Genomic DNA, 57,671 nt, shown 5'->3' with positions numbered 1-57,671 from the left:
GTGTCGCATCGCTGCGACGGCCTGGGGGTCCTGACACGCGACTATACCGTTGTGCACCATTTTGTCGTTGCCCGCGGCGATCCCAGCGGTCCACGCCGAACCGCAGGCCGGCCGCGCGTCGATGACGTGCCCGAAGTTCCACACCTGCAAGGGTTTACGCACCCACTGGTCCGCCATCTGGGTCTGCATGGTGGCCACCAGTTCGTGCGGATTCGGATTGTTGTCGCCGTTCAACCCGGCGGCCACCGACAAACCCATGTCACGTCCCTGCGCCACCACCCCACCCGACGACAGCGCGTTCGCCAGCGGCTCCGCCAGGAACACCGGCCCGAACACTGCCACGGCGAACATCGTCACGATCTGCGACGTCGCCTTGGCGTAATATCCACGCACTACGAACCAGCCGACGAAGAACGCGCCGATCGTCACGCCGGTCGCCAACATCAACGGCGTCGCGAGCTGACTGCTGAAGCCCTCCGCCGCCCCGCGCAACGGCTTACTGAACATGTCCAGCCACTGATAGCTCATCACGTAGCCGATCAGCCAGATCGATGAGGTGACAATCACCAACCACCCCGCGAATTCGAGATTGATCAGCGTGGAGAGCACGATGCCCGCGGGGTCGAGCAGGCTGCCCGAGTCGCTGGTGAAGAAGTAGCGCGATACCGGCACGCCGGAGGTGTCCCGGACATCCATCCAATTCAGTGCACTGTTGCCGCCGGCGTTCGACGGGATCGATGCTCCGGTCTGCGCGGTGGCGACCGCGCCGAGGACACAGGGGAACACGATCAACACGAAGACCGCCGCGACAAGCCGCACCGTCCAGCGCCGGCGTCGGGTCGCCATCGCCCAGGTGCGGCACCTGAGGAACAACACACCCGGTCGCCAGCGCGCCGGGTCCCACAATTCGAGTTGCCTTGCGTCCAAAGGTCTCTCGCGTGCCGGAATCGTCATCGCACGCCCTGTTTCTCCAGCGTCGAACGGGGGAGCTTGCTGACGACGGCGGGGGTGCTGGTGATCACCGCGCCTCGGTCGGCACGCGCCGGGCCGAGCACCTTGCCGCGGCCGATGCGGCTGAGCGCGTCGCGCATGAACATCTCGCCGCGCCGTTCCTCCGGTACCTTCCGTCCGGGGCCGATCGGCGGCGAGGTGTCTTCGCGCAGCATCGGCAGCAGGAACGGCGATTCCTTCAGATCGACGCCGAGCCACTCCAGGCTGTTACGCGCCAACGTTTCGTCACGTTGACGGAACACGAACCGGTTCGGGATCAGATTGTGCGCCGCACCGTGAAAGTCGGTCGCCGGATCATGCGAGGCCAGTCCGATGGCGGCCAGGTGCTTGCGGCCGTCCCGGCTGAAATCGGAGGTCACCGCGGCGCCGACCGGCGTCCGGGTGAAATGGTGCGCCTCGTCCCCGACCAGCAGGCCGAACCGGCCGTTGTCGACCAGAAACGCCTCCCGCGCCGCGACGCCGATCAACTCGTACAGCGCGGTGCCGAGCCGCTTGGTCAGCGGCAACCGGCTGTAGAGGTGCGGTGTGGTGAGCTCCTCGGCGGAGGGCAGCGCGACATTATGGCTGCGCACCACGGTCGCGGCTGCGTCGAGTCGCAGCGGCGGCAAAGTCATGTCGAACAGCACCGGCACCCGATCCACGATCGTGCCGAGCCGAGCCGCCAGATCCGCGTACTCCGCGGTGCTCGGATACTCGGCGGACAACCGCCGGACCACGGTGAACAGGTCGAGCAGGCTTCGAATGCCATGCTCGGCAATGCCTTTCGGGGTCAGCAGGTTGCTGGCGACCGCGCCGGCGCCCGCGGTCGGCGAGAGGTCGAGCAGCGGCAGGACCGAGTCCAGAGCCCGCTCCCCCGCGACCTTGGGGTCGAACATCCGCAACGGATCCAGCGACACCGTCGGATCCGCCAGGTCGATGATGACCGCGTCGTCGATCGCGGACGCGAAGTGTTCCCACTCGCCGACCTGGCTGCGGTCGATAGCCAGGAATTGGCCGCCCATGTCATGCACGAGCACTGCCATCAATTTCAAGAAGTAAGACTTGCCCGAGCCCAGCTCGCCGGTCACCGCGAACGACGCGGACATATCGTGCAGCGCGGCTTCCATGATGCCGAAGTGGATCGGCTCGAACTGACCGGACAACAGATTGACCCCGATCACCGGACCGGTGTCGTCACCGATCTGGTTGGTGATGAACGGGACGAAACCGGCCCACATGTCCGAGGGGATGATGTGCGCGAAGTCGTCGAATGCCCGCCGCCGCGGACTGCCGGGAATCAGCATCGACCACAGATCGACCTGCGCACCGACCGGCGCGACCAGCTCGACCTGGAATCGCTTGTACCGGCGCTTGATCTCGCTGACGGCCTCCAACGTCATATCGCGAGACGGCCCGCCGACCGCGATCACCGTCGTGAACGACACCTCGGATTCGCCATCGTTGACTTCGAAGTGGTTGTTGTACTCGCCGAGCATCTGTGCCTTCGACATCAGCGTGTTCTGCGCGAAGGACACTTCCTTGTCCCGCTGTTCCATCTGCTCGCCCAGGCGGCGCAGGCTCAGCTCGTTGTTCTTCAGTACCTGTTCGGCGGGGCGCGCCGATACCCGCATACCCCAGTCGACGGTGATGCCGGTCATGCCCTCCAACCCGCTGAGGAATTCACTGCCACCGGGAAAGGCCATCCCGGAGTACGGGAACGAACGTGGGGTGAGCATGGTCTGGTACGACGGTCGCTGCTCGAGCTCCGGCTGGACGATCTTGACCACCGGCACGAACGACGGCCGAAGTCGCCGTTTGGAGTCGGTCTGGGCGCCCTCGTCCAGCGCGGCCGAACCGAACACCGCCGCTGTCGCGTCGTCCAGCGCGCCCGGGCGCGTCGGCGCCGCAGGCTGGCCGATCGCGCCGCGGGAAAGGAAGTGCTCCCACAGCCACTGGAACAGCGCCGCGGGCACCGGAACCGGATCGAAGTCGCCACCGATCCGGGACAGAATCTTGTTCGCCTGGGTGTCATAGGTGTCCAGCTCGGCCCGCGAGATCGCCATGGCGTCGACGGTCGTGTTCCGGCCGCGCCACAGCCGCGACACCGCGGAGAAGGCGAGATTGGTGGTGCCCACCGGCATCGACAACAGATAGATACGGGTCTGCGGCATGATCGCCCGGACCCGCTCGAACGACGCGACCACCTCGTCCGCGTAGTCTTCGTGCTCGTCGAGGTCGACACCCTCGACCATCTTGGACAGCACGTCCAGCGTATTGAGATGGGCCTGGATGCCGAGTAACAACGAACCGTTGGGCAGATTGTTGATCAGCGCGTGGTGCGCCGCTTTGACATCGAACTTATCGCCGGCCTTCCGCAAGCCGTACCCGAGCGGATTGATGAAGTAGGTGGCAGTGACCAATCCCGCGCGGGTGAACTGGAGGTTGCCCCGGATCGCCGCCGTCGGCTGGAGGTCTCGTCCGAGCGTCATCGGTGCTACCCCGCGAACTCGGTGCGGTGGCCGTTCCCGTCGACCGGGCCGGCCCCGTTGGCCGACGATACCGCGACATCGTCTGCGGAAAGCAGTAGCACCACGGACGGTTCGATCAAAATGGTATGCCGGATCGAATCCGTCTCCAGTGGAATACCCGACGCGGATACCGGTTTCCGATAGCAGACCAGCCGGCCGAGCCAGAACGCCCGCGAGGATATCCGGATACCGGTATACGGCACGCGACCGACGACCAGCACCGTCAAGACGGTCAGAATGACGCCGATCGCGAAGATGAACGCGGGATTCCCCGGCAGGTTCATCGCGCATACCGCAGTGCCGAGCATCAATACCACCGCTACCGCGATCTGCGGCAACGTATAGGGACCGAACGGAATACGGTCCCCGTTCTGCAATTTTCCGACAACGATCGGAACTCGTTTGATCGGCGTGAAAACCTTGATTTCTTGGATCATCGGTAGCCTCCGATCGGATGGTCGGGAACAATCGTCGAGAAATCGCTGCGAATGTAGTTCACCATCGTCGGCAGCACGATGAAAACGATCGCCGCGACCAGCGTGCCGGCCAGAATGCTCAATGTCTTGAGCATCGACATGTTCTCTTTGCCCTTGCCGACCTCGCTGAACACCGCCCACATGCCCGCGATGGCGATGCCGATCAAGCCGAAGGCACGGAAGTACATCATCACGTTGTACAAAACGGCGCCGGTATTGTTCATGGGACGCAACCCTTCTCGTGCTACTTCTGCACCGGCGGCGGTATCTGCACCGTCGGCGAACGCGTGGTGGTGGAGACACCGGCCGGGCCGGCCGAGTCCGGCTTGCCGCCGACGACCGCGAGCGGATTCGTCAGCGCCGGAACGGGATCCACGGACGCCACCTGCCACTGCCCCGCGCTGCGCACCATCGTCAGTGGGTAGGCGAGCGTCGTCGCCGCTTCGTTGTTCCGCTTGGGGTCCACGGTGGCCAGCACCTTCGCCGTCGAACCGCCGGCACCGCAACCCGCGTCGTCGGCCAGCACCGTGACCGAATCGACCCCGGCGAACGGCGCGGGGCGCAGTGCGCTGATCCCCGCCGCCGATGTCGTATAGCGCGACACGTCACCGGTGCCGGTGAGGAATGCGGCGAGAAAGCCGGAGGCGACCTGGGTCAGCGGCGAATCCTGTGCGCACGGCGTGGTATACGTCAGTGCGAGGACCGGCGCCCTGGCCGGCGGCTCGACCACCGAGGGCAGTGCGATTGCCCGCAGCCTGCCTTCGATCACCGACACCGATACCCGATAGAATTCGCGGGTGGTCCCGGTCGTCGCGCCGATCGTCGCGACCCGGACCGAAACGGTCACCGACCATATCTCCACACCGCGATCCGATAACGCGCGCGATACATACACGACCATTGGATCGGAGACCTCCCGGGCGACGGCCGGTAAAGTGACGCGCTGCTGGGTCCCGAGATATTCCGCGATCCGATCCTGTTGTCCGGTAACCGAACTCAAATATGCGGTGACGAACTCTTCGGCAAACGACGTCGCCAGATATGCATGCCCCACCGTCGACGCCGTCGCGGCGCTGGTATCACTCGGCGTATCCGAGGAAACCAAATCGAAGATCGCCCGGCCGCCGCCGAGCACCGCGAGTACGACGAGCACCGCGACCGATACATTCTCCCGCCGGCGGCGCGCGGCCATCCGGTGAAGCAAAACCTCACCCGAATCCCGCTGTTTGCCGACAATAGTCCTCACCATCGAAATCGTAGAGAGCGCCGCCAGCCCCACCTATCCGGTATTCCCACCAGTGGTGACAATGGGTCACCAGGTCGGGACGCGCTCCCGCCGCCCGGACGAGCGGCGCAACTGCTCGTCGTAGCCGACCGGCGAACTGAACTCCGGCAGTGGCACATCCACACCGTGCCCGTTCGACGCCGGCTCGGTGTCGTCCACACGCGCGAACTCCGCGATGGCGATTTCTCGATTCGCGTATCCCGGATACGGATAGAGCAGCATCGACGTCAGGGTGTATCCGCCGTCGTAACCCAGCGCCCGGACGGTGACCTCGGCCGCCTCACCCGACATCAGATGCTCACCGGCCGCGGCGAGCCGCTCGCGATCGTCGGGGTGGAACACGTCCACCGGCCGGAACAGATAGTCCCACCGGATCCACGGCACCGGATCGGTGAGCCAGTGCGAAATGCTCGTGTGCTCGACCTGGACGACGGCCAGGTGGGTACCCGCCCGGCGATGCGCCTCGCGTAATCCGGCCCGCTCCAGAGTCATCCAGGCCGCGGGTGCGTCCGCCGAGGTGACGTCCTCGATGAGCAGCCACGCTCCGCGGGTACGGGCGTCGTCGCGGGCGCGCAGGGTGATCCGCCACCGCCCCGGCCGGCCGGATCCCTGGGTCACCGCGACATCGAACTGCAATTTGTCCCCCGCACGGGGGTCGTAGAGCAGGTCGAGGACCTCCGCGTGCCGGTCGAACGTCGGCGCCCGCTGGAACAGCTCGGCGATGGACATGGTCGGCACGTACTCTTCCGCCGCGAGGCCGGTGAGGCTGGTGATACCGCTCGGCTGCTGCAAGGTCTGGGTGCCGAGGTCCCAGATCGCGCCGGTCGCCGGGCGCACGGCCGGAACCTCAGCACTGCTGGGCCCCAACCACATTCGGACCGCGTGTACGTCACCCGCCAGCCCGAAGACGGGGCGTCCGAGCAGTTGATGCGGACCCGAACGGGTCGGGATGATCAGATCGAGGTCTTCGGCCCGGTCCCGCACCGCGCGCACGATATCGCAGACGCCGACCGCGTTGAGATGGTCATAAAGCGCGGGCGTCTTCGCGAACAGCCGTTGCAACACCCGTTGGCAGCCGGCGAAACCGCGCGGCTCGTCGCCCACTGCCGCCACCGACAGGACGCCCGGCGTCAATGTCTCAACTGTCACCCACGGAATCACAAGCTCCAGTCCCATCGCCGAGCCGCACCTGCGCGGCTGAGCCGACCCTCTGGAACACCGCCCGAGGAGGTGGCGCCCGTTAACCAACATACCGTTACTTAACGGTCCATTCAATAGGTTTAACTCGTCGATAGCTCAACATTGAATCGGTCACACGCCCAGTTACCTGCGGAAAGTCCGTCGATATATCGGAGTAGTACATTACATAACGGTCCATTAATTAACAGCCTAAAAGCTTGCTGAAGCCCCTAACGTGAGCTAGCGTTCGAAGTACCAGTGGTGACACTGGCCCTCCCAGGGACTGTTGAGCAGCCCTGATGGTTGCCCCCGATCATGGGCATGCCGCCTCCAGGCGTGCCCTCAGCATTCCCGGAGTTGGCATGACCATTTCAGAGCTGTACCCATCGCGCGCGCGGCACTCGACCCAGGCGAGAGGGTCCACCAAACCCGCGCGCAAGCCACCCTGCGCCGATCACCCGGACGACTGGGATCTCGACACCGGTACACCGGATTCGTGGCGCGAAGCCATCCGAATGTGCGCCGACTGCCCACTTTTCCGTCAGTGCGACCAGCTGGCGCAGAACCTCATCAGCCGCGGCGACAGCCCGCGAGCGATGATCTGGGCCGGCATCGCCTACGACAACACCGGCAAGGTCATCGAGAACCTGGATCGTCATCGAGCGACGCCGCTCGATCATCGGCGACCCTTGCAGATCATCCGCAACGGACCCCGGCCCGTCCCGGCCGCGCCGAAATCGGCCGCGCCGCACCGCCATCTGATCCTCGGGCATCCGCTCGTCCATTCCCACGCAGCTGAAGCTTGAGGTCGACGTCCCGATGCAGAATCGAACCCAGTCGGCGGTGCGGCGCCGATGACTGTGCTTGCGTTCGAGATCAATGGCTCGGGTTTCGCCGCGGGCCTGGTCGGCGCGGAAGATATCCAGCGGCTTCCGGCGGCCGCCGGCGATCCATGGGCCCGCTGCCGGGAGCTACTCCTGGAGGTGGCCGGCGGCATCGAGATCACCGCGGTCGGCATCGCCTGCCAGGGTCCGATAGACATGGGCGCCGGAATTATTGCCCCGGCCGATATCCGCGAGTGGCGGGCGGGCTTCGACGTCGCCGCGGCGGTGCGCGACCTGTTCCCCGCCGCCTCGGTCCATGTCGCACTGGACGGGGTTTGCCTGGCGCTGGCCGAGCGGAACTTCGGCGGCACCAACGACACCGTCGACGCGCTGTCGATCAATGTCTCGGATCGAGTCAGCGGCGGCATCATGACCGGTGGACTGATCGTCGCCGGCCGCACCGGCAACGCCGGGCATATCGGACACGTGCTCGTTCCAGGCTTCGACGAAACGTGCGTCTGCGGTGGTCATGGCTGCCTCGACGCGGTGGCAGGCGGACGGTCGGCGGTGAACTGGGCGCGCGAACGCGGTTGGTCCGGCGAGTCCGGACAGGCACTGGTCGAGGCCGCCCGGCTCGGCGAGCCGATCCCGATCGCCGCGCTCGGCCGGGCCGGCACCGCACTCGGCCGGGCCATCGCGTCGGTGGCCGCGTTGCTCGACATAGATCTCGTCATCGTCGGTGGCACGCTCGCGCAAGCGGGCCCCGAGCTGTGGAAGCCGCTCGGGGCAGAGATATCCGCGCACGCCCGGATGGCATTTCTGCCCGGGTTGCGGGTGGTGCCGTCCGGGCTCGCGGAACTCGGGGTGCTAGCAGGCGCCGGATTACTCGCCATGATGGGAACCGGCCAGACCGAATGATCGATGGACCCGCGATTCGTGGCAGCTCGAGCCACGGTCAGCACAGAATGTGATTACCTTGTCGTATGGCCGTGCGCTTCGAATACACGATTGACCAGCTTGCACAGCAGGCCGGCACGACCGTGCGCAGCATCAAGGTCTACCACGAGCGCGGGATCCTGCCGCCCCCGCAGGTGCGGGGTCGCCGCGGATTCTACGGACCCGAACACCTCACCCGAGTGCGCACAATCAGTCGCTTGCTCAGTCATGGCATAAAGCTCAACGGCATACGTGAATTGCTGAACGCCGTCGACCGCGGCGACCAGCTCTCGGACATCCTCGGCCTCACCGACCACGAATTGACCGCAGATACCCGGATCTCGGCGGCCGAACTCGCCACGCGGTATGCCGATGCGCCGAACGGCCTGGCCCGGGCCGTCTCGCTCGGCCTGTACGAACCGGTCGACGCGGTGACCTATCGAGTGGTCGATCCGCAGCTGATCGGACTCGCCAATCAGCTTGTCGCGGTAGGCATTCCGCTACCGGAGGTGCTCGACGAGCTGGCCGGGATCCAGGCGGACTGCAACCGGATGGTGCACCGGCGCATCGCTTTGCTGCATCGAATGGCATTGTCCCCGTTCGATGACGAGACACCCGCCGAGGACCAGGCCGAACCCGGTCCGGACGCGGCGGTTGTCCCGCCCGATCTCGGCACCACGTCGATCATCGAACTCGCCACCCGGTTCATCACGCACCGCTTCCAGAGTGAAACCAGCACACACCTCGATGAGCGGCAGCCCTGATCGATTACTTCGCGACGAAGCTCGCGAGGATTGCCTGCACCTCGTACACATCGACTTGTTTGCTGAATCGCTTCTGCAGCAACGGCTGTGCCAACCCCGAGATCCAGACGGTGAGTTCCGCGTCGAGGTCGAATACGCCCGCCGTCTCGACGGTGAAGTGCACGATCGCGCGATACGGGATGCTGTGATAGCTCACTTTCTGTCCGGTGATCCCCTGCTTGTCGATGAGAATGAGCCGCCGGTCCGTGAAGAGGATCATGTCGCGGATCAATAGGTACGCGGCGCGCACCTGTTCGTCGGCGACGAAGAGTTTCGCGTATTCCTGTTGTGCGGCAGCCGAATCGACGCGGCCCGCGTTTCCGATCAAACCGTCCAGAAAACCCATGGTCACCCCTTCTTCGCCGGAGTCGAACGGACATCGGTGCGCGTGCGCCACGGCCGCGCCTGCTCGAGCGCGTGTGCCAGACCGAGAACGAGATCGTCCCGGCCGAAGGGCGCGACGATGTGCAGCCCGATCGGCAGCCCCGCATACATCCCGGCAGGCACCGACGCGGCAGGCAGCCAGCACGCGTTCGCCAGCCCGGCGCAGGACGCGGCCCGCGGATCGACGGCTCGCACCTCGCACCGCGTTTCGTCCGGCCGCACCTCCGGCGCGACACCTGCGGTCGCCATCGTCAGTAACACATCCACCTGGGTGAAGAGCGTCGCCACCCGCTGTTGCAGGGCGGCGCGCTGCATCTGCGCCTGCGCGTAGCTCGCGAGCAAACCACCGAGTCCGGCCACCTCGCGGCGCTCGAGCACGTCCGCCACGAGTGCCCGCACACCGGGGCCCAGCTCATCGATTCGCTCCGGCACCAGGCCGCGCGCCTCGAGCATCGCGACCAGCCACATCCCGGCCGGAAACGAAACCAGCGGCAGGTCACCGACATAGAACTCGGAAACCACCACCTCGGCGCCGACTGCCGCCACGACGGCTTGGGTGGCGTCATAGGCGATTCTGCGGACCTCCAGATCCAGTTCGGAGTAGCCGAGATCAGGCGCCCAGCCGACCCGGAGACCGGACAGATCCACCTGCTCGACCCGTTCGGTGTACCGTTCGCCGCTGCGCCCCAAGGATTCCCGGTCCACCGGATCCGCCCCCGCCGCGACCTCGAGCAGTTGCGCGACATCGCGCACCGTCGTAGCGACGACACCCATGCCGCGGAGGTCGCCGCCGTAGGTGCCGGGGGTCAACCGCCCGCTCACCGGCAGCAGCCCGCGACTCGGCGTGAACCCGACAACGCCGCAGTACGCGGCGCCCGTGCGCACCGAACCGTCGAAATCCGAAGCGATCGCGAACGGCACCAGCCCGGACGCGACAGCGGCCGCGCCGCCGTTTCCCGGCGATCGGCGAGGGTCCCATGGATTCTTCGCGGCCACACACGTGCCGTGCTCATGCCAGCCGAACTCGGTGACGACGGTCTTGCCGATCGGAATCGCGCCCGCCGCGCGCAGGCGGCGCAGACACGGCCCTTCGACCGAGGCCGGCTTTGCCGCCCAGAACAGCGAACTGCCGTGCCGGGTAGGCATGCCGAGGCAGTCGTCGAAGTCCGCGATGCCGAACGGCACACCGGCCAGCGGGAGCCGGCCGTGCCCTGACTGGACATTACGGTCGGCCTTGCGGGCGGCACTGAGCGCCCCGGCGACATCGATGTGGGCGAAGGCGCTCGAAGTCCCGTTCGCCTGCGAGATTTTACCGAGACTCGTCTGTGCAATTTCGAGGGCGGAGACCCGTCGCTCCCGAACGCCGGCGGCGAGCTCGACCGCAGATCCGAATCGCATTGTCATGAAATCCGTTCTCTCCCAGAGCTGGATGCGAAGATGTGATCCCCGCGCGGGCGGGGCCCGGCGTGACGATGCCGCGCCCTTCCACGAAATCCGGTGGAAAACCCCCGCATTCGGCGGGGTCGGCCGCATACAGCCATGGCGTGCTCAGCTCGCCAGCGGACGGGTGCACGAGACCGAGCCGGTCAAACCGCCGAATTCGGTGATCCCGACCGCGGCACTGAGCCACCGCCGTCCGTCTCGGTCGAACACCTTGCGCCGACTGAGCTCGGCGACGCCCGCGAACTCGTCGGTCGCGCTGCGGGCGGGCGTGTCCGCGACGATCTCCAGTTTCCGCAACCGAAAGTGGTTCTCGGACACGCCACCCCCGCCGACATGATTCAGCAGGATCTGCGCCAGCTGGGCGCCGCCGACGATGCCGTCGACAAACGAGACGGAATCGGCGTACTTCGATTCGGCACCGACATACGGCGTCGCCGCGGTAGCCGCCGATATCTGCTGGGTTGCGGTGACCCGGGCCTGCGTCTCGTCCACCACTAACGAGGTCGCCGTCAACTCATGGCTGGTCAACCCCTCAAGGTAGTGATGCCTGCCCGGCAGTCCATAGATCGAATAGAACTCATCGATCACCTCGGAACCTTGGAACGAAATCCAGACAGCGCCCGGCGGGTGTGCCAGGGTCAACGCTCCGGTCAATGGACCGACCCGGAACAGGTAGGTACTTTCCACCTCTAGGTCCCCCTCGACCACATTGAGCAGGACGACGCGCACGCGGATTCGTTTGGTGTCTGCCGGGCACAGCCCGGAACTACGAATGAGGACACGCCGCAGCCAGATGGTGCTCGCCTCTGTCTCGGTCAGATCTCTGGCGCGAACAATAACCGCTTCGCACAGGGCCGCGGCAATGATCAACGCGTCGACGGCGCTCACGCGCGGAACCAAGCCGGCATAATTCCGGGCCGTCCAATCCTCGGACCAGATCAAACGCGCCACCGCGGTGGAGGTACTGCCGGGCAGGCTCGATCGGGCGACGGATAGATCGGTCAAATATCGAGAAACTCGCTTGTACCCCGACCCGTAATATCGGTGCTCCGGCGGGCCGAGCGCATCAGCGTAGTTATCGAATCGCGAACGAAGCATCGAGAAGTTCTTCCTGAGTCGACCACCCGCCGCGACGGCGGCAGGAATCAGAAACTCAGTCTACGGTTGTTCCCAGAGTTGGCGATACGAGTGGACCGAGATCCGGCGCCCCGCCGAATCTGTTCCAGCACGGCGGAATTCGACGCGTACCCAATCCACTACCCGCCTAAACTTCCCAGTGCTGGGTAGTCGGCGCGATAATAACGCGCTCTACCCTATGGAAATGGATGCGCACTACCCGACTGTCGGCGTGGAAGAGGAGTTTCTGCTCACCCATCCACTGACCGGACGACCAGTGTACAAGAGTTTCGAGGTAAAGGAGCGGGCGCGGGTCGCCGGAGTCGATCTTCAATTCGAACTGAACAAATGCCAGGTAGAAGCAACAACCCGTATTCATACCCACATCCCGGATTTGCTCGAAGAACTGCGCGAGACACGCCGGATCACGGCGAAATGCGCCCGCGACAGCAATATCCGATTGCTCGCCGCAGGCCTGCCGCCGACCGGCAGTTACCGATTCCCCATTGTCGAGACCCTGCGCTACACGAAGATCATCGAAATGCTCGGCCCGCTCGCCTACGATCAGGGTAACTGTGGCTGTCATATCCACGTCGCGATCCCGGACCGGGAGACAGCGGTACAGGTGGGTAACTACCTTCGGCCGTGGCTGCCGACTTTGCTGGCCCTGACGGCGAACTCCGCGCTCTATCGCGGCGTGGACACCGGTTTCGCCAGTTGGCGAAATATTCTGCTGCGGCGATGGCCGGTGTGCGGACCGCCGCCCTTCTTCGATTCGGTCGCCGACTACGACACCCTGGTCGGCACGCTGATATCCAGTGGCACCATCCTGGATGCCGGGATGGTGATGTGGGACGTCCGCCCATCGGCAAAGTATCCCACGGTCGAGGTCCGGGTCAGCGATGTGCCCGCCACCGCCGAGGAGACCGCGCTGCTCGCCGCTCTCGTGCGTGCACTGGTGATCTCGGCGTTGCTATCGATGGACGAGGGAATACCGCCTCCGGTGATCTCCCACACGCTCTTGAGTGCGGCATATTGGAAAGCCGCCCGATTCGGACTCGAGGGGGACGGACTCGACCCGAGCACCGGACTGGCGGTTCCCACGAATGTCCTGCTGCACCGGCTGATCGAGTACCTCGGCCCGATCCTGGAAGAGACGGGTGACCGTGCCTTCGTCTCGGACACGGTCGCCGCGGTGCGGCGGCACGGCAACGGAGCGGCCCGCCAAGCCGCGGCCCTGCGCGCCGGCAGTGATATCGCGCAGATCGTCGCCGGGCTGGCCGACACCACAGTGGCGGGCACCGCCGCCTGAGCGGCCTCCCGTTGCTGGTAAGCCGGGCCACGGGACGTGCGCCACGAAATTGCTAGCCTTTCCGGCGTGCCAGTCACAAGCCGGCACTATTCAGGACTACGGCAGGCAGTACGAGTGGACCATCGATTTTCGGACGACTACGCGATCAATGAAGCCAGGCGCTCCGAGCAGGAATTGCTCGATGAACTGGAGGATTTTCTCGCCGACGCGCTGCCTGCGGGCAACGAAGATCGAATGACCGCGCCGAGTTTCCGGCTCAGCGATATGAGCACGCTGCTGAATATCCCCGCCGCCTATCTCACCGGAGTCGGCGCGGGGACCGGCGGTGGGGTGACCGCCCTGATGCGCCGCGCGATAGTCGACCTGGCGATCCGCCTGACCAATGGTGAATACGAGGACGTCCACGGCTATGTCACCAGTGGTGGCGCCGAGGCCAATCTGTTCGGGCTCGACCGGGGGTGCCGGCTGCTACCCGCGGCGACCATCTACTGCAGTACCGCGGCTCCGCCGTCGGTCCGGTACAGCGCACAGCTCATGCGCAAAAGGCTGGTTGTCGTCCCCGTCGACAGTGCGGGACAGCTCAACGTCAACGCGTTGGCCCGCGAGTGCTGGCGCGACGCCGGGCGCGGCGCCGTCGTGGTCGCGTCGGCCGGCACTCTCGACGGCGCCATCGATGACGTCGACGCGATCATCGCCGCGGCATCCGGGGCGGGCCGGGTCAGCGTGCACGTCGACGCCACGGGGGCCGGCCTGGTCGTTCCGTTCATCGCGGATCCCGAGTCGTGGGGCTTCGCCAAGAAGGAGGTCGGGAGCATCACCATCGGGATGGACCGCGCATTGGGGCTACCCATGTCCGCCGCGGTGGCGCTGAGCCGAGTCGAGCCGGTCGATCACGCGGCCCTCGATCCGGCCGATCGTCCTGTCGAGTTCGCCGGCAGTGGACTACCCAGCCTGCTGCTCTGGTATGCGTTGGCGTCCAAGGGCGTAGCGGGCTTGGCGCTCAGTGCCAGAAAAGCGCTCGGCGTCGCCGAATACGCGGCGGCGAAGCTCGGCAAGGCGGGGCTCCATCCCGTCCGTCACCGCTGGTCGACCACGGTGATCTTCGATCGCCCGGAGGAATGGATCTGCCGGAAATACCACCTCAGCACCGGCGGTGGTCGAGCGCGCATCGCCACCATGCCCGACGTGCGCAAGGAGACGATCGACGAGCTCTGCCGCGACATCGTCCGCGGTCACCGATCGCTGGGCGCCCGCCTGTCGGTGATCCAGCCACGGATCCGGCACCGCCCCGGGCCGGACTGAACAGTATTCCCAGCGCTGAGGAATGCGTTGCGCGCCAGGTTCACTAGGGGTTGGCCGTGTGCCCGGGTGACCGGATATCCCGGCCGTACGCTCTGTCGATGGGATAGCAGATGACCAAGGGTCTCGGTTTCAGTATCGGTTCGATGAACTCGATGACAGCCTCGGTGGCCGGCGTGTCCGCCCGTCCGGTCGTTCGGACCCGGCGGACCGCGCTGACCTTCGACCACGGCGGACCGCGCATCCCGGGAATTCCGCAATTCAGTTCGGCCGTCACCGATTTCGCCGATCTGACGCGTGCGCAGGAACCGGTGATCGTCGGCGGGCGCATCTGGGCACAGGCCGACCTGGTCGCCGCCGTGGCGCGTGGATTGCGGCAGGTCGAGGCCGCCGGGGACGATGCCGGTGTCCTGGCCTATCCGGCGGTGTACTCGGGCAAGCAGGTCGAGCGGTTACGGCAGTCGCTCGCACTGTCCGGGGACCGAGACGTCCGGCTGGTGCCCGAGCCGATCGCGGCGCTCGCGTGGCTCGAATCCGAGTACGGCCCACTACAACCGGGCTGTCTGCTGATCTACGATCTGGGCGCGACCTGTCTCGATGTCACCGTCGCCCGTATCGGTCGCGACCGCGACGATGTGCCGACGATCCTGCACACGGTCCGCTCCCATGACTTCGGCGGACGCGTGCTCGGCGCGATGATCGCGCGCTACGCCGATCTCATCCGGCCGAAAGCCGCCGGCACGGCGGCGCTCTCGGCGATGGTCGACATCGATGGATTGCGGACCGCCCATGTGCGCGACTCGCTCGGGGTGGTCCGTCGATGCGTTCGCTCGGCGGGCGTCGCGCTGTCGGATGTCACCCGGATCCTGTTGATCGGCGGTGCGTCCCGGCCACCCGAAGTCGCCGACGTCCTCGCGGAACTCGGCCTGCCCCTGGTGATCTCGACCGACCCCGGCCACAGTGTCGCCGCCGGAGCGGCCCTCCTCGCGGCCGGTGGTCCGGCGCCGATCGGCTCCAGCGCTCGGCGGCCGGCCCCGGCGCTGGCCGTTTTCTCCAGTGCCGCAGTCGTTTCCGCGATAACTGTGGCCGCGGTCGTCGTCCTCGGCGAATCGGCGGACGCCGGGCGGTCGGCAACGAACGACCGAGCGGCAAGCATCGAGGTACCTCCCGATACCCGGACCGCCCTGGACCCGGACGACCTCACCTTCCGGGTGGTCGATCCGGTCTCGCCGCCTGCCCCGGCGACCATGCCCAAGCACTCGGCTTACGGCCTGTTCATCACACCGGTCTCCGACCGCCTCGAACAGAGGCCCTCGATAGCCGAGTCCGGTGCCGAATTCCAGCACGATCGGTATGTGCGCGAGGCATCCGGCGCACACCACCGCCGTCCGTACGCCGACCCCGCCTATTTCGTCAATCCACTCCCGTTCGACCAGCCCGCCGCCCTGCCGGTTCCCGGACAATCGACCGTCGCGGCCGCGGCGCCGGCGCAACTCCCCGACGAGCCAACTGCCCGGCCGCGGGCCGATCAGGCCGGCCCGACGCCACACAGCACGTCACGCCACTCGGATGACATCGCGGAAATCGCTGGCGCAGCACAGGATTCGCCGGGGACCGCGGCAACGCGGACCGAGCCCACGCAGCCCGGGACGATTTCCCGGTCCGGCCCGCCGGCGGCCGACGCCGGCGCGACGACGCGGGACCAGCACCCGGCGCCGTCACCTTCCGATGGGTCGCCGGCGGTTCGTTCGGCCGAGTCGGAACGTAAAACGGAATCGCAGACCTCCGCCGGCGCGTCCGACCACTCGAGTCACCCGGCCGCCGACCACGCCGGCTCGTCGGGCGGTGCCCGAGGCCGTTAGGCAACGCCTCGCCGGCGCGAGGGTGCTCCATGGTTATCGGTACCAAACAATCTCTGCCCCGCACGGCGGGGATCATCCGTACGAGACAATGACCGATCGAACGTTGACCACCTCGCTTCGCGAGGATCATCCGGACTAGATGATGCCGCGTTCGCCGCCTCGCATCGCGGGGATTATCCGTACTAGACGATGGCCGCGGTGGTCGCCTCGCGTGGCGAGGATGATCCGTAGACCGATACCGAGCGTTTGCCGCCTCGCCTTGCGGGGATTGTCCATCAACAATGTGGAACCGTCGGTGCAGCCGCCCGCTGCCGCCCCGCATGCGCGGGGGCTCTCCGGGCCGGGGCCGGTTACCCGGCTCCTGGTGGCGGGGGTGCGAGCGAGATGAGACCGCAGCCGTAACCGCGCGCGGTGCCAACCCCCTGGAGCAGGCTGACCTGAGCGAGTGCCGGGTCGGTAATCCGCAGCACACCTTCGTATACCGCGGTGTGCAAGGTGACCTGCTGGCTAAGCCGATCCCCCTTCCGGAAGGTGACCCGGCTCCGTTCGGTGATGGCGAGCATGGGCTCGTGCCGCTCCGTCGACACGATCGCGAAACCCCATCGGGGCACCGCCCGTTCCATGAACCAGGCGAGCTGATGCTCCTCCGTGCGGTGCGGCAGCCGCACCCCGCGCGGCCGCGGTTTGGCCAGCTGCCGCCGCTGCGATTCGGAGGGCTTGGCGATCTTCTTCGTCGCGTAGGTCGGGCTGGCCCGGAGTTTGAAGCGAAAAGCGGCTCCCTCTACCACCCGTTCGAGAACTGGCTCATACGACTTGGTCATCGCCTGCGGCGTCTCGGCGCCGGTCCAGCCGGCCTGTTCGACGATGTGATCCCAGGACGGCTTCGAGCGCGACAGAACGAGCAACGACGAGCGGTGTGGCGAATCCTGGTCCAGCCGCCAGAGCACCCGTTCGTTGAGTGGTTGGGCACTGATACCGCCGAGCACGGCGGCGTGAGCGGCCTGTGGGTTTCGGATGAGGCGCTGAGCTCCGCTACGCAGCGGATTGAGCCAAATACGCGACAGGTACGACACATTCAGTCCAAAAGGGTGAACCACGAGGGCGGCGGAGTCGGCGCGGCGCCGTCGATCAACGTCGGCACCCGCACCCAGCTCTCCGTGACGGGTCGCATGGTGAAACCGCGATCGCGTGGCGCGAAACTGACCGGCACGTCTCGCCGGGTATCCGCGCCGACCGGATCGTCGACCGTTATCGACAACACCCGGTACGCCGGAGCAAGGCGATCGGCGTTCCACCGCCGGGTCGCCCGCGGCTGCCAGGGCACGGCCGACAGCACCGTCATCGGATCTCCTTCCCACAGTGTGCCTTCGGCCGGGTCAAGGACGAGCGGCAGCGTCGGCGGGCAGCTCCGCCGTCCGAGCGCGAGCGGAAAGACCGGATGGCGCAGCGCGTTTCGCAGCGTTTCGAGCAGCACCCGGTCACCGCTCACGGCGACCACGAAGATCGCGTCCTGGAGATAGAACCGCTTCGTCACATGGATCAGTTTCGGCCGGCCGCTGAGCGTCGAATTCCGTTGCTCGCCTTTCGCGTTCACCGCCGCGGCGGGCAGCGGGCGGCCCCGGTAGTCGCTGACGGTATGAAAGTCGCGCAGCAGCGTGCCGGGTTCGTCCACCCGCACGCCGAGCCGCAGCCGCACCAGCTCGCGCAGATCGGCGCCCCGCTGATATCCCGCGGCGGCGGCGAGCAATCCGACGACGCCACTCTTGGTCGGTTGCGCCGCGGTCTCCCGCCGGTTGTATTCGCTGTGCCCGCCCCATGATTGCAGCGGCGCCGCCAGCCGCAGCACCATGCTGTTCGGCGATCCGGTCGAGTCAGACATCGCTACCGCCGAGGCACTGCGCAACCGTACCGATCACCGCCGAGGTCGCGTCGAGGAACGGAAGCGGCGCGCCCAGGATGTTCTCCAACAGCGGCGCGTAATCTGCCGGATAGGTCGACTGGGTGGCAATGGACGAATATCCCCAGGTGCGCGCGACTTCATCGAACTCAGCGGCCAACCGGACCGCCGATTTGACCGCTATCCCGTTGTCGGAGTGGACCGGTCGCTCGAACGCCGAGACCAGGTTGACCGGGCTGTTCCGCACCACGACGCTGGTCAGGAACGGGGCGGTGCCGTGGGCGAAACTGTTCTGATTGCCGCCGGGCAGCGATTTCGCGAACGCCGGGATGAACCGCTGCAATGCCTGCAACGACGCGTCGATATCGCCGTCCAAGTTATCGATCAACTGATCCATGCCAACCGACGCGTACCGGTAGTAGAGCGCGGAGTTGAACTCGCGCGCATCGACCATTTCGGCGCCGGTGCCCTCGTTCCTGGGCTTTTCGTCGTCGATCGCGGTGTAGAAATCGAACTCCGTCTCGACACTGTGGGTGGACAGTGCGTGCGCGACCTGCACGGCGGCGTCGACGTTGAGCTGCGGGATCTCGGCGATCATCCGGCCGAAGAGAGCGACGTCGACCGGATGGCCGGAGCCGAGTTGTTCCTTCACCGGCAGCGACGCCACCGCGGCGATCAGCGCTTTGTCATCGAGCGCGACGAGTTCGGTCACGCGACCGGCCACCAGCGCGACGATCCGGTCGACCTGTGCCTTACCGAAGTACAGCAGATACGCGGTCTCCGAAGGCCGCCGCCCCGGGCTGATGTGCAGGGTGGTGAGCATGGCGTTCGCGATCTTGGCCGCCGGCTCCTGATCGATGCCGGTTTGCTCGCACAACCGCACGGCTACCAGCGCCGCAATACGTTTCGTTCGGGTCGACCCGTCGTGCGGGGTACCCTGCCCATCTTTCGACATCGCCACACGGGTAGCGCGTTTCCACGCCTGGGACGACACCCTGGCTCGCCTGGACCCGCCGTACTGGGCGTGTTTGGGGCTGCCGGTGTCGTCTCGATTGACATTCGACGGGGGCAGGCTGTGCAGAATATGAACGTCGACAAAGGTATTGGTCATTGATCTGGAACTCCTGCAGGCTCTCCGCTCGGTGCGTCGATGGTCGCCGCTGCGGACGGTGGCGAAATCGATCGTTCGAAGGTGAAAAAGCGCGCGCCCCAACGCCGTCGGATATCCGGTACCAATCCGGGGCGCTCCCAGTCGCGCAGATCCCGGTACAGCTGGTCGTAGTCGAAGCTGCTGCGTGGCACCCCATGTAGCCGAGTGATGAGACTACGCAGATGGTCGGCTACCTCGGCCCGCGAGTTGCTGGTCACGGCGGCGGCGAAGCGGCGATCCAGCCCGCCCACCGACGAGACCTCGTGTACCCGAAGCCGTCCGAGCACGGTGGCGAACTCGACCCCGCTCGCATGCGCGGGTACTCGTCTCGATCGTTGGTGAATGGCGAACAATCCGAGAGTGATGTGTTCGGCCCACAACTCGTCGGTGATCCGTCCCGCCTCGTCCAGCGTCCGATAGTAGGGCCACAGCGCGGGAACCGCGCCGGGCTGTCTGCCGACCGCCATGCGCAACGTGACCAGCGCGGTGTGCGGTGGACAACCGCCGACCCATTCGCCGGCGCCGTGCCAGAAACGATGGCTGCCGGGCACATCGCGTCGCTCGTTCATGCGGAGACGTCCTTGCTCGCGCCGAGGACTTCCGCGACCGCCCGATCGAATCGCCAGGACGCTGTGCTGAGGTTGTGCCGATACGACCTGTTCGCGGTCGCACTCGGCCGCGAGATACCCAGGTAGGCGCGCGGCGACGCGGCCTCGATCAGCGCCGCCGCGAACTCGTGACTCAACGCGTCGGCCTGTTCACGCCACAGCGCCAGTGCGGGGCGGACGGCCTCGGGATGTCGCCGCAACACTCCTACGACCTGTGTCACCAGCGGCGTGAACTGATGCATGAAGTTCTCGCCGACGTCGTCACCCAGGTCATGGGACCGAGGTTTGGCCGCGACGGCCGCACGCAGTTCACTGTCGAGTGCGACCATCGCCCGGCGCAGCCGCTCTGCCTCGACCGTCATCGCCACGATTGCCCGTTGAACCGGCGAGTCCGGCACGAAAGCCGAGGCAGGAAGGCTCATCTCGTCGCTCGCGACATCCTCGACCACCGCGGACATCGTCCCGTACGCCATTCCGACAGCGAGCAATCTGATCACCGCGTCCTGGGTCACTATCCGCTGCTTGCACCGAGATGCCAACTCCCGCAGTAATTTCGACGACCGGACGCCGTCCGCGGCCGGGCCCTCGGTGGCCAGCAAGCCGGGCAGGGACCGCCACAGCGCCCGTCCCGGAGATTGCCGGATCAATTGTTCCCGGCGCGGATTCGCCCGCCCGGTCATCGTGTCGACGCGCGAGAGCGCGTGCGGCTCGTACTCGATCGGCAACTCCGCCAACCGATCTCCCCCGGTGACCACGACTCGGCGGACCACCGGCCCGTTTTCCCCGTATTCGGGAATCAGCCGAACTCGCCTCGATTGCCAAGTCAGCACATCGATCGGACCGATCGCGGGCCGCTTTGTCCAGACGCCCGTTCGGCAAGCGTCCTCCCACGGTGGAATATCGCTGCGGTCCAGCCCTTTTCCCGCGATGGAAGTATTGAGCAGCAGTGTTCGCGTCAAAGTAGTGCCGAGCGGGACAACCACGCCGAAATGCCCGAGCGGGCCGACCGGATTGCCGTAAGACTTGCCCGCACTCGCGGAATTGTCGTCGACCGCGCCGGATTTCAAACCCGCGGTATCCCAGCATTGCAGCGCGAGCATCGCCCGAACCGCCTTCGCCGGAGACAACGTGGGCGGTTCGGCATCGGTGCGAACCCCGAACAGCGGCACAGTATTTCCCGACGGGGTCGAAAGCACCAGTGCCGCGGCTGTTCTGGTGTCATCGCCCGGAGTGCGCAGCATCGGCGTCTGGGCGAACGGCTCCACGCCGAACAGATCGAAGCGCGAGTGAAAGCGCCGCAGGTACTGGCGGAGGCGCTCGTCCGAGGGCGCCACGGCACCGTCGCGAGCATCGACGAAGAGCCGCCCAGCGGCCCAGCACGCCGCCCACTTCCGTTCGTCGGCCGGCGCGACCCCACTGCGCCAATAGATCGGCAGCAGCACCTGCCGCACCAATGCCACCGTTTCGAGCGGGTCGGCGACGGCCAGCTCGATTTCGTCGGCACATCGAAAAGCATCCGCCAGCGAGACTTCTGTCTGTTTTCTATTCCGTAAGACCGGGATCCAAGGTTCGTTCACCAAATTAAAGGACAAGGCGGATGCCGTCGATTCCTGCGTTACGGCTGACAAGCTGGACACACCCCCTCGACGCGTCGGACCGCTTCATGGACACCAAAAGTATCCGATTGCGCGGAGCAAACCTTCCCACCCGTGGTGCGGTTGCCCCGGCCGACGAACCGGACCGCTCCGGAATCCCCGCGCATACGGGGCCGATACAACGTTCCGGGTGGGGGATATGCCATTGAGCGGATGATCTCCGCGAGCGCGGAGCGATGATGCTCAGGTCAGCGGCATCTCCACATCGTCGCGTAGTCGCATCCCGCGCAGTGCCGACATGTCGATCACCGCAATGACTTCCGAGTTGCCGAGACACCCTGGCGACGACTGACCTACTTGAACTATCACATCTCCCACCAGTAGCCGATAGAATTCGAAAATCTGACTGGCCGCGCGGACGATCACATACCGTACGCCTTCTTTCTTCAGACACCGGATCGCGTGCGTCCAGACCCGCTCGACCGCGCCCAGCGCCGGCGTCGGCGAATCCCGCACCACGTGGGTCATCACCTGCGCGAGCAGATCGGGCGGGGTAGCGGCAAGACGTCGGCGCCACTCCGCGAAAATCAGGTTCGCGGCCGGATCCGACAGGACCGGAACGACATCCGTTCGGGCCTCGACGCCGGCGCCACCGACCGGCTGCGGGTGCCAGCGGAGCGCGCCGAGCAGTACCGCCGGGCACGGATCGGCGTCGAAGGCGAGGTAATACTCCGCCTCGGTTCGCCATCCGGCCGACCGGACGAGCTCCGCGACGGCGGTCCCACCGGCGCCACCGGTAAGCTCGTGTTCCCATCGGACGCCCTGCCGAAATCGACGGTCATGCAAGCTGATTCGTTCGATGCGCAGCTGCGTGGTAGGCATCCTATTGTTCGCCCGCGGGCGACGGAAGCCGACGTGTCCCGTGCAGCACTTCGCGCACCAGGTCGTTGTACGAGTCGACCAACTCGGCGAGGCGATGCCACGCGGCATGCACTCGGATGGTATCCACGCACTCCTGGGCAGCGAGTGCGTCCGTCACCCGGGCCTGAGCGACGACGATTCGGTCGATGACCGACCCCAACGTCTCGGTATGCAGGGCGGCGCCCTGACGATGTTGCGGCACGTGTAGCTCGATCCATACGTCGATCTCGTGGACCAGGTCGTGCCCGCAGGCCGGCCGGTTGGTCCGGTGTACATCGGCGAGCAGTCGCGCCCAACGCACGATCGGATGGTCGGCGACGGGCCGGTCGTAGAGCGCGGACAGCACGTCCTGGGCGGAGACCAATGGAGCGAGTGACTGCGCGTCGGCGCCCTCGACAAGCAACGGCCGATTATGCAGCAAAGGAGTGACTGAATAATCTTCCACAATCATCACCCCGGAAAACCATACGTGCGATAGCGCAGCGGGTCACAATACGCGCGCTTCGCTCGACCAACCCCCCGGATACAGTAAAGATTCCGCAACATCAGTTCGACCTCCGAAATACCGACGGACTATCGCAGGAAGAGCGGGACCGCGCGGCATTCACAGGCCATCTCGCTCAGCGGTTCCGATTGCTAACCCTGAGGGCGTGACCGGTAACACATGGAGAGTCTAGCTATTAGAGAGCGCTGCTGTCTACCTGATAAAGCGCACGGCGATTTTTCAGCAACACTATCCGGTAAATTCAAAGTGTCGAATTCAACTATTGAAATAATGACCACTCGTCCAGATCGATATCGCTAGTACAGCCCTATACATGTCGGAACTCGGCATGATCTTCGGGCGCACAACCTATTTATTTGCACGGTGGGCGTTCAGCGGCGCCGCTGCCAGCGGCACACAGCAGACCACCCGATCTCTCACGATGACTCATGACCGCGGAAAGCGTTGCGCACCTTAACATCCGGGGTCATCAATGGGGCCCCGGACGCACTGCGACCATACGCCGATCGGTCCGCCGAAATCGATCAAATCGATGATCGACGCCAGCGGCCGAACACGCTTCCAGGCACATTCCGGCCGGTTCGGCACAGCTATCCCACTGCCGTACGTGCCGGTGCCTCGTGAATGCTCGATCGCAACAGCAGAAAAGAGCACTTACACAACCGAGATCAACCGTACGCGCAACGTACAGTATATTTCTCGCAACCCGCAACGATTCGAACGCTACCGACCGTTCACGCCGTCAGGATTCGCCATTGATTACACCCAATACCGCGTCCGTGAACGGCTGTCCGCCCATGATGAAAGCGCCCGCGACCGCACCCACGATCAGACCGATGGGTCCGGTGATGATGCTGAAGAATCCGAGCCCCAGCACCGCCCCGATCAATGCACCGAGCGTCCCACCCACTACCATCCCGACCACATTGCTATTGATCGCGGCGATGAGCCGAGCCATCGAATCGACCGGCCGCATCTCCCCGATCTCCCGGTCCACGGCTTTCGCCGTGAGCGTCAGAGTCCGCCCGGAGTCGCCTATCTCCTGGCCGGCCGACAACCGATGTCCGCCGATATCGAACGCGAGCGGGATCTCGGCGACGACGGCACCGGTCTCGGTCTCGAGCAATACGGTCGAACCGTCATCGTTCATTTCGAATCGCCCCCTGGTGACCGCAGTCGTGCTCGTTTTCGCCGAGTCGGCGAGTACGGTGCGATAGCCGATTCCGTGCTCGATGCCGGTCGTGGCTATTTCGCGGATTGCTTTCGCCGGCTCCGCATCCGCGGTACCCGCGCCGACTCCCAATGCGATAGTGACGGTGCAGGCAGCGACGGTCAAAGTACCGAGCTTCATCCATATTCCTTAACTCAGGCAGCGGCCGGGCGACACGGCTGGATGGCCCGAGACTGTACCGCTCCGACAACCGGTCACCACCGCTGGGAACACTGCGCACGCCGATCACCTGACCTTTCCCAACGCTGGGAAATATCGACCGGACAACGAGGTTCACGCTGGGAGTCACGAGCGGTACCGCATGCGAGCTGCCGAACCGGCATTCGAGGTCCGCTCCTGACCCGCAGGACCGGCCCATGGAAATGGCACACGGAGATACGGCAGGCGCACTACCGAGCTCGGATTCGATTGCCAAAGCCTTACAGGGTGAGTATGTGGATGGACCGCTGTGTTGCGCTGCGCGACATCTCGTTCGACTGCATCGCGATCGCCGCGACTATCCCCTGAATTCGAGCGAGATCGACTGCCTGCGTGCGGAAGTGATCGTCGGAATCGATCGATGGATTGCCGGTTTCGCGGAACCGTCCAACGGCGCCACGAACACTGCCGCCGCACGCGCTCGAACGGAATCGCTCGGCGTGCTGATCGATAAGATGGCCGCGGCCGCGGTCCGGGCCCTGGAGCGCGAAGAGAACGAGGGGGCATCGAGCGAGCGGGCCCTTGCGGCCTGGAACAGGCTCGCCGAGCTGCGGGTTCGGTACGAACGCGTCGCCGTCCACCTACAGCACAGCCGTCGGCCCACCGGGTAACCGCCCCGCTCCGGCAAACATTCCAGCCATTGTTCCCAGCCCTGGAGACGCCGCATCGCGCGCTGTACCGTCCCGGAAATCGTGAGCACTCGTATCTCGAAAAAACATCGCCAAACCGCGCTGGCGGCCTTCACCATCACCCTGACCGGCTTTGCGGTGGTGGTCGCGCTGATCTCGGCGGGTGGGTCCACCGAAGCCGGGCAGTCCAAGCCGGGACCGCCGCTCGGCCATCCGCCGACCTCTCGAACACTGAGTAGCGCAACCGGATCGACGGAACGGTCGATCTCGACGCACGGCGCGCCTACGACCACGTCGAGCACCAGCACGCCGCCATCGTCCACCACGGACGCGGTGGCCGTCGCGGTCGGCGTCGGCGATTGCGTCGCGCTCGACGCCGACGCCGTCGAGAAGGCCACCTGTGGAACCGGCGACGCCGCCTACCGCGTCGTCGGTCAAGCGCCGGAGAACGATCAATGCCCGAGCGACGCGGACCGATCGAGCACCACCGACCACGGCGCGCTGTGCCTCGACATCGATTGGGTAGTCGGCGGCTGCATGGATGTCCGGAGTGAACCCAAACACACCACCTGCTCGACCGGCGCGGTCCGCGTGCTCGACGTCAAGGTGGGAACGACCGACGTCAACAGCTGCCCGACCGGTGACCGCGGATTCGTGTACGACCAACGTCGATTCGTCGTGTGCGTCAACCAGCTCTGAGCCGATGGCGACCGAGGGAGATTCGTTCGTGAGTACACCGCTGCCCCGAGAAGCCGCCGACGCGCGTCCGCTCCGGCATGGCTCACCGATCGATTCCGACGGCCCGCGGGTTTCGCTGTACTCGCCGGAATTCGCCGCGGATCCGCACCGCGTCTACCAGGAAATGCGCGGGCAATATCGCTCCCTGGTGCCGGTAGCCCTCGCCCCCGGTGTACCGGCCACCCTGGTCATCGGCTACAGCGTCGCGGTACGCATCCTCAACGATCCCGAGCACTTCCCGGCCGATCCGCGCGGCTGGCAGCAGAGCGTCCCCGCCGACTGTCCCATCCTGCCGCTACTGGAATGGCGGCCCACCGCAAGCCGAAGTACCGGAGCCGATTTCGTCCGCTATCGGCAGGCGGTCACCGCAGGCATCGACGCGATCGATCTCTACGCACTGCACGCCGTCGTGGAGCAGATCGCGATTTCGCTCGTGAACGACTTCTGCGGAATCGGCACCGCGGACCTGATCCAGCACTACGCGTTCCCCCTGGTATTCGAGGTCGTCAATGCGTTGCTCGGCTGCTCACCGGAGATCGGACAGCGGCTCGCCGCGGGTACCGTGGCGAGCATCGAGGGGGCCGAAGCGAAGAACGGCGACGCACTGCTGTCCGGTGCACTATCGGATCTGGTCGCGCTCAAACGGACCGAACCGGGCAGAGACATCACCACGGTGCTGCTCGAACATCCGGCCGAGCTGAACGAACTAGAACTGGTCAATCACGTTGCTCAGGTTTACGATTCGGGAATCCAGTTCCTGGTCAACCTGATCGCCAACACCCTGCGGGTCGTCCTCACCGATGAACGGTTCGGCGGCAGTGTGATGGGCGGCAGCCTCTCCGCCCGGGAGGCGCTGGACGAGGTCCTGTTCGATGACCCGCCGCTGGCGAATCTGCTGATCACCTACCCCCGGCATCCGGTACTCGTCGACGACGTCTGGCTGCCCGCGAATCAGCCGGTCGTCATCAGCATGGCCGCGTGCAACAACGACCCGGCGATCCGAACCGACGATCAGGCCGGCAATCGCGCACACCTCGCCTGGGGCATCGGCGCCCACTCCTGCCCGGCGCAGACGGCCGCCTATCTGATCGCGCAGGACGCCATCGATCAGCTTCTCGACGCGCTGCCCGATCTACGACTCGATCCCTCGGCCGGCCCGCCGTCGTGGCGCCCCGGCCCCTTCCATCGCGCGCTGACCGCGCTGCCGGTCGTATTTCCGCCCGCACCGCCGTTGACCGCGGATGGCGAATCGGAATCGAGCCTTCCCGTTCGTGGGCACCGTGGGTTGCCCGGACATGTCTAGCATCGGCGGGGTGAGCGAAGAGCTTCTCACCGAAGCGTACGAATTCCTCGATTCGGCCAAGAAAACGTCCACCGAACTGGACGGTAGCGACTACAGCGTTTTTTTCGTCCAGAAAGCGCTGCGGTCGCTGGCCGGCAATCGGCAGGAGGAACCGGTGCGCGAGGTCGCGTGCTTGGCCTACGCCCTGTATCTTGCCGAACTGCTCACGGAAAAATGCGCCGGAGCACACCGGGTCATCGAAGGCGACCCGTGGCGGTTGCGCGACATCCTGGTGGTATCGCCCAGCGGCCCAACGTATTTCGTCCTGTCCTGGGTGAGCAAATGCCTCGATGATCCCGAAGCGGACAACGTCGCCTTCCGGTACGCCGAAGCACTGCGCGGTTTCGGCGAATTCGGGCGGGCGCTGTCGGTGTACGCCCAGCTCGCCGAATGCGTCTTCGCGCCAGGATCCGATCTGTGAGTACGATCCGGCGGCGGTGACCGATCCGGCCGAACGTTCCACCGCCTTCCCAGCGCTGGGGATCGTCCGCGCCCGGAATGTGTTGCGCGGGGCTAACATCGGCCATCGACGCTAGTTCCGCCATCCTCTCCTGCACGCCTCGGTCAAGGAGAACCTTGTGGATTCCCAGCAGATTTCAGCTCATGACGGTACGGTCTCGCCCCCGTCCGAGAATCCCACCGACGCCCGAATATCGCTCTACAGTGAAGAATTCGCGGCCGATCCGCATATCGCCTACGCCGCGATGCGACACCGTTATGGATCCATCGTTCCGGTCGACGTCTATCCGGGCGTGCCGGCGACCTTGGTCCTGCGGTATCGCACCGCGGTCCGAATCCTCAATGATCCCGGGCACTTTTCGGCAGACCCCAGGCCCTGGCAGACGACCGTGCCGAGCGATCTGCCGATCTTACCGATGGTCGAGTGGCGACCGAACGCGCTGCGCTCCGACGGCGCCGAGCACGCGCGTTATCGGGCGGCGACCAATGACGCGCTGTCGGGCGTCGATCTGTACGCGCTGCACGCCACCGTGGAGCGGCTGGCGATTCCCCTGATCAATTCCTTCTGCCAGGCCGGCGCCGCGGACGTGATCAGCGAATACGTCCTGCCGCTCGTCTTCGCCGTGCTCAACGAACTCATCGGGTGCCCGGCCGATATCGGCCATCGCGTCGCCGCGGCCAGTGCGGCGATGTTCGACGGAGTCGACACCGACACGGTCAACACCATGCTCGACAAAGCGCTGCTCGAACTCACCGAACTCAAACGCGCGGAACCCCGCGACGACATCGCCACCCGATTGTGCCATCACCCCGCAGGACTGACCGACGAGGAGATGATCCACCAGCTGGTCACCTGCTACGCCGCGGGCATCGAGCCGCAACAAAATCTCATCACCAATACCCTGCTGCTGATCCTCACCGACGCCCGGTTCACCGAGAACAGCATCGGCTTCGCGCCGCCGACCGGCGCCGCGCTCGATGAAATACTGGCAACCGACCCGCCACTGGCCAACTACTGCATCACCTATCCACGCCAGCCCATCCAGGTAGACAAGGTGTGGTTGCCGGCCAATCAACCGGTGATCACCAGCATGACCGCGTGCAACAACGATCCGGCGATGAACAACGGACAGTATGCCGGCAACGGTTGGAACCTGGGCTGGGGCGCGGGTCCACACGCCTGCCCCAGGCACGCACGCTCGGCGGCATACCAGATCGCGCGCGACGCGATAGATCAACTGCTGGATGCGCTGCCTGAACTGCGGCTCGCGGTGCCGGCTGAAAAGCTCGTGTGGCGACCAGGACCGTTCCACCGGGCGCTGGCGGCGTTGCCGGTCGTATTCCCGGCGACAGCTCCACTGAATCTTGTTCGAACACAATAGAATCAGAGACGGCGCAGGGCTGCGGTGAGGCCGTGTCAGCCGTCGGCAGGGCGGATACCCCATGGCAACACCAGATTTCATCGCCGACCGGTTCGCCGCAGCAGCGCAAATCCCGCATGCCGGCGCCCAAACGACCGTCGCCGCGCTCCGCGAGGTGATCTTCGGGACGCACGGCGAATTGCACACCCGAGTCCGCGACGTCGTCGTCGGGCTCGCCGATCATCCGCGATCCGGATTGACCTACGCGCAAGAGACCGCGGCCGCACCGGATCTGTTGCGCGCGGTGATCACCGGGCTCGGCCGCCCGGCCCGCGAAATCGCCGCCGACCCTCAATTGCGCGGCGCGCTGTGCGACTGGGCCCAGGTCGCCGCGCCCCGGCTGCTGCTGGTGCTGACCGGGCACTTCGATCTCGCGATCGGTGCGATCCTCGCGCTGGGCAATGGCTCGGCCTATCAGCAGGAGTGCTTGGCCGAGCTGGATACCGGTGCCGCGCTCGGCGTCCTCGCACTGACCGAACTCGGCGGCACCAACGGCGCCGATCAGCAGACGATCGCCACCTGGGACGCCGGTATCGATGGATTCCGGTTGACCACCCCCTCGGTCGGCGCGGTGAAGTTCATGCCCAACGTGGCCTTGCCCGCCGTGCCGAAGACTGTCGTGGTCACCGCGCGCTTGATCATCGACGGCCACGACGAGGGCATCCTTCCGTTCCTGCTGCGCTTGCGCACCCCTGGTCCGGCCGACGGGGTGGAGATCGTGGCGCTGCCGGACAAGGTGTCCGCACCGATGGACCATGCCTTGATCAGGTTCGATGGTGTTCGGATTCCACGCGACGCGCTACTGGGCGGAGACTGGGCGCGCATGAGCGCGGACGGCCGCCTGGACTGCGCCCTCTCGCCCCGCGAGCGGTTTCATACCGCGATCGGTGTCCTGGGCAACGGCCGGTTGGATCTTGCCAACGCAGCGATCGCGAGTGCCCGCGCCGCGCTGGCCGGGATGGTGAACTACACCCGCCAACGCCGACCTGGCCGGGTCCGGATGGCCGATCGCGACGCGGTGCGGCGCGACCTGGTATCCGGTGTGGCCGCCGTGTACGCGACCAGCACCCTGGGCAGGCGCCTGCGAGACATCCGGGCGACCTCCGCCGGCGCCACCGATCCGAAGCAGGCGCTGTGGTCGATGCTCGCCAAGCCGCTGCTGTCGAATACCGCGCACCAGGTGCTGATGATGTGCCGCCAGCGCGCCGCGGCGCAAGGATCGCTACGCATCAACCATATTCTGGACTGGATCGGCAACCTGGAGGCCATTATCACGGCGGAGGGCGAGAACCAGATCATGCAGGTCACCGCAGGAAAGGCCGCCATGGGCAGCCGACCATTGCAACTGCCGGACACACCCGAGCTACCGTGGTACCTCGACATCCTCGCTGAGCGCGAGCAGACGATCTCCGCCGAACTGCAACAGGGCATCTACGAATCGGCAGGCATCGCACTGGGCCCGGACGCAGCGGCGATCGAACTGGCTACCGCGACCGCCGAACGATTGGCCACAACCGCCCTGGTCGCCGCGGGAAACAACCTCGAAGATCCGACCGCGGTCGAGCTGGCCGCCGCCGCGGCGGCAGCCTATGCGCTGGAACGCATCTACACCCGCGGCGGCTGGTATACCGAGCACTCGCACATGTCGCCGCATCAGGTAGCCGAGGTCGCCGCCGAACTGTTCCGGCACCAGACCTTGCTGGCCGCGCACCTACCGACCATGGTCGCCGCCTTCGACATCCCGCGTCTGCCCGGCCCCATCTTTTCTCCCGACTACATCCGAGCCTGGCAGGATTACGCGGGCTGGGACGACAAAACCTTCACCGGCGACACCCTTTCCCGCGGACTTCCCAGCGTCGGGGATATTCGATACTGATTTGACGGAAGTGGATGCTTCCGCCTGGTCGGATTGTTCCGAGCGAGCGAGGAAAAGATGGCGCGGTTCGTACACGCGGTCGATATCGGCGACTCGGTAGCCGGGTGTCAGGCAGACCGATGACCGCGGCCGAAACCATGACCCACTTCTGGCTGGTCGAGCTGTCTCCGCCGACAGGCGCGCGACCGGGTCTGGTCGCGCTCATCGAGGCGGCCAGGCAGACGATCCAGACCTCGGTCGATCGGCTGGGAGCGGGCACGCCATCCAAGGCGCCCGAATTCCAGCAGTTGTTGCGGGACAAGGGCCTTGCCGATTCACAGAACGTCTCGACCACGACGGAGACGTACAACGCCGAGAAATTGCCGGCGCTCGAGGAGGTCAAGACCGAACTGCGCAGGCAGGACGAAAGCGTGGACACCTCGGCATACGAAACACGAGGCGTCACCGGAGATACGCTCGCCACCATCCAGTCGGCGGTCCATCAGCTGCAGGGAATATTGGGGGCCACTCCGGCTCCACCACCAGGACAACAGTATCTTCCGGTCATTGTCGAGGCGCCGCTCATCCATGCGGTTTTCCATACCGTCGATACGGTGGAGACCGCAATGCGAGGAGCGACGGACCGTGTGCAGAAATTGGCGGACGATATCGCGAGTGCGGCGCCGATCTATACCGCGCATGGGAACACCACCGGGGCCGGTAATGGCGGTGGTATCGGCAATGGCAGCGGTGTCGGTGGCGGATACCCGATGACCGGTCCGCCGCAGATCCGGCATGCCAGTCCCGCCCGTGCCCGCTATTCTTCTGCCGGTTCGTCACGAAGCCCCGGCGGGATTTATGGCAGTCCTACGGCGGGCATTCATCGACCAGACATCGAGACCACGATGGACAAGGCCCTGGACGCCCTCGGGATCTTCGATCCGGCGGCCCGGGAGAACTGGAAACGCGGCTACCGTGTCCTGATCGAACGGGAATCCGGCGGGGATCCGGACAGCGTCAACACCACCGATTCCAACGCCGCCGCCGGCACCCCCTCCCGAGGCCTGACCCAGACGATCCCCGATACGTTCAGACACAATCACGTCGACGGGACTTCCTGGTCCATCACCGATCCCGTCGCCAACGTCGCGGCAAGCATGCAGTACGTGATCAACCAGTACGGCGTCGCACGGGACGGCCACGACCTACAGGCGCTGGTGCAGCAGGCGGACCCGACCAGGAATCCGAAGGGGTACTGAGCTATTCCCACGGCTGGGGAGTCGGTCGCCGTGCGGATATCCTCGAAATGTTTCGCGCAGTCGCCGACAGGCTGATCCGATCTGGTCTTCGAGATCAGCATCGAAGGAGCTGGGGCTATCCGATGGAAGACACGGCCGAACGGGAATCGTTGCACAACGAGTTACTGAAGGTCTTGAAACTGATAGATTTCGGCAATCGATATTTATCATGCTATGTCGAACTCACCGGTGGAAGTGGGCAACATGATTATCGGATCGACCTCGACAACGTGAGCAGCATCCTGTCCGAAACCGGGCTTTCGTTCCGGTACTTCACCAAGGAGAAATTCTTCGGCTACCTCGAAAAACACAAGCAGTACGACTTGTTCTTCCATATCACCTTACGGCGATCAGCCGCCGAATTCAGCCTTTATCTGGGTAGCGACCGCGGCGTCATCGGCGGCCTGTGGTCGGACCTCGCCCAGCAGATCACCCGGGAGCCGCACACCGAAGTCGATGTATTCCACGAATCTCGTGGCCTGCCGTTCTCCAGCGAAACCGGTCTTCGGCATGTCATCGAGTCCGGTGTGACGACCTTCCGGCACGCGCGGGATCTGATCTGGCCGCATTTCGACTGGCTGACACCGGCGCGCGAGAGTTGCTGAGCAGCCGGTCCTCGCGGGTATCCGGCGAACACTCGGATACCCGCGAGCCTAGTCGGCATCGCCGACCGGATGATGGTCGAGCAGTTCGAGATCGCGGGACACCAGCGTCGTGGACAGCAGCAACTCGCGCAGTAGGTTGTCGTTGAGCGAATTGCCGACGGGCTCGCCGACCTCATCGCGGGTCAATCCGGGCACTCCGGCGCGGGACAATCTCGCGCGCACACCGTTGACCAGGTGCTCGACCCGACGTGGTTTCCAGCTCGCGTCGGGCACTACCTCCGCCAGCAGTGCCGCGGCCGCGTCCCACGTCCAGGGCTGCGGCCGGGTCTCGTAGAGCAGGTATCGCTGCCCGAGCGCGACCAGCGCCAATTTCTCGTCCGGACTCAGCTGCCACACGTCCGGCGGCTTGGTGAGCTGGGCGTATTGAGGAACCGGCAGTTGCCCGTCCGAACCGGTCACGAAGATTTCCAGCAGGTGCTCCCGATTACGACCGCCACGCACGAACAGCGGCGTGTATCCGATGTCGAGCGGTACCGGTTGCTCCTCTTTGATCAACAGCCGCGAACTGGCGACCCGGATGGGGGCTCTGCCGGTATTGCCGACCCACCATTTTCCGTCGGCATAGCTGAGTGTGCCCTGGTGACGGCTGACCCGAAGATCGCTCTCACCCAGGCAGACGTGCACCTCCGGGCGATTGCGGCCGAACAGGATCGTCCGCCCTTCCTTCGGCCCGAAGGTCACCCCACCCGCCAACGACAATGCCGAAACGGTGCCGGGCACCGGCGAGCGAAAACCCCGGGCAAGGCTGTCGTGCGAGGCCGGTAACGTTTGTCCGCCTTGGGGTTTCAGTGTGTCGGGGATCGAGTTCACCGCATACCTCCGCCGTCTGATCGTCGCCTGACCGCTAGCCTCGCACGGGTGGCTGGGACCGGTCCCATCCGCGGGGTCATCGCGGCATTCCGAGGTCGAGCGCCCGCAACACCGCGGTCATGAGGGCCTGGGCGATATCGCAGCGTTGCGTCATCGGCGCGGTACCGAGCACTTTCACCGCCACTATTTCGAACCTGGGCTGCCCGGTGATATTCGTGTACGGGCGATACTCCGCCCGCACCGCGCACTGGTCCGGACCGTCCGATCCGGGGGTGAGGAAGACCTGATAGCCGCCGATCGTCATCGGATGCCCCTCGGCAAGGGTCAGCGCCGGATGACGGTCGAATTCCACCCGGGCCTCGCCGTCGATGGTGCTGGCCCAGCGGCACGACCAGTTGCCGAAACCCGGCAGCGGATGCAGCGCGTCGATCCCGGGCAAATTGCCGAGCGCGGCACCATCGAGGAGAGCACACGCGTTGGCCGAAATCAGCGATTCGGCGCTCAGCGGAGCGGGACGGCGCGGGATCGGCCCCCGATTGAGCATCTCGACCGCGTAGCCGGTGGCGGCATCGACGAGCGCGCAGGGATCCGGCCCGTTGTCGACGTCGCGGCGTCCGGTGATATTCACGCGATTACTGTCGGCCAGCGCGATAGTGCGTTCGCACCGTTCGTCGTTGACCGCCTCGGCGAGCACGTCGACGTTGCCGACGTGTTTGGACTGGATCTGTGAATCCGGGCTCGTGGTGCCGGACAGCAGACGCAGCTTCACGTCGCCGGTGAGCTGGCCGCCGACGCGTACCAGCAAGTCGCACCTGTCGAAGTTGCCCTCGTCGACCGACAGCACGGTCTGCCCGAACCCCGCCAGCGATTGGCTGGTCAGCAGGGCGCACGGGTCAGCGGTCCGCGCGTCGCCGAGCATGATCAGGTGCGCGGCCGGCGACACGTGATGCGACCTGCCGACGATCAGGCCCGTACCCACCACCGCCACCAACAGCACCACCGCGACCGCGGCGAGTGTCACTCGCCTGCGCCGCCGGCGTTCGAAATCCGATCGCACGGATCGCCATTGCGCGATTCGATCGAGCGTTCGAGAACCCGGTGGATTGACCTTCTTGAACAACTCGACGGCCGCGGCCGCGCTCGGTCGCCGCTTCGGATTCGGCGCCATCAACTGGGTCAGCACCTCCGACAGCAGCCCACCCTTGCTCGGCTCCTCGATCGCGCCGTCGGATGCCCGGGCGATCCAGGTCGCCGGATGATCGACTTTGCCGAACGGTGAGTGCCCCTCGACCGCGGTGAACAGGGTCGCGCCGAGCGAGAAGATGTCGGAGGCGAGATCGGCCGGCCGGCCCTGGGCGACCTCGGGGGCCAGGTAGGGCAGTTTGCCCCGCACCGTGGCGTCATCGGTACGGGTGGCCTCGCCCCACAGATCCTGCGATATTCCGAAATCGGTTAGTTTCGCAATATCGTCGCCGACGATGAGAATGTTCTCCGGCGTCACGTCTCGGTGCGCGATGCCGTGTGCATGGGCATGCGCGAGAGCCTCGGCCATCTGCCATCCGATGGTGGCCGCGCGAGCCGGCCGCAGCGTGCCGTGCTCCTGCAGGACTTTCGCGAGACTGTGTCCCGGCACGTATTCCATGACCAGCCAGCAGGCGGAGTCCTCTTCGAAGAAGTCGTACACCGAGACGATGTAGGGGTGGTGCAGTCGTGCCACATTCCTGGCTTCGGTCCGCAACCGCCGGATGGATTGCCGGTCGACCAGACGGGGACATTTCAGTGCGACATCGCGATCTAGATCATCATCGGTCGCCAGCCACACGACGCCCATGCCGCCCGTACCGAGCTGCTCGCGAAGCGTGTATCGGTCTTTGATTCGATCGCCGACGACTGCCATTTTCTTCCCGTTCTGGGGCTGAAAAACCTCCTACTTCGGACCCTAGCGCAGTCTGGGCGTACCGCCGAGTCACTTCTGCGGCAACTCGCGCATTGCTGCCGCCACCGGGGCATGGGACCGGTCCCAGCTACCGCATGTGATCGTTTGCTGCCAGCGACAACGGACGGGAGCAAACGATGGCAAGCACCAGTTCCTCGGCTACCACCGCCGCGACCGCGACACGGATCTCGGGGTGTGCCGCGTGCCCGGAAAACGCCGGAAATGCCAACCGGACGGACGTCCATGAGAATCAATAGCCGACGCTGCCAAGTGTTCGAGTACACACTGGCCGCGGCGGGACCGTGCGCCGTCACGCTCGGACAGTCCGCGATAGGGGTCGGCCGGCCATTCTTCGATTGCCTCGTAGCGACGGTGCACGTCGAGCGTGGTGATTCATCGCTGACGGCGGCCGCGGCGCAGGCTGTGCGGCGGATCGCACAGGATACCGGTGCGGCCTATATCGTGATCAACGGCGACTTCCATTCGGTCGACAATTCCGGATCGCCATTCGTGACTATACAATCGGACCCACTTTCCGATCTCGCCGATATGCTCGACGTGTTGCGCGAACTCGCGGAACGCCTGGAGGAGTACGGCGAGCGCGTCCATCTGATGCCTTTCGGCTGGCAGACGAACTCTCGCGCGCAAGTGCTCGAGGACCTGGGCGCTTTACAGGTTGTCCCCCAGCGTCGGCGCGGTCCGATATCGTCATCGTCGAGCTCGCAACCGGAACGACCGAATGCGCTGACTTGCCGATGGAGCGGCTACCATCCGTGAGGGTGCGCCGATCCGCACCGCGGACCGCATACCGTCATGAGTCGTGCGTAGCGGCCACCTTGTGCGCGGTGAAGAAACGACTGTTGTAGAGAAACGGATCGAGCAGCGAATTCGGCGCGCGCTGGTAACGGTCGAACAAATCCAGCGCGCTGGCCTCCGTGACCTGCCAGCCATGGCGACGGAACCATTCTTCGGGGCGCAGTGTCCGGTTCGTTGCGTTCAGCATCGGTTCGAGATCGATGCCCATGCTGGCTTTGATGTCTTGGAAATTACCTCGCTCACCGAGCACCTCTACCGCTACCCGGCTGCCTGCGGCGGAGTGCTCATCGATACCTTCGAACAATGCCTCTTGCGCATCCGGCGGCAGGTAGTTCAACAAACCTTCGGCAATCCAGACCGTCGGCTCCTCCGGTGCGAAACCCGCTTCGATCAACGCCGACACCCATTCTTCGGCAAACTCGACCGGTACCGGGCGGCGACGGCAGTACGGCTCCGCACGGAGAATATCGAGTACTCGCTGTTTGAAGTCGAGTACTCCATGTCGATCCAGCTCATAGAACGTGGCAGCCTCGTTCCAGGTCAAGCGATAGGCACGCGTGTCCAATCCGGCGGCAAGATCGACTATCTGACCGCAACCGGATCTGGTGATGTAGTCATCGAAATACCGCGAACGGACCCCGAAGTAGGGTGCGTTGATCGTCCAGATGTCCTCCGGCTCGCTGGGCACTACCGGCATCGACGGGGTCGGATCGGCGATTCGCACAAATGCGGCAGCATAGGGATCGCGGACCGAACCGTCCGGTGTGGCCGTTTCGATCGCGCGCGCGGCGGCCACCACCAATGCCGTCGCTCCCACGCCGGACAGAATGTCCCCCCGCTGGGCATCTCCTACCATCGAAACTCCTCCTGAACCGAGCTCATGATGCCTTCCAGAGCCTCGCCGAGGCGCTCTCTCCGAGTGAATCCAAAGCTATGCCCCCGTTCCCGGGTCCACTTCCTCGTACACCCACTGTTGGGAACCCGGGTCGTTCTTCTTCTCACCGCCGGGAAGTTCAGTGGCAAGCCGCTGTGCTCGACTTTGGCGGGGATCCACTACAGGAAGTGATGACGATGGGTCGAATGGTTCATTTTGTCGGCAGCATTCCGGGCACCGACGTCGAGGACGTCATGCGTACGATTCTGAGCCGCACCGGAACGTCCGTCCGGTCGCTCCCCGACGGTGAGATCGGCGAACGCAGCAGATGGATCATTCCCGTAGTCGACAGCCTCAGCTACCATCCCGATCTCGAGCAGGTGCGTTTCGGCGGTTGGCGATCCTATGACGACCTACCGCGGTATCGAATTCGCCGCGGCCATCAATTCGACTCCGCGCACATAGACCTACCGCAATCGATGATGTTCGAGCAGGCATACCCGATTTTCAAGCGCATCCGCGATCAATTCGGCCTCGCCGAGTTGTCGTTCCAGGTCGGTCTTCCCGGCGATCTCGACTACGCGCTGCCCACCTTCGGTTCGATCGGCGGCTTCCGGCACCGACGGCCGTTCGCGGAAGCGCTCGGTCGGCAGATGCAGGCGATACACGCCGATGGCGGCGACGATGTCATATTTCAACTCGAGCTCCCGGCCGAACTCGTGCTCATGACCCGGACGCCGACACCGTTGCGGCCCATCGCGGCGGCGCTGCTGACCCGGGGTGTCGTCGCCCTCGCTCAGCGTGCCCCGGCTGCCAGCCGGTTCGGTATCCATTTGTGCCTGGGTGATAACAACCACCGTTCAGTCGTGCGCCTGCGCAATGTGAAGCCATTGGTGCATCTGGTGAACGCACTCGTTGCGCGCTGGCCCGCCGACCGCCCGCTGGAGTTCGTGCATGTGCCGCTCGCCGCCGCGGACGAACCCCCGAGCGTCTCGCCGAGGTTCTACCGGGCGTTGCGCCAGCTGAAACTACCCGCAGAGGTCCGATTCATCGCGGGACTGGTGCACGAAGATCTCGATCTCGACCAACTTCGCGGCATTCGTGATCTGGTCGAGGAACAACTCGGCCGACAGGTCGACCTGGCCGCCTCGTGCGGACTCGGCCGACGAAGCGCCGAGCAGGCCGACCGAACCATCGATCTAGCGCGTCGGCTCACGGACCTCTGACCTATCGCCCGGTTTGTCCTCGGGGACAGCCTTATTCGGACGCTTCCGACCGCGGGCCGTGGCATCCGGCGGTGCAATCGCGGCGGCTGTGGTCGCGGTCGGTGTCGATCTGGACCATGGGGTCGCGGGTGGTGTGGTGTCACCGGCCCGGCGCGCGGGGGTGACCTGCGGCGCCGCCTTCGAGTGACGACTGGCAGGTTTCTGCGCGGCACGCGCCCAAGGGGTCGGCGGCAACGACGCTCCGCCGCCGTTCGTGGCCGGGACGGTTTGCCCCGAGTCCGGCCGCTCCGGTCCAGCGCCGGCCAGATGTCCGATACCGGCGCCGAGGCCGGCCGCAGGTATTTCAGGTCCTGGCGGTTGCCCGACCTGACCGGGGACGCTGGACAGCGAGGCCGGCGCGGAGATCCGCGGGTGATCGGTGAGTCCGGCGGTCTCGCCCCGGATGTACTGCTGCCCCGGAGAACCTGCGGTCATGCCGCCTATCGAGGCACGTGCGCGATCGATCTGCGGAGCGGAAGCCGTTGCGTGCGTGTTCGTCGGCCCGCCGGTGGCACGGTGCTGATCGACGGCGATCGGTGCCGCCGTGTGCTGGTCATCTGTCTCCGCATGATGGTGGTCACCGGATTCCGCAAGACCGCCGGATACCTGGATCGGCGCCCGAGTCGGACCGACGGCAATCGGCTCCGCCTCGGAGTCAGTGCGGTGCGACGACACCGGATCGGCTGTCATTCGGACAGCGGAGTGCTCCACGCCTACCGGCTCGCGGAACCGATCGCCCGCGGTGAACTCCAGTCCGGCGACATGGTCGGCGAACACGGCGGCATGCTCGACAATATCGTCCGCCAGGGAGTCGAGGATCTCGGCGTAGCGCCGCAGCTCGTCCGGCTCGATGATCAGCGGCACGGCGGTGGAACCAGCAGGCGGCGCCACACCTATGGCATCGCTCATTGCGTCGTAGACGACCCCGTCAACCAGCCTCTTGACCGAATCCTCCAGGGGAGCGATCGCTTTCTCGACCACCTCGAATGCGACATAGGCCAGCAGTGACTGCCACATCTGTTCGCAGATTCGACGCGCCGCCGCGGCGATGAGTGGTCCGGCCGCCGGGCCCGCCGGCGTGGCCATTGTGGCGATGAAGCTCGCCGCCAACGCGGCGAGCTCGACCAGCACCGCCGCCTGCACAACAGCGATGACCTCCGCAGCGACCTCCAGTGCCGTTGCCACGACGGCACACGCCCGGTCGAAATCCGCTGAATGCGTGGCGCTCATCCTCGCCCACGCCGAGATCAAACCCTCGTACGCATTTCCTGAATAGACCGAGCCCATGTCCTTGATCGCGCCACTCGCGGATACCTGTGTTTCCTGAACGTTCGACGCGAAGGTACGAACCGCTGCGGCTAGCCTACGGACTTCGTCTTCGTTGATGTCCGGATATGGAACACCACAGATGTTGAGGAGAAACGCCACTTCGCTCGGCAGCTCTACCATCGCACAGGAACCTGCCCTCCGCCGATTCCGGCGAACTCGATGCGCGCAACGGCTACCGCACGATGATCTCAGCATCGCCCGACACGGATATTCCCACTCCTGAAGAGTCGCCCATAAATGCTAGGCTGCTGCCGCTCGCCCCCTTTCCGGCCCAGCGCATGCGAAATTCGATGACGAACAGGCCATTCGAGCCCGAACACAACCCGCTTCGATTGCCGACGACCCGCGGATTCGCCTGGCGGTGCTCCCCTACCCGCTCAGTAAACACGCGACGCCTGACCGCAGCGGCTTCGCAGACGCGAAAATGGCCCACCCAGGGCACAGGTGGCATCGTCAGTTTGTCCGTCGGCTTCGCACGCGCGAAGATGGCCCCGAGTTAGGGTTCGCACGGGCACCCGGTCATGCCGTCCGCTTCGCACATGCGGAGATGGTCCGGTCTACTCGATCATCGACCGGTTTCGCTGCCCCTACCCCGCACACGCGGGGACGAGTCCGGCTCTGGGACCGGTCCCGCCCCACGATGAGAGGCTTCGTTCACGATTTCAGCGACCATCGGGCAAATCCGGCCGAAGGTCCAGGAGGACGGAGGAAGCCATGGCGGTATGGATACAGCTGCTTTGGTGCCTGACCGAAGTATTGGTGATAGCCGGCGTGGGCAGCGTGGTAGCTATGTGTCTGTGGCCTGCGACCAGCCGGAGCGGCCGCGCAGACCCGAAGTCGCGGCGACGCCCGCCCGCGATGGAGCTCCCTGAGCCAGGGGTAGACGACGGCGGCTGGAATATCTTCTCGCACAGCGCACCCACGCAGCAGTTGACGGTGTCGGAGGCACACTGGCAGATGCAACTGCATCTGGATTGCCACCCGGATTCCTGTCCGCGTAAAGCCGCGGCGTTGTCGACGCTCGTAGCGACGGGGCGAGTCCGTCCCGACCTGTCGCATCGGCTGTGACCGGTAGCACGGTCGCGCGGGAGGGGTCCCGTGCGGTCACTGCGAAACTCAGGGTCGCCGCCGTCACCGCCATTGCAGGCCGAAGGCGCGAATTGTGTTCGGGCGCGGTCGGGCGCCGAATCGAACTGAGGAGCGCGAGTGAAGGTGCACAGCTGGTCGCGCTGCGCAGTGGCGGCGGCCCTGTCTCTCTCGGTGGCCGGATGCGTTGCGCCACCTGCGGATCCGGCTGCCGGTACGCCCGGCCTCGGTGATCCGTACTACCCGATGGACGGAAACGGCGGATACGACGTCAGCCACTACGACGTCCAGATCAGTTATGACCCACCCACTCGGCGCCTTGCCGGTTCCACCCGGATCGAGGCCGTCTCGACGCAGGCGCTGCACATATTCGAACTCGATTACCGTGGCCCGGCCGTACAAAACGTACTGCTCGACGGCGAACCGGCAACCTTCTACCCCTCGGACCAACACGAGTTGGTGGTAATCCCGATGTCGCCGTTGCCGTCCGGGCGGTCGTTCACGATCACCGTCGACTACGCGGGCGAGCAATCCGACATGACGCACGCGGGCTGGACTCCGCTGCCCGATGGAGGTTCTTTCGTTGCCGGAGAACCACATTCGGCGACCACCTGGTTTCCGCTCAACGACACGGTTCTGAACAAGGCCACGTTCAGCCTGCAGGCGACCGTGCCCGCGGCCTGGCAGGTTGTGTCCAACGGCGTCAAGACCGGTGAGATCGTGAACGGAGATACCCGCACCGTCAATTGGGCGACCGGCCACCCGGTGGCGGGCTATCAGACCACGATCGCCATCGACCATTTCGACTATCTGGAGCAGCGCCGCGCCGACGGCACCCCACTGGTCAGCGTCTTCGCACCGGGGGCGGCGGATGCCAGGGATCTGGCGGCGCGACTGCCGGAGGTGCTGGACTTCCTCGAAAGTCTTTACGGGCCTTACCCGTTCGAGGCGGCGGGCGGCATCTATCTCGGGACCGACCTGCATTTTTCGCTGGAGACCCAGACCCGCCCTACCTACACATCACCACCTAGCTTACGCACCATCGTGCACGAGAACGCCCATCAGTGGTGGGGCAATTCGATGTCGATCACGCACTGGTCCGACATCTGTCTCAATGAATGCTTCGCCGGCTACACGGCGGACTACCTGTGGCCGGAACGCAAGGAGGGCAAGGACATCGACGCCGTATATCGCGAGACGATCGCGAAACACCTTGCCGATCCCGAGTTCTGGCGGATACCGCTGGCGGACCCTGGCGCGGGGCACGAATTCACCTCGGTCTACTCCCGCGGACCGCTGTTCTTGCACGCACTGCGCAGGCTGATCGGTGACGATGTCTACTTCGCCGCCGTGCGGGAGTTCGTGCAACATCATCTCGACGGCAACGCCTCGATGCCCGAACTCCGATCCTATCTGCGATCGAGGTCGAGCGTCGATCTGGGCCCCTTCTTCGCAGCGTGGCTCGACCGGACCACGCCCCCGTCGGACGAATACCTCTACCCTGGAAATCTGCACCGATAAGCTCGGCGGGTTCGAGGCACGGACAGGTCTCCGCGCGGGGCTTGCCAGCGGTGGCAAGTGAGCAATCGGACCGGCCAGTAGTCTGTGCCCGTGAATACCGATCGGTCAGATCGTGCTACCGGATTCGATTCCGCCCAGGAACCGCCGGCCGCGTCTTTCCGACATACCGATCATATGCAAGTGCAGCTGCACGCGACAGTCGACGGAATTCAACGACACGCACCGATGACCTGGCAGCTGTCGATGGATCGCGAACGTGAATTCTACGCGAGCTTTATCGGCGCCGGTAACGGCGACTTCGAGATACCGTTGATCCAATCGCTCGCGGCACGACGAGGAGCAGTCGACGGATTGCTGGTGTACTGCTCGGATATCTCCCCGACCGGTAGAGCAGAATTCCTCGCCCGGGCACGCACGGCCGGCGTCGGTACCGCCGTGCAGCAGTACGAAATCGTCTCGTTCGAAGACCCGGGGCATCGACCTCAACGCGCGGACCTGCTGATAGCCGCCGACGTCTGGCACCACATCGAACGCTGGCGAGACATTCCCGATATTTTCAACTCACTCGTAAAATTCCAACACTCGGTTCGGGACCGGGGCGCCGGGCTGATAACCCTCGCCTCGAAGCGTTGCGACAGATACCGGCTCGCCGCGCACCTCGCAGCCATCGGCCTGCGGACCGTGCCTGAACCGCCCGGCGAAGCCGTGGCCGAAGAATGCGCCCTCCTCGGTTTGCCGTACCGGACCGAACTTGTGGAAGCACACACAGACCTGTCTGCCTGCTTCGATGGCGAGAAATTCCAGCCCGATCAGGAAGGCAGACAGCTCCTCACCTTCCTGCTGGAAGTCGACTGGGACGAATTACCGGAATTCGCAAAGAACAGCGTCGAACGGAAGCTGCTGGGGATCACTACAGGTAACCGTGCTGCGACATTGATTCGCCGAGAACTCTACGTGTGGATATTTCCAGACGATCGCACCGCCATCGCAGCTGAGAGTTTGCGATGAATTCAGAATCGATCGAATCCATCCGCCGCCTACGGCAGCAAGAGCGAGCCTTGACACGCTTCTTCGTGCGCTGGCCGCCGGTTCGGCGAATGCCGGGCCGGCCTACTTCGCCTGACTCAACGGCAACGTGCGAGGTCCGCGCGGCACGCACCATACTTACGGGCGCTGTGCGGGGTCGTGCCAGGGCCGCCGGTGTAGGCCGCGCGGGTTGATCCTTATCAGCAGTGGGAAGTGCGCTAGATCGCCCGTGCAATTCTCGAGATACTTGAATTTCTGCGGTTGTGTGGCGATTCGCGTAGTTTGCCGATGCCCGCAATGCGCCCAGATGGTCGAAACGAGGTCAGCAATGAAGCATCGCAAGCCGAGCCTGGGGCGACAATTCTCGCGCACCTCGTTGCCATTGGCCGCGGCGGCGATCGTGGCCACCTTTCTCGCGACACCAGCGGATGCGGCGCCCGACGACGCACCCGTCAAGCCGCCGCCGACCGCCCCGACGCCGAGTCAGCCGGGAGTCACGACACCGGATCCCAACCGTCCCGGTGCCGACCAGCAGCATCCCGAGGCACTTCAGCCGGGAGTCATGACGCCGCGGGTAGCTCCCCTGCCCGTCCCGGGCCAGCCTCGGGCCGAGTACGCGCAGCCGCAAGCCAACGAGTCACAACCGAGTCCCCGGCCGCCCGGCGCGCCGAACCGGGATCGGCCGGGCGAGCAGAATCTACCCGCGCAGCAGAATGCCGATCCCGCGGTCCCGCAGCAGCAGGCCCGGCCGCGCTGGCAGTCGCCGCGAGTGGAGGCAGCGCCGCCCGCACCCACGGTCGAAATGACCGGTCCGCATGGCGAATTCAGCGCCGATATCGACGGCGGCACACTCCTGCCTGGCGTCGCCGCCAACACCCATCATTTCGGTAATGCGGCCGGCTACGTCGCCACCATCGGCTACCACACGCCGATGGGCGACGGCGAGGCCGGCGTCTCGGTCGAGGTCGCCGATCCCAGCGCGGTACGGATCACCGGATACACCGGCGGACCGGACGCCGAGCGGATGTCTACCCTGACGATCGACACCACGCCACTGAATCAACTACGCGACGCTGCCGAAAACTGGATCCGCCAACAGCCGGGCGGGGACGCCGCGCTCGACGCGGCCGCGCGACTGCTGACCGTGCCGTCCGGACAGTCCGCACCGCAGACGATCGAGGTCGCCGGCGCGACCATCCGGTACGGCGGCGCCCTCGAGACCGACTAGTCCAGAAATCCGCGGGCCACGCCTGGCGACCTGCGCTACACCGCCGGTCGTAAGGTGGACCAGCCGCAGGTGCTGCTGCTGGTCAGCACACGCCAGAAACTCGCATGGACGGAGACATCATCACCGAGGACGTGCTCGCCGCCGCCACCGAGGACTTCGATTCCGTCCTCGCCTTGACCCGCATGCTGATCGCCATCCCGAGCCGAGGTGGCGTCGACGCCTACGCACCGATCCTGAATGCCGTCTCCGATTGGCTGGGCGAGCGCGATCTTCCGGTCCTGCCGGTGCGTGACGACACCGGTGTGGCCGTGGGGCTGGCCTGCGAAATCCGCGGCTCGCGCCCGGGCCCGCGTTATGTTCTCGACGCCTGCCTGGACACCGCGGGATTCGCCGACCCCACGGCTTGGACACATCCGCCCACCGATCCCGTGGTCGAGGACGGGTGGCTCTACGGGCGAGGTTCGGCGGACTCCAAATCCGGCGCCGCGATCTTCTGCCATCTCGCCGTTCGCGCGCACCGAGTGCGTGACCAACTCGCCGGGCGGTTGGTCCTGCTGTTCGATGTCGACGAGCACACCGGTGGATTCGGCGGGGCACGAGCATATTTCACCCGGCCCGAGGTTGCCGGAGACGTCGCCGGAGTGCTGATCGGTTATCCCGGGCTGAGCGAAATCGTCGTCGGCGGCCGCGGTGTGCATCGCGTTCACCTGCACGTCTACGGCGTCACCTCGCACGCAGGCAGCCGGCGCAGCACACCCAATGCCATCGACAAAGCCACCGAGCTGATCACGTCGTTGCGCAGCGCTCCCCTGCCGGCCGCCGTAGATCGCTCCTTCCCGCTCTCGCCCAAGATCACCGTCACGGCCATCCACGGCGGCGAGGCGTTCTCCCTCACACCCGGGCTCTGCACCATCAACGTCGACATCCGAACCACCCCCGAATTCACCGACAAGGACGCGGGCGAACTACTCACCCGCGTCGTCACCGACATCGACAACGCTTGGCCCACAACCCAACCCACCGTCATCGACCAACTGCCCGCCTGGCCGCCGTTCCGGCTCCCCGACGACGCACCACTGGCCGTCGCACTGTTCGACGCCGCGAAATCCCTCGGCCACACCGTCACCCCCGAAGTCAAAGGTCCGAGCAACATCGGCAACTACCTCGCCGGACTCGGCGGCATCCCCACCATCGCCGGATTCGGCGTCGACCACCACGGTCTCCACGCGATCGATGAACGCATACGTATCGACACCATCCCGATCGTGCACGCCGTCTACCACGCGGCGATCCGCACACTATTGGGCGCCCCGAACTGACCCGTACCGCTGCGCAGGTAGCGACGAATCGGTCTTTCGGCCGCACTGCGGTGTCTACGGTTTCCCGGCCGCCCGTTCGATCACGGCGAGCATGTCTGCCGCGCGGGTGAGTTCGTCGGGACTCGCGGTGGCCCGAAAGCGACGGAGCCCGGTCTCGATGATCTTCTTCGCCGCACTGTCGTCGTTCTTGAAGTCTGTGAAAATCCGGGCATTGTCGAGCACCTTCGACAAGCCTCCGAGCTTCTTGGAACCGCCGTATTCAGGGTCGGGCTCCTCGTTCTGGATGTAGAGCACACCGTTTCCGACCGGGTCGACGACGGTGAACCGTGTCTGGCCGGGCTTGAACCGGGTGATACGCGGAAACCCGTTCGCGGGCACTCTCCCGCAGTGAGCCTTGATTGCCTTTTTGAATTCGGCATGCAACGCAGCAACGTCATCGACCATCACGAGACAACCCACGTAGGCGTCCTCGGCGTTCTTGCCATCCTCGAGCTTCGGTGTAGGCCCGAAATTCAGTTCGTACCCGTCCCGCTCCACCGAAGCATAGGTATACGGCTTATGCATCTCATAGGTCACGACATAGCCGAGGGCGATATAGAAATCGAGGGTCTCCCGCAGATTTCCCGACCACATCACTGGAATTGCGCGCATTGCCATGAGCGGAGCCGCCTTGTCAGGTCGAACGATTGGGTCGCCGACCAGCCTAGACAACGAATCTGCTCATATGCCTATGGAAATTTCGGCTACGCTACCGTGGGCATGGCGCAGGAAAGCCGTCATCGTCGTGCACCCCGCCACGCTCGACGAAAAGGGGCCCACCGGCGGATTCTTCAACGAACGTGTGGCGGTGGCTGATCGCCAGTCAACGGCACCGCATCGGCAATGCTCGCCGACCGCCACACCGCACTGCACATCACCCCCCCCGCGATGAGCGACTTCCGGGTCGGCATCAACGACGCGATCCGGCCCTACCCGGTGCTCAATACTCATGAACTGATCACCGCGACCACAAACGCGCTCATGTGGGTTTCCGTTTTTCATCGAGGAGTTCGATGCTGGTGTTCCACAGATCTTTGGCGATGTCCGGATCGTAGGAGTCTTTCGACGACCGGATCTCGCGTCTGCCGGAGAAGTATCGCCCGGTCGTCGCGGCAAGCTCGGGGTCGAGCGCGAGGCGTGCCAGTGCTGCCGCGGATCGGCGCGGGGTGTGGATGTTGAGTCCTGGAACGATCGTCAACGCGGGCAGTAGGTATCGCCAGGCCAAGCTTGCGATTCCGGGATAGTCCCGGCCGAGTCCGGTGCCCGGCATGAGGCCGGGATCGAAGGCGTTGACGGTTACCGCCGGAGGTGAGGTCTTGTCGTCGAGTCGCCGGGCGAGCTCGTATGTTGTCAGGACGTTGCAGAGCTTGGAGGTGGTGTAACGTCGGCGCCCGATCGGGCCGGGGCCGAGTGTTCCGGCGGCACCATAGCTGTCGGGGTAGGCGAGGGCGCGCGCGTTGATGTAGACCGGCGCGGGCATGCCGGTGGGTTTGGCCGGGTCGTGAGTATCGCTGGAGACGAAGATGATTCGGCCTGGCACGGCGAGATCGGGCAGGAGTAGCTGGACCAGCAGGAAATGGGCGAGGTGGTTGACGCCGAAGGTCTGCTCGATGCCGTCCTCGGTGAGCATGGTTCCGGAGACGATCTGGGTGCCGGCATTGCAGATGATGGCGTGCAGCGGCGGCAGCCCGAATGTGGTGAACGCGTCGGCGAATCGGCGGACGTCATCGAGGGAACCCAGATTCAGCGGTTTGCCGGTGGCCCGGTCACCGAGTCGCCGCCGAATGGCCTCGACCGCGCTGGGACTGCGGCCCGTGAGGACGACATGCCAGCCTTGGCCGGCGTCGAGGATAGCTTCGGCGGTCCGGTAGCCGAGGCTGCCCGTGCCACCGGTGATCAATACGGTGCGATGGTCGTTCACGCGAGTCGTCCTTCCCGCGTCGGTGCCAACGCCCCTTCGGCGTATCGGCCGGGTATTCCCGCGAATGCGGTCATCACTTCTCCTGTGTCGGGAATTCGTTCGATCGCCACGCACGATCGACGGCAGCGGGTGTGAGCGCGAGGTGGGACCGGTCCCACAAGGCACCTGGAACCATGTCGCCGCATTGATTGGTTCTGATCTGATCTGATCTGAAGGAGTTCACGTGGAACGTAAAGCGCGTTTTGTAGCACGTTTGGCCGGATTGATCATTATTGGCAGCGTCGCGATGGCGGTTGCCGGCGGAACAGCCTCGGCCGCTGGAGTGAATCTGCTGATCGACACCAACGGCGACGCGATCGCCGATACGTCGGTGGCGGTCGGGGCCGGCCTCGGACTGCTGCCGACGGTGACCTGCGCGGTGGTCGACCCGCTGCTGCCCGCATCGACTTCGGTCGTCGCACATGCGCTCGGCATCGCCGATCTGGATGTCGAAGGCGTCGTCATCGGGTGTGAATAACCGCATTCTGACCGCAGGCCCGGCGCTTCGGCGCCGGGCCTGCGGTCGTCTACAGATTCCCCGCATCACGGGCGAGCAGTGCGGCTTGGACCCGATTGGTGACGTCGAGCGCGGTGAGGATCCGGCTGACGTGTGCTTTGACCGTGCTCTCGCGCATACCGAGCGCGCCCGCGATGTCGGCGTTCGTCGCGCCCTCGGCGAGCAGGCGCAGAACGTCCCGCTCGCGAGCCGTAAGACCATCGATAAGTGCTCGCGCGGTGGTGGTTTCGCGGTGGGCCGTGTGGTGGTACCGATCGATGAGCTTGCGCGCGGCGACGGGATGGAGCATGGCCGAGCCCGCCGCGACCAGATGGACGGCGCGCAGGATCTCGGCGGGGTCGGTGTCTTTGAGCAGGAACCCGTCGGCGCCGGCGGCGAGCGCGTTGTAGACGTATTCGTCCAGGTCGAAGGTGGTCAAGGTGATCACCTTCGGCGGATACGGCAGGGCTCGGAGGCGCGCGGTAGCCGTGATGCCGTCCATCCGGGGCATGCGCACGTCGACCAGCGCGACGTCGATGCGGTGCGCTTGCGCCACCTCGATAGCCTGCAGCCCATCTGCGGCCTGCGCGACGACATCGATGCCGGCATCGCCGTCGAGCAGGTCGGCCAGCCCGAGCCGGACCAGCGCGTCGTCGTCGACGATCAGCACGCGAATCATGGTGTGGCGCCTTCCGGTTCGGTCCGGCGACGATCTTCGGTGCCGGGATGCGGGATCCGAGCGACGACGGCCCAGGCCCCGGCGCCGGACGGCCCTGCGTCCAAGTGCCCGCCGAGGGCTTCGATCCGTTCGCTGAGGCCGATGAGACCGAAGCCGGACGTCACTGAATTGCTGACCTGCGCGGCGGCGGTATTGCTGATTTCCACCAGGGTGGCCGGCGGGCCGTAACTGACGAGAACCCGCACCGCCGCGTCCGGGGCGTGCTTTCGAGTATTGGTCAGCGCCTCCTGGACGACGCGGACGACCGCGAGCCGGTGCGCGGTCGGCGCGTCCGTAGGGTGGCCCTCGCTGGTCAGCTCGATCTGCTGGCCGGCGGCCCGCGCCTGCTCGATCAGTTCGTCGACCTCCCGGAGAACTGGAACCGGTGGCGCTCCCGGCACGGAGTCGTCGGAATCGCGCAGGGCGCCGAGGACATCACGGAGATCGGCGAGGGCGTCGGTGGCAGCCGTGCGCAGGAGGGAAATGCGTTCGGACACTACGTCGGGCACCGGCTCTCTGTGCTTGCTCAGCACGCCGGTATGCAGCGCGATCAGGCTCAGCCGGTGGGCGAGTACGTCGTGCATTTCGGTGGCGATGGCCGCCCGCTCGGCCAGCCGGGCCGCCTGCTCGCGCAGCGCCCGCTCGCTGTGCAGGTACTCCACTCGCGCGGCGAGGGCGTCTACCAGGCGACGCCGGCTGCCCACCCACAAGCCGAGAACCACCGCCAGCATCAAGAAGATTATCGGCCCATAGGGCTGTGGATCCCGAAGGCTTATCTCGGGGTGAGACAGCGAGTTGCCGGCCAAGGCGAGCGTGACACAACCGACCGACGCCCAAAGCCGACCGCGAGCGGCGAGAAAGAACAAGGCCAACAGCAGCGGCGGGAGCATCGGCCAGCCCAAGACACCAGCAGCCAGAGTCGACAGTATGGGCGCGGGGGTGGGATACCGAGGCTCCATGATCAAAGCGATGCCGCACAACACGACAGCCGCGCTGTAGACGTTGATGTAGTCGCCACCGGACAACATCGAGCCGTTCAACGCCGCCACGAAACTCGCCGACAAGACAAGCACCATCCGGCCGAGGGCTACGGCACGCGGTGGCACTTCGCTCCAATGCACGCTCCGATCGTAGGCACCGATCGGCAGCTCGCATGCCGACGATCGGGCGTGTCCACCCCCTACTTTCGTCGGTGATCAGGGCCGCACAACGGCGGATTTCCAGCGCGCTCGCCGACAATAGCGTCCGAAGAATGAACGAATCGATCTCCACCGACGACCGTATCCCCGTGCGGCGCAATACCGATGGCCGGACATTCCTCATCGAGGCATTCACCAATTTCCGGACGACCGGCGCCATCGCGCCCAGTAGCCGCCGGCTGGCCGCACGTCTCGCCGCTCCGCTGCACGATCAGGCCGGGCAGCCGCTCGCCGTCCTGGAGGTCGGCGCCGGCACCGGCTCGGTCACCCGGGCGCTCATCCCGTTGCTCTGCGCCGGCAGCCGCCTCGACATCGTGGAGGTCAACCCGCGTTTCGCCGCGCACCTGCGGCGCCTCGTGCACACCCATCCGCATCCAGCGGCGGCCACCAACCGGGTGTGTGTCCATCAAACGCTCGTCGAGCAGTTCGAGACCGGGCATCGATACGACAGCATCGTCTCCGGGCTGCCCTTCACCAACTTCACCGCGGACCAAGTCCGAAAGATCATGGACCGCTACCTCGAGCTGCTGCATCCCGGTGGGACGCTGACCTATTTCAGCTATCTCGCTACCGGCCACGCGCGTCGGCTGCTGGCCTCCCGCGCCGAGGCGGTCCGGCATCGAGCCGTCGAAGCGGTATTGGCCGACTATCGACGCCGCTATGCCACCGGCAGCTCGACGGTATGGGGCAATGTCCCGCCCGCGCGGGTGTGGCAGTTGCAAGCGCCGCTGCCGTCCGATGTACCGAACTCCGTCCGGATCGAGCCCGGAGCACACCGGTGAGTTCGTTCGCGCATCATCTGACCCAGCTGCCCGCACCGGGCGCCTATGGGCTCGTCGCCGTGGCGATCTTGGCCGAATCCGTCCTGCTGCTCGGTCCGATCGTGCCCACCCTGACGATAATGCTGACCGCCGGCACCCTGGCCCGCACGGGCCAGCTCGACCTCCCGATCGTCATCTCGGTCGCCGTGGGCGCCGTGCTGATCGGGGACGCGCTCGGCCACCGGACCGGGCTGCTTCTCGGCAGCCGGCTGCGCATCGGCCGGCTCGGCCGCCGTATCCCGGCCGCCGCTTGGCAACGTGCCACGGACCTGATGAATCGCAGAGGCGGCCAGGCGGTATTCGTCTGCCGTTTCCTGCCTGTGCTGCGTACTGTCGCCCCGCACCTCGCCGGAGCCACCGGCCTGCCCTACCGGCGCATCGCGCCGTTCAGCGCTGCCGCCGCACTTCCCTGGGCGGGCGCCGAGGCCGGTATCGGATACTCGGCCGCCGCCGTCTTCGGGCACCTCGCCGACATCGATACCAGGACAGCTATCGCCACAGCGGTGGCGGTGATCCTCATCGTCGTAATAGTGATCGCGGCACTGCTGCGCATTCGACATTCCAGCCCGGTCGAGCCCGTGGAGCCCCGCCGAGCGGCGGGGAAAGCCGGCGGATTATCGGCCGTGGGACCGGTCCCAACCGCGCGGTGTGATGCTGCCCAGACCGACCGGTCGCTAAGACGTTGATATCGCCTCCCAGAACGGCCGCACGATATCAGCGGAAAGCCATTTAGCGCACTCGTTCATCCGTGAATATGCTAAACCCGCAGCTTGTCTGCATTTCGGAAAGGCATGCTCGTGCGTGAGTACATTTTAGAGACGGCAGTTTATCTCCTGGGCAAGGATCCACATACCGGCATCGACGAAGTTGCCGCAGTAGCAGGAATCGGGACAGCCCAGTTCTATCAATACTTCGAAAGCATGGACGAGCTACGTGCGGCGGTCGCCGCCGAGGCGCGATCCAAATCTATTCACCATTGAGTTCGAGGCGGCCATCGATGCTCAGCCCAACTCTCTTCGTCCGTTCATTGCGGCGCAGCCGGCGGATCGGCGTGCGCCGGCGTCGGCCGACGATCGCACGCCGCGGCACCTGGCGCGTCTATCGATATCACACCGTGCCCGACGACTCCGTGCACAGCGCGGGACCAGGGCCGATATGGACCGACAAGCCGCCGGTCGTCGCGTCGTTCGCAGTTATCCGGCGATGCGAAGAACTATGCATGGCGGCGCTACACGAGGCGATTCCGGAGGGTCATTGCGCACTGGGTATCCACCAGCGCCTGAATCATATCGGCCCCATCGCGGTAGGCGCCGAAATAGAGATCAGCGCCCGCTGTACAGCAGCCCGCGGTACATACAGCAGTTGGTCGGTCATCGTCCGCGACGCGCACGAGGTCGTCGGTGAGGGGCGAATGGACTTCGTCGTCGTCTACCGGCCGCATTTCGAAGCGCATCGTCTTGCCCACAAAACGGTTATCGTGACCGCTGAATTCGAGGAAAATAGTGCGCACTGAATCCGGACCATGGGATATCGGGAGAACCGCGCTGCTGGTCGCGCTGGAACGTGCGATGGCGGCAGCTCAGGTCGAATCCCTCGCCTGCGATGAATATTCCGGCTGGTTTCTGGCGGCGGCCGGCGCTCCAGAAATCAGCCGGCTCACCGAATGCCCGGAACTACTCTCCGAGAGCATGCTGACCTCCGTTGTCGCGGGATTCCGGACCAAGTTCTTGGACGATTTTTCGTTGTCGGCCTCGGCCGACGGAATACAGCAGGTCGTTCTGCTGGCCGCAGGGTTCGACGCTCGCGCGTATCGGCTGGATTGGGCGCCGGGCTCGGTGGTGTACGAGATCGACGTGGCCTCGACCCAGCAATTCAAGCGACAGGTCCTCACCGAGCACAACGCGATACCGCGAGCACTGCGGTGGGAGGTTACGGCCGATCCGCTCGATGACTGGACGAGCCCTTTGCTGGCCGCGGCATTCGATCCGGCGGCACCGACGGCCTGGTTGACCGAGGGGCTGCTCACGCACCTGCCGACGACATTGCAGAGTTCGCTGTTCGAGCAGGTGGACATGCTGTCGGCGGCAGGCAGCCGATTCGCGGCGGACATCTCGGACAGTCCCGACGCCAGCTACTACCCCGACCATCGGTTGACCCGGCGAAGCACTGCCGCGACCTGGTTCGCGTCGCACGGATGGACGGCCACCGGCAACACACTGCAGGATCTCGCGACTCGCTTCGATCGAGTGCTCCCGGCCTTTCCGGAAGCACTGAGACCGATGTTCGACAACCTGAAGTATCTGGCTACCGAAAAATGAACGGCGGCGGTGACCGATCCACGGGCCGGCCGGCCACGTCCGACGGTGCCGCGCTCGACCTCATTTCCGTTGCGCGGGTTGGTTTTCCAGTTGTCGCCGCAAGGCGGCGAGGTTCGCGGGCATCTCCTTACGGGACTGTGGACGTACCACCAACGGGACCAGCAGTTTGCCGATACCGTGCCCGACGAAGTCGAGCCGGATCGTGACGCGCGATCGGGCGCCGTCGTCGAGTGGGTCGACGGTGACGTCGACGATCGAGCGGATCGGTCCGTCGATACCGCGGACACCCCAGGTCCGAGGCGGGTCGATGTAGGCGAGCTCGGCGGTCACCGGGCGTTCGGCGAAGCCGATGCGACGGGTGGTCAAACATTTCTGCCCGACCCGCGGTACGCCGCCACCGTCCATCCGCCCGGAGACCACACCCTGCTGCCATTCCCCGAACCGGGACGGATCGGTGACATAAGCGAACACCTGCTCGACCGGCCGGTCGACCTCATCGCTGACCTCGATCGGCGCCATCAGGCCTCCTTGTCCACAACATCGAGATAACGCTGCAAATAGGTCGCCCAACCGCTTTCGACCCCGGACCGCACGGCCGCCATGTCGTCACCGTGGCGGTCGAGGTTGCGGTGTTCGAGGTCGACGCGGGTGCGGTCCGGGCCTTCGGCGGTGAACGTGACCTCCACCTCGCTGGTCTTGTCCGGATCGGTCTCGACCTCCCAGCGGCCGGTGATATCCCAGCTGAACACCACACGGTTCGGCGGGTCGTAGGCGAGCACCCGGGCCCAGCGACACTCGCTGCCGTCCTCGCCGCGGTCGTAGATGTGCCCGCCGACGCGCGGCTCGAACACCGTCTCGGCGATCGGGGAGGAGAGCAGGTTGTGCTCGCGCGGCTTGATCGCGTCGAACCGTTCGACGAACACCGCGAACGCGCGCTCCAACGGCGCGTTGACCACGACCTGCTGCTGCACCGGTTCGGCTTGAGTCTGTGTCATGACTTCTCCTGAATGTTGTTCGACCACTTGTTGATACGTTGCTAGGGCGCGTCCCCAGAATCGATCGAGCTGAGCGCGCAACGCGCCCATCCCGTCCGGATTCAAGTGATAGATCCGACGGGTGCCGACGGCCTGATCCAGAACCAGCCCCGCGTCCTTGAGCACCTTCAGATGCTGTGAAACCGCGGGTCGGCTGATCGGCAACTCGCGTGCGAGCTCACCGACCGCCTGCGGTTTCTCCGCCAGGCGCTCCAAGATCGTGCGCCGCATCCGATCGGCGAGCGCACCCCATTCATCTCCTGCTCGGTAAGTATCTACGAACCGTAAGTCAACGCTTACCGGAAGAGATTGTCAACCCTCGTCGCCGCGTTCGTTCACTGCGAACCGGAGAACTTCAAGATTCGATCGATGTGCTCGATTACCGCAGGAAGCCGCCCGAGATCTGGAAGCATCTGTGTGGCAACGATTTCCGTGACTACGTTCGCATAGAGTTCGGTCGCTGCAGGCACAGCGCGGGTCAGGTCCGCGCGGGTGTGGTGGGCAAAGAGCTCGGGCAGCCGGTCCCGGTAAGCGGGTTCGAGCCATTCGTCTATCTGTTGGCCGTTGTGCCACGTGTCGACCGGGCGAGCGCGCGACAGCCAGGTATGCCATTGAGCCGGCCACAGATCACCGCATGCGATGCAGACCGGGACCCGGCTGACCTCGAACCAGAATTCCCGCCGGTTTGGGACGCCGCGAATATGCGCGAACTCCTGTTCCGACCCCTCGGGGCGGCTAGTGCGCCAGGGAGGCGATGACTGAGTCGGTGTTCAGTACGCGAGCTACTCGGGTCGACACCCAGTCCAGGGCGCGCTGATGTCCCTGCTCCGTCTGATCGGCGAGCGCGTCGCTGATCAGGAATGGCTGGATGTCGTTCTGAAACGCGTCGGTGGCGGTGAGCATGACGCCGGTGTTCGCGTAGACACCGCACAGGATCAGCTGGTCACGGCCCTGATCACGGAGGAGTTGGAGCAGTTCCGAGCCGAAGAACTCGCTGTATTTGTGCTTGAGCAGTCTGGTGTCTCCGGCGATCGGCTCGAGCGGCGGGACGATCGCCCGTTCGCTGTCGTCGTCGGGCATACCCGAGCCGCTGAAATCGGCCACCAGTCCGCGCTGTTGCGGGCTCATACCGCCGGGTTGCGCCGAATAGAACACCGGTATTCGCGCCGAACGCGCGCAGTCGAGCAGCCTCGAGGTATTGCCGATGAGCGATGTCCGCGGCTCATCGGTGTTGAATATCTTCACGAAGTAGTGCTGCATGTCGTGGACCAGCAGTGCGGCACGATTTCGATCCGGCGTCCAGTTCACCTTCTGCGGTGGGATCGTCACATTCGCCATCGGGTAGCCGACCGAACCGACCGGCAGCACGTCCGCACGCGCGACCGGCGCGCCCAGGTCAGCCGCCGCGGCCACCAGCAATCCGGCGACGCCCAAGGCGCCCAGCTTCATCACGTCACGCCGAGAACTGTCCTCCATCGAAAGCCTCCATCGCCAGTCGGGAACGCGAAGATCATCGCGAACCCAAGATATGCCGCGCCGTCCCGACCTCCCATGACCAGGAAGGATCTAGCCGGCGAGTCTTTCGAGCCATGGGTGGCCGGGATGCACACGCGACAGCCATTCGAAGAGCCGAGCGCGTTGTGATCCGTCCAGCACGGGTAGCACCCGCTGGAAGTCGGCTTCATCCTTCGCACGCGTCGCCTTGCCCTTGAACAGCAGCGCAACCTCCGGAATCGAGTAGGGTATGCCGTCCGCGGTATGCAGAATCAGTTCTTCGTAGGGCAGGGTGATCGACGAGTCGCGACGGCACACCCAACGATTCCGGACGTGCGGTTCGCGAAAAACGTCGACCCGATAACGCCCGGTCGCGGGCTCCCGTAGCCACGTCTGAAAATGATTCTCCGCCTCGGCCGGAAACGACCAGACGCGGCCGTCACCGGCAACGTCCCACTCGAAGTCCGGGAAAACGCCGACGATCTCGTCGAATCCGTTTCGCGGAACGGCGATTTCGAGATCGTCGTGCGCCCGCGCGGAGCCTCCGGTGAACAGGTCCAGCGCCCACCCGGCCGCGACATACCACGGGCTCCGGACACTCGACATTCGTTCCGCGACTTCGGCCGGAGTCCATGGCGCCCACAGCCGGGCGCATTCCTCGCCCGAAAGCAGACGCCCGACGGCCTTGGGCGAACCCTCCCCCGGCACCGCCGTCACCGAACTCGCCGTTGGGCGATCGGCCGGGCTGCAGCGGCGATGCCCGTGCACAGCTCGATCATGTCCGGTCGGTTTCCTTCCCGTTGATGTCGCGTCGCGATAATTGGAGCACAAGAGCCGGAACCTGTCGTTGTGCGCCCTGATCAATACCTTCACCGTCGAACATCGATAGTCCGAGAACACCGACGCGACAAACCACTTCGTAGCGCCGGTTGCGCGTTGCACGTGAAGCACTGCGAGGCAAGCCTTTTGGTGGTGCTCGGCCACAGATTCGGTCAGCAGCTCCACGTAGGTCACCACCGGAGACAAGCGTTCGACCCCGCTGTCGCACCCCGATGCCGACCTCGAATCAATTGTGCCCGAATATAATTCGACGCTTTCGCCCAGATCAGACGATCGAGCAACACACACGCGCGTCGATCATTCACTACGCGAAGCAGCTAATCGGTTGGACCGCAACAGTATTGCCGCCACTGGGAACAATCAGGATTGGCGGTAGCGTAATTTATCCAGCGCAATCGGGGCCCGGTCTACCGCCGCCTGGGGCCGTGTCTCAGTAGCTCCCACCACCGGCGCGTTGCCCGATGCCCTGATCCGGTAGGGCAAGAGCCCCAGACATCTCGACGAGATCAATGAGGAGTTCTCCAGTGGCGTTCAGCACAGCCGACGAGGTCATCAAATATCTTGCCGATGAAGAGGTCGAATATGTCGACATC

General features: G+C 65.3%; 55 protein-coding genes and 1 pseudogene (1 of these 56 running past the window's edge). 26 read left to right on the top strand and 30 right to left on the bottom strand.

Annotated features, from left to right (window positions below; genetic code table 11):
* The 6 genes from F3087_RS46310 to F3087_RS40190 all read right to left on the bottom strand — a co-directional run.
* On the bottom strand, window positions 1-846 hold the start of the coding sequence (locus F3087_RS46310) for a hypothetical protein (protein ID WP_191094382.1). It extends 1,497 nt beyond the left edge of the window; only the first 846 of its 2,343 coding nucleotides appear in the window; its start codon is at window positions 844-846; its stop codon lies beyond the left edge, outside the window.
* Window positions 847-950: 104 nt separating this feature from the next.
* Entirely contained in the window at window positions 951-3,479 is a 2,529-nt protein-coding gene (locus F3087_RS40210; protein ID WP_150407419.1) for an ATP-binding protein, read from the bottom strand.
* A gap of 5 nt (window positions 3,480-3,484) precedes the next feature.
* Window positions 3,485-3,955, bottom strand: coding sequence for a hypothetical protein (locus F3087_RS40205; RefSeq protein ID WP_191094381.1), 471 nt, complete (start codon window positions 3,953-3,955; stop codon window positions 3,485-3,487).
* The gene (locus F3087_RS40200; protein WP_150407418.1) at window positions 3,952-4,218 is read right to left on the bottom strand and encodes a hypothetical protein; all 267 of its coding nucleotides are present in this window, start codon (window positions 4,216-4,218) and stop codon (window positions 3,952-3,954) included. Before F3087_RS40200 ends, F3087_RS40205 begins: the two co-directional genes overlap by 4 nt.
* 20 nt (window positions 4,219-4,238) lie before the next feature.
* Window positions 4,239-5,240 carry a conjugal transfer protein gene (locus tag F3087_RS40195; protein WP_223885714.1) on the bottom strand — a complete coding sequence of 334 codons (1,002 nt, stop codon included), beginning with the start codon at window positions 5,238-5,240 and terminating at the stop codon, window positions 4,239-4,241.
* Between the two features lie 66 nt (window positions 5,241-5,306).
* On the bottom strand, window positions 5,307-6,428 hold the full coding sequence (locus tag F3087_RS40190) for a GAF domain-containing protein (protein ID WP_150407417.1): 1,122 nt from the start codon (window positions 6,426-6,428) through the stop codon (window positions 5,307-5,309).
* A gap of 329 nt (window positions 6,429-6,757) precedes the next feature.
* Between F3087_RS40190 and F3087_RS40185 the strand changes: the two genes are divergently transcribed.
* The 3 genes from F3087_RS40185 to F3087_RS40175 all read left to right on the top strand — a co-directional run bounded on the left by F3087_RS40185 (window position 6,758) and on the right by F3087_RS40175 (window position 8,982).
* Window positions 6,758-7,264, top strand: coding sequence for a hypothetical protein (locus F3087_RS40185; RefSeq protein WP_150407416.1), 507 nt, complete (start codon window positions 6,758-6,760; stop codon window positions 7,262-7,264).
* A 48-nt stretch (window positions 7,265-7,312) separates the two neighbouring features.
* Complete coding sequence (locus tag F3087_RS40180; RefSeq protein WP_150407415.1) at window positions 7,313-8,200, top strand: ROK family protein; 888 nt, start codon at window positions 7,313-7,315, stop codon at window positions 8,198-8,200.
* Between the two features lie 65 nt (window positions 8,201-8,265).
* Window positions 8,266-8,982, top strand: coding sequence for a MerR family transcriptional regulator (locus tag F3087_RS40175; protein ID WP_150407414.1), 717 nt, complete (start codon window positions 8,266-8,268; stop codon window positions 8,980-8,982).
* Between the two features lie 4 nt (window positions 8,983-8,986).
* Here F3087_RS40175 and F3087_RS40170 read toward each other — a convergent pair whose 3' ends face one another.
* From F3087_RS40170 to F3087_RS40160, 3 genes are all read right to left on the bottom strand, one after another.
* The gene (locus tag F3087_RS40170) at window positions 8,987-9,367 is read right to left on the bottom strand and encodes a PH domain-containing protein (protein WP_150407413.1); all 381 of its coding nucleotides are present in this window, start codon (window positions 9,365-9,367) and stop codon (window positions 8,987-8,989) included.
* A 2-nt stretch (window positions 9,368-9,369) separates the two neighbouring features.
* Window positions 9,370-10,803 (bottom strand): amidase, encoded by a 1,434-nt coding sequence (locus F3087_RS40165; protein WP_191094380.1) that lies wholly within the window; start codon window positions 10,801-10,803, stop codon window positions 9,370-9,372.
* Window positions 10,804-10,953: 150 nt separating this feature from the next.
* Window positions 10,954-11,946 carry an AvrD family protein gene (locus tag F3087_RS40160; protein WP_150407411.1) on the bottom strand — a complete coding sequence of 331 codons (993 nt, stop codon included), beginning with the start codon at window positions 11,944-11,946 and terminating at the stop codon, window positions 10,954-10,956.
* A gap of 223 nt (window positions 11,947-12,169) precedes the next feature.
* On the opposite strand from F3087_RS40160, the gene F3087_RS40155 reads away from it, so the two are divergent.
* The 3 genes from F3087_RS40155 (at window position 12,170) to F3087_RS40145 (ending at window position 16,437) form a co-directional block, all read left to right on the top strand.
* Window positions 12,170-13,276, top strand: a complete 1,107-nt coding sequence (locus tag F3087_RS40155) for a glutamate--cysteine ligase (RefSeq protein ID WP_150407410.1) — start codon at window positions 12,170-12,172, stop codon at window positions 13,274-13,276.
* 114 nt (window positions 13,277-13,390) lie between these two features.
* Window positions 13,391-14,578 (top strand): pyridoxal-dependent decarboxylase, encoded by a 1,188-nt coding sequence (locus F3087_RS40150; RefSeq protein ID WP_150407409.1) that lies wholly within the window; start codon window positions 13,391-13,393, stop codon window positions 14,576-14,578.
* A 143-nt stretch (window positions 14,579-14,721) separates the two neighbouring features.
* On the top strand, window positions 14,722-16,437 hold the full coding sequence (locus F3087_RS40145; RefSeq protein WP_191094379.1) for an Hsp70 family protein: 1,716 nt from the start codon (window positions 14,722-14,724) through the stop codon (window positions 16,435-16,437).
* Window positions 16,438-16,787: 350 nt separating this feature from the next.
* Here the strand turns inward: F3087_RS40145 and cas6e are convergent, their stop codons facing one another.
* The 8 genes from cas6e to F3087_RS40105 all read right to left on the bottom strand — a co-directional run bounded on the left by cas6e (window position 16,788) and on the right by F3087_RS40105 (window position 24,464).
* Window positions 16,788-17,510: a type I-E CRISPR-associated protein Cas6/Cse3/CasE gene (gene cas6e / locus F3087_RS40140; RefSeq protein WP_150407407.1), complete on the bottom strand. Its 723-nt coding sequence runs from the start codon at window positions 17,508-17,510 to the stop codon at window positions 16,788-16,790.
* A 2-nt stretch (window positions 17,511-17,512) separates the two neighbouring features.
* Entirely contained in the window at window positions 17,513-18,316 is an 804-nt protein-coding gene (gene cas5e, locus F3087_RS40135) for a type I-E CRISPR-associated protein Cas5/CasD (RefSeq protein ID WP_150407406.1), read from the bottom strand.
* Complete coding sequence (gene cas7e, locus F3087_RS40130; protein WP_150407405.1) at window positions 18,309-19,445, bottom strand: type I-E CRISPR-associated protein Cas7/Cse4/CasC; 1,137 nt, start codon at window positions 19,443-19,445, stop codon at window positions 18,309-18,311. Before cas7e ends, cas5e begins: the two co-directional genes overlap by 8 nt.
* Entirely contained in the window at window positions 19,442-20,053 is a 612-nt protein-coding gene (casB, locus tag F3087_RS40125; protein ID WP_150407404.1) for a type I-E CRISPR-associated protein Cse2/CasB, read from the bottom strand. Before casB ends, cas7e begins: the two co-directional genes overlap by 4 nt.
* Complete coding sequence (casA, locus tag F3087_RS40120) at window positions 20,050-21,729, bottom strand: type I-E CRISPR-associated protein Cse1/CasA (RefSeq protein ID WP_150407403.1); 1,680 nt, start codon at window positions 21,727-21,729, stop codon at window positions 20,050-20,052. The genes casB and casA overlap by 4 nt, the downstream gene beginning before the upstream one ends.
* A gap of 201 nt (window positions 21,730-21,930) precedes the next feature.
* Window positions 21,931-22,569 carry a hypothetical protein gene (locus F3087_RS40115; protein WP_150407402.1) on the bottom strand — a complete coding sequence of 213 codons (639 nt, stop codon included), beginning with the start codon at window positions 22,567-22,569 and terminating at the stop codon, window positions 21,931-21,933.
* Between the two features lies 1 nt (window position 22,570).
* The gene (locus F3087_RS40110; RefSeq protein WP_191094378.1) at window positions 22,571-23,011 is read right to left on the bottom strand and encodes a DUF4254 domain-containing protein; all 441 of its coding nucleotides are present in this window, start codon (window positions 23,009-23,011) and stop codon (window positions 22,571-22,573) included.
* Between the two features lie 844 nt (window positions 23,012-23,855).
* Window positions 23,856-24,464: a hypothetical protein gene (locus tag F3087_RS40105; RefSeq protein WP_150407400.1), complete on the bottom strand. Its 609-nt coding sequence runs from the start codon at window positions 24,462-24,464 to the stop codon at window positions 23,856-23,858.
* A 518-nt stretch (window positions 24,465-24,982) separates the two neighbouring features.
* On the opposite strand from F3087_RS40105, the gene F3087_RS46305 reads away from it, so the two are divergent.
* The 8 genes from F3087_RS46305 to F3087_RS40070 all read left to right on the top strand — a co-directional run bounded on the left by F3087_RS46305 (window position 24,983) and on the right by F3087_RS40070 (window position 32,889).
* Window positions 24,983-25,153 (top strand): hypothetical protein, encoded by a 171-nt coding sequence (locus F3087_RS46305; protein WP_191094377.1) that lies wholly within the window; start codon window positions 24,983-24,985, stop codon window positions 25,151-25,153.
* Between the two features lie 81 nt (window positions 25,154-25,234).
* Window positions 25,235-25,870: an LppU family putative lipoprotein gene (gene lppU, locus F3087_RS40100; RefSeq protein ID WP_150407399.1), complete on the top strand. Its 636-nt coding sequence runs from the start codon at window positions 25,235-25,237 to the stop codon at window positions 25,868-25,870.
* Between the two features lie 28 nt (window positions 25,871-25,898).
* Window positions 25,899-27,212 (top strand): cytochrome P450 family protein, encoded by a 1,314-nt coding sequence (locus F3087_RS40095; protein WP_223885712.1) that lies wholly within the window; start codon window positions 25,899-25,901, stop codon window positions 27,210-27,212.
* A 10-nt stretch (window positions 27,213-27,222) separates the two neighbouring features.
* Window positions 27,223-27,672: a hypothetical protein gene (locus tag F3087_RS40090; RefSeq protein ID WP_150407398.1), complete on the top strand. Its 450-nt coding sequence runs from the start codon at window positions 27,223-27,225 to the stop codon at window positions 27,670-27,672.
* Window positions 27,673-27,829: 157 nt separating this feature from the next.
* The gene (locus F3087_RS40085) at window positions 27,830-29,092 is read left to right on the top strand and encodes a cytochrome P450 family protein (RefSeq protein WP_317983957.1); all 1,263 of its coding nucleotides are present in this window, start codon (window positions 27,830-27,832) and stop codon (window positions 29,090-29,092) included.
* A 61-nt stretch (window positions 29,093-29,153) separates the two neighbouring features.
* On the top strand, window positions 29,154-31,007 hold the full coding sequence (locus F3087_RS40080; RefSeq protein WP_150407397.1) for an acyl-CoA dehydrogenase family protein: 1,854 nt from the start codon (window positions 29,154-29,156) through the stop codon (window positions 31,005-31,007).
* Window positions 31,008-31,126: 119 nt separating this feature from the next.
* On the top strand, window positions 31,127-32,245 hold the full coding sequence (locus F3087_RS40075) for a transglycosylase SLT domain-containing protein (protein WP_191094376.1): 1,119 nt from the start codon (window positions 31,127-31,129) through the stop codon (window positions 32,243-32,245).
* Between the two features lie 122 nt (window positions 32,246-32,367).
* The gene (locus F3087_RS40070) at window positions 32,368-32,889 is read left to right on the top strand and encodes a hypothetical protein (protein ID WP_150407395.1); all 522 of its coding nucleotides are present in this window, start codon (window positions 32,368-32,370) and stop codon (window positions 32,887-32,889) included.
* Window positions 32,890-32,937: 48 nt separating this feature from the next.
* Here the strand turns inward: F3087_RS40070 and F3087_RS40065 are convergent, their stop codons facing one another.
* Both F3087_RS40065 and F3087_RS40060 read right to left on the bottom strand, forming a co-directional pair.
* On the bottom strand, window positions 32,938-33,648 hold the full coding sequence (locus F3087_RS40065; RefSeq protein ID WP_223885711.1) for a hypothetical protein: 711 nt from the start codon (window positions 33,646-33,648) through the stop codon (window positions 32,938-32,940).
* Window positions 33,649-33,835: 187 nt separating this feature from the next.
* A complete protein-coding gene (locus tag F3087_RS40060) occupies window positions 33,836-35,656 on the bottom strand; it encodes a serine/threonine-protein kinase (protein WP_150407394.1) in 1,821 nt (606 codons plus the stop codon).
* A 309-nt stretch (window positions 35,657-35,965) separates the two neighbouring features.
* On the opposite strand from F3087_RS40060, the gene F3087_RS40055 reads away from it, so the two are divergent.
* Complete coding sequence (locus F3087_RS40055) at window positions 35,966-36,472, top strand: hypothetical protein (protein WP_150407393.1); 507 nt, start codon at window positions 35,966-35,968, stop codon at window positions 36,470-36,472.
* Window positions 36,473-36,506: 34 nt separating this feature from the next.
* Here F3087_RS40055 and F3087_RS40050 read toward each other — a convergent pair whose 3' ends face one another.
* Window positions 36,507-37,328 carry an SAM-dependent methyltransferase gene (locus F3087_RS40050; protein WP_191094374.1) on the bottom strand — a complete coding sequence of 274 codons (822 nt, stop codon included), beginning with the start codon at window positions 37,326-37,328 and terminating at the stop codon, window positions 36,507-36,509.
* Between the two features lie 263 nt (window positions 37,329-37,591).
* Here F3087_RS40050 and F3087_RS40045 point away from each other — a divergent pair, with 263 nt between their 5' ends.
* Window positions 37,592-38,611: a hypothetical protein gene (locus F3087_RS40045; RefSeq protein WP_150407391.1), complete on the top strand. Its 1,020-nt coding sequence runs from the start codon at window positions 37,592-37,594 to the stop codon at window positions 38,609-38,611.
* On the opposite strand, the gene F3087_RS40040 is transcribed toward F3087_RS40045, so the two are convergent.
* Window positions 38,585-40,099, bottom strand: coding sequence for a WXG100-like domain-containing protein (locus tag F3087_RS40040; RefSeq protein WP_449584073.1), 1,515 nt, complete (start codon window positions 40,097-40,099; stop codon window positions 38,585-38,587). The genes F3087_RS40045 and F3087_RS40040 overlap by 27 nt on opposite strands.
* 1,086 nt (window positions 40,100-41,185) lie before the next feature.
* Here F3087_RS40040 and F3087_RS40035 point away from each other — a divergent pair.
* The 4 genes from F3087_RS40035 (at window position 41,186) to F3087_RS40020 (ending at window position 46,159) form a co-directional block, all read left to right on the top strand.
* Complete coding sequence (locus tag F3087_RS40035; protein WP_150407389.1) at window positions 41,186-42,586, top strand: M1 family metallopeptidase; 1,401 nt, start codon at window positions 41,186-41,188, stop codon at window positions 42,584-42,586.
* Window positions 42,587-42,676: 90 nt separating this feature from the next.
* Window positions 42,677-43,594 (top strand): class I SAM-dependent methyltransferase, encoded by a 918-nt coding sequence (locus tag F3087_RS40030; protein ID WP_150407388.1) that lies wholly within the window; start codon window positions 42,677-42,679, stop codon window positions 43,592-43,594.
* A gap of 346 nt (window positions 43,595-43,940) precedes the next feature.
* Window positions 43,941-44,840: a hypothetical protein gene (locus F3087_RS40025; RefSeq protein ID WP_223885710.1), complete on the top strand. Its 900-nt coding sequence runs from the start codon at window positions 43,941-43,943 to the stop codon at window positions 44,838-44,840.
* Between the two features lie 104 nt (window positions 44,841-44,944).
* Entirely contained in the window at window positions 44,945-46,159 is a 1,215-nt protein-coding gene (locus F3087_RS40020; RefSeq protein WP_150407387.1) for a M20 family metallopeptidase, read from the top strand.
* Between the two features lie 54 nt (window positions 46,160-46,213).
* Here the strand turns inward: F3087_RS40020 and F3087_RS40015 are convergent, their stop codons facing one another.
* The gene (locus F3087_RS40015; RefSeq protein WP_150407386.1) at window positions 46,214-46,816 is read right to left on the bottom strand and encodes a VOC family protein; all 603 of its coding nucleotides are present in this window, start codon (window positions 46,814-46,816) and stop codon (window positions 46,214-46,216) included.
* Between the two features lie 361 nt (window positions 46,817-47,177).
* A complete protein-coding gene (locus F3087_RS40010; protein ID WP_150407385.1) occupies window positions 47,178-48,119 on the bottom strand; it encodes an SDR family NAD(P)-dependent oxidoreductase in 942 nt (313 codons plus the stop codon).
* A 223-nt stretch (window positions 48,120-48,342) separates the two neighbouring features.
* Here F3087_RS40010 and F3087_RS40005 point away from each other — a divergent pair, with 223 nt between their 5' ends.
* The gene (locus tag F3087_RS40005) at window positions 48,343-48,636 is read left to right on the top strand and encodes a hypothetical protein (protein WP_150407384.1); all 294 of its coding nucleotides are present in this window, start codon (window positions 48,343-48,345) and stop codon (window positions 48,634-48,636) included.
* Between the two features lie 49 nt (window positions 48,637-48,685).
* On the opposite strand, the gene F3087_RS40000 is transcribed toward F3087_RS40005, so the two are convergent.
* Both F3087_RS40000 and F3087_RS39995 read right to left on the bottom strand, forming a co-directional pair.
* Entirely contained in the window at window positions 48,686-49,333 is a 648-nt protein-coding gene (locus F3087_RS40000) for a response regulator (protein ID WP_150407383.1), read from the bottom strand.
* Window positions 49,330-50,493, bottom strand: coding sequence for a sensor histidine kinase (locus tag F3087_RS39995; protein ID WP_223885709.1), 1,164 nt, complete (start codon window positions 50,491-50,493; stop codon window positions 49,330-49,332). Before F3087_RS39995 ends, F3087_RS40000 begins: the two co-directional genes overlap by 4 nt.
* A 131-nt stretch (window positions 50,494-50,624) precedes the next feature.
* Between F3087_RS39995 and F3087_RS39990 the strand changes: the two genes are divergently transcribed.
* The 5 genes from F3087_RS39990 to F3087_RS39970 all read left to right on the top strand — a co-directional run bounded on the left by F3087_RS39990 (window position 50,625) and on the right by F3087_RS39970 (window position 53,710).
* The gene (locus F3087_RS39990; protein WP_150407382.1) at window positions 50,625-51,353 is read left to right on the top strand and encodes a class I SAM-dependent methyltransferase; all 729 of its coding nucleotides are present in this window, start codon (window positions 50,625-50,627) and stop codon (window positions 51,351-51,353) included.
* Window positions 51,350-52,078 carry a DedA family protein gene (locus F3087_RS39985; RefSeq protein WP_223885708.1) on the top strand — a complete coding sequence of 243 codons (729 nt, stop codon included), beginning with the start codon at window positions 51,350-51,352 and terminating at the stop codon, window positions 52,076-52,078. The genes F3087_RS39990 and F3087_RS39985 overlap by 4 nt, the downstream gene beginning before the upstream one ends.
* A 111-nt stretch (window positions 52,079-52,189) precedes the next feature.
* Window positions 52,190-52,372 (top strand): TetR family transcriptional regulator, encoded by a 183-nt coding sequence (locus F3087_RS39980; RefSeq protein ID WP_191094373.1) that lies wholly within the window; start codon window positions 52,190-52,192, stop codon window positions 52,370-52,372.
* 17 nt (window positions 52,373-52,389) lie between these two features.
* Complete coding sequence (locus F3087_RS39975; protein ID WP_150407379.1) at window positions 52,390-52,905, top strand: thioesterase family protein; 516 nt, start codon at window positions 52,390-52,392, stop codon at window positions 52,903-52,905.
* On the top strand, window positions 52,895-53,710 hold the full coding sequence (locus tag F3087_RS39970; RefSeq protein ID WP_150407378.1) for an SAM-dependent methyltransferase: 816 nt from the start codon (window positions 52,895-52,897) through the stop codon (window positions 53,708-53,710). The genes F3087_RS39975 and F3087_RS39970 overlap by 11 nt, the downstream gene beginning before the upstream one ends.
* A 60-nt stretch (window positions 53,711-53,770) precedes the next feature.
* Here the strand turns inward: F3087_RS39970 and F3087_RS39965 are convergent, their stop codons facing one another.
* From F3087_RS39965 to F3087_RS39950, 5 genes and pseudogenes are all read right to left on the bottom strand, one after another.
* Complete coding sequence (locus F3087_RS39965) at window positions 53,771-54,229, bottom strand: SRPBCC family protein (protein ID WP_150407377.1); 459 nt, start codon at window positions 54,227-54,229, stop codon at window positions 53,771-53,773.
* Window positions 54,229-54,705: an SRPBCC family protein gene (locus tag F3087_RS46300; protein ID WP_191094385.1), complete on the bottom strand. Its 477-nt coding sequence runs from the start codon at window positions 54,703-54,705 to the stop codon at window positions 54,229-54,231. The genes F3087_RS39965 and F3087_RS46300 overlap by 1 nt, the downstream gene beginning before the upstream one ends.
* 3 nt (window positions 54,706-54,708) lie before the next feature.
* Window positions 54,709-55,023 (bottom strand): annotated as a pseudogene (locus tag F3087_RS46295) (ArsR/SmtB family transcription factor); the annotation flags it as partial.
* A 456-nt stretch (window positions 55,024-55,479) separates the two neighbouring features.
* A complete protein-coding gene (locus tag F3087_RS39955) occupies window positions 55,480-56,193 on the bottom strand; it encodes an isochorismatase family protein (RefSeq protein WP_150407450.1) in 714 nt (237 codons plus the stop codon).
* A 117-nt stretch (window positions 56,194-56,310) separates the two neighbouring features.
* The gene (locus F3087_RS39950; protein ID WP_223885706.1) at window positions 56,311-56,955 is read right to left on the bottom strand and encodes a nucleotidyltransferase domain-containing protein; all 645 of its coding nucleotides are present in this window, start codon (window positions 56,953-56,955) and stop codon (window positions 56,311-56,313) included.
* Between the last annotated feature and the right edge of the window lie 716 nt (window positions 56,956-57,671).

Source organism: Nocardia colli, from assembly GCF_008704205.1.
Taxonomy (GTDB): domain Bacteria; phylum Actinomycetota; class Actinomycetes; order Mycobacteriales; family Mycobacteriaceae; genus Nocardia; species Nocardia colli.
This window is presented reverse-complemented; position numbering and strand designations above follow the sequence as displayed.

Coding starts and splice junctions, on each gene's coding strand:
- F3087_RS40115 (WP_150407402.1), bottom strand. CDS start 22,569: ATGCCTACCACGCAGCTGCGCATCGAACGAATCAGCTTGCATGACCGT.
- F3087_RS40105 (WP_150407400.1), bottom strand. CDS start 24,464: ATGAAGCTCGGTACTTTGACCGTCGCTGCCTGCACCGTCACTATCGCA.
- casB (WP_150407404.1), bottom strand. CDS start 20,053: ATGAACGAGCGACGCGATGTGCCCGGCAGCCATCGTTTCTGGCACGGC.
- F3087_RS40180 (WP_150407415.1), top strand. CDS start 7,313: ATGACTGTGCTTGCGTTCGAGATCAATGGCTCGGGTTTCGCCGCGGGC.
- F3087_RS40070 (WP_150407395.1), top strand. CDS start 32,368: ATGGAAGACACGGCCGAACGGGAATCGTTGCACAACGAGTTACTGAAG.
- F3087_RS40045 (WP_150407391.1), top strand. CDS start 37,592: ATGGTTCATTTTGTCGGCAGCATTCCGGGCACCGACGTCGAGGACGTC.
- F3087_RS40185 (WP_150407416.1), top strand. CDS start 6,758: ATGGTTGCCCCCGATCATGGGCATGCCGCCTCCAGGCGTGCCCTCAGC.
- F3087_RS40015 (WP_150407386.1), bottom strand. CDS start 46,816: ATGGCAATGCGCGCAATTCCAGTGATGTGGTCGGGAAATCTGCGGGAG.
- F3087_RS39955 (WP_150407450.1), bottom strand. CDS start 56,193: ATGAAGCTGGGCGCCTTGGGCGTCGCCGGATTGCTGGTGGCCGCGGCG.
- F3087_RS40165 (WP_191094380.1), bottom strand. CDS start 10,803: ATGCGATTCGGATCTGCGGTCGAGCTCGCCGCCGGCGTTCGGGAGCGA.
- F3087_RS39975 (WP_150407379.1), top strand. CDS start 52,390: ATGCTCAGCCCAACTCTCTTCGTCCGTTCATTGCGGCGCAGCCGGCGG.
- F3087_RS40025 (WP_223885710.1), top strand. CDS start 43,941: ATGAAGCATCGCAAGCCGAGCCTGGGGCGACAATTCTCGCGCACCTCG.
- F3087_RS40040 (WP_449584073.1), bottom strand. CDS start 40,099: ATGGTAGAGCTGCCGAGCGAAGTGGCGTTTCTCCTCAACATCTGTGGT.
- F3087_RS39965 (WP_150407377.1), bottom strand. CDS start 54,229: ATGGCGCCGATCGAGGTCAGCGATGAGGTCGACCGGCCGGTCGAGCAG.
- cas5e (WP_150407406.1), bottom strand. CDS start 18,316: ATGTCTGACTCGACCGGATCGCCGAACAGCATGGTGCTGCGGCTGGCG.
- F3087_RS46300 (WP_191094385.1), bottom strand. CDS start 54,705: ATGACACAGACTCAAGCCGAACCGGTGCAGCAGCAGGTCGTGGTCAAC.
- F3087_RS39990 (WP_150407382.1), top strand. CDS start 50,625: ATGAACGAATCGATCTCCACCGACGACCGTATCCCCGTGCGGCGCAAT.
- F3087_RS40175 (WP_150407414.1), top strand. CDS start 8,266: ATGGCCGTGCGCTTCGAATACACGATTGACCAGCTTGCACAGCAGGCC.
- F3087_RS40000 (WP_150407383.1), bottom strand. CDS start 49,333: ATGATTCGCGTGCTGATCGTCGACGACGACGCGCTGGTCCGGCTCGGG.
- F3087_RS40155 (WP_150407410.1), top strand. CDS start 12,170: ATGGATGCGCACTACCCGACTGTCGGCGTGGAAGAGGAGTTTCTGCTC.
- F3087_RS40075 (WP_191094376.1), top strand. CDS start 31,127: ATGACCGCGGCCGAAACCATGACCCACTTCTGGCTGGTCGAGCTGTCT.
- F3087_RS40145 (WP_191094379.1), top strand. CDS start 14,722: ATGAACTCGATGACAGCCTCGGTGGCCGGCGTGTCCGCCCGTCCGGTC.
- F3087_RS40200 (WP_150407418.1), bottom strand. CDS start 4,218: ATGAACAATACCGGCGCCGTTTTGTACAACGTGATGATGTACTTCCGT.
- cas7e (WP_150407405.1), bottom strand. CDS start 19,445: ATGACCAATACCTTTGTCGACGTTCATATTCTGCACAGCCTGCCCCCG.
- F3087_RS40170 (WP_150407413.1), bottom strand. CDS start 9,367: ATGGGTTTTCTGGACGGTTTGATCGGAAACGCGGGCCGCGTCGATTCG.
- F3087_RS40020 (WP_150407387.1), top strand. CDS start 44,945: ATGGACGGAGACATCATCACCGAGGACGTGCTCGCCGCCGCCACCGAG.
- F3087_RS40080 (WP_150407397.1), top strand. CDS start 29,154: ATGGCAACACCAGATTTCATCGCCGACCGGTTCGCCGCAGCAGCGCAA.
- F3087_RS40205 (WP_191094381.1), bottom strand. CDS start 3,955: ATGATCCAAGAAATCAAGGTTTTCACGCCGATCAAACGAGTTCCGATC.
- F3087_RS40210 (WP_150407419.1), bottom strand. CDS start 3,479: ATGACGCTCGGACGAGACCTCCAGCCGACGGCGGCGATCCGGGGCAAC.
- F3087_RS40060 (WP_150407394.1), bottom strand. CDS start 35,656: ATGGCAGTCGTCGGCGATCGAATCAAAGACCGATACACGCTTCGCGAG.
- F3087_RS40160 (WP_150407411.1), bottom strand. CDS start 11,946: ATGCTTCGTTCGCGATTCGATAACTACGCTGATGCGCTCGGCCCGCCG.